This window comes from Microbacterium sufflavum (assembly GCF_023101165.1).
GTDB lineage: Bacteria > Actinomycetota > Actinomycetes > Actinomycetales > Microbacteriaceae > Microbacterium > Microbacterium sufflavum.
In genome coordinates this window covers 2996955-3052402 of sequence record NZ_CP078076.1, presented here as the reverse complement: position 1 = coordinate 3052402, position 55448 = coordinate 2996955, and the positions used below count along the sequence as shown (strand labels likewise).

Genomic DNA, 55448 nt, shown 5'->3' with positions numbered 1-55448 from the left:
CCGCCGGCGCGTTGATCCTCCACCGGTGGATGCCCGGAGTCCCGCAGTGGGGATTCGCTCTGGCGCTCATGGTGGTGCTCACCCTCACGAACCTGGCGTCCGTCGCGTCGTACGGCGAGTTCGAGTTCTGGTTCGCCGGGGTCAAGGTCGTCGCGATCGCCGCGTTCCTCGTGATCGGGGTGCTGGCGGCGCTCGGCGCGTTCCCCGGGTTCCCCCCACCGGGGCTCGACAATCTCGTGGCCCACGGCGGGTTCTTCCCGAACGGCGTGCTCGCCGCGTTCTCGAGCATCCTCGTCGTGGTGTTCTCGTACTTCGGCTCGGAGATTGCGACGATCGCCGCCGGGGAATCGACCAACCCCACCGTGGCCGTCCGCAAGGCGGTCAATTCCGTGGTGTGGCGGATCATCGTCTTCTACGTCGGGTCGATCTCCCTGATCGTGCTGTTGCTACCCTGGAACGACGCCTCGATCGCGAAGAGCCCGTTCGTCGCGGTTCTCGACGCGATCGGCATCCCGGTGGCGGCGGTGATCATGGACGTCGTGGTGCTGGTGGCGGTGCTCTCGTGCCTGAACTCGGGCCTCTACACGGCGAGCCGCATGCTCTACTCGCTGGCTCGGCGGGGCGACGCCCCCGCGCTGCTCGGCCGCACGGCGCGGAACGGCTCGCCCCGGTACGCCGTGCTGGTCGCGGCGGTCGTGGGGTTCATCACCGTCGGGCTGAACTACCTGTATCCCGACACGGTCTTCCTGTTCCTGCTGAACTCGTCGGGGGCGATCGCCCTCTTCGTCTGGCTCGTGATCGCCGTGTCGCAGATCCGGCTGCGGCGGGCGGCGATGCGCCGAGGTGTGCAGGTGCCCCTGCGCATGTGGGGCTTTCCGGTGCTCAGCTACGTCGTCGTGGCGGTGATCGTCGCTCTGTGCCTGGCAATGTTCCTCCAGCCGGACACCCTCTGGCAGATCACGATCTCGCTCGCGATCGCGGTGCTCGTCAGTGTCGTCGGCATGCTCCGTCACCGCGCCGGAGGCGGCTCGACGCAGAAGGCGGCCGGGAGCGGATCGCTCCCGGCCGCCGATGCGGTGGTGGACTGACCGTCAGCGCGCGGCGCCGGCGAGGGAGCCCTCGACCTGCCCGGCTGGGTCGACGATCAGGCACTGGATCACCCGGTCGTTCGCCTGCTCCCACGAGTCCTGGCTCGGCGTGAGCGTGGTCACGTCGAGGGCCGACTCCTGGTAGCCGATGCCGACGAACGAGGTGAACGCGTCGCCGATGCACCCCTCGGACGCGGCGCCGATGGCGTCCTCCGAGTAGTCGCCGTCGTCCATCGTGATCTCGTGGAAGACCTCTTCGTCGTGCGGCTCGGTGCACGGCACGACGTTCGCGTCGGTGAGCATCCCCGAGCCGGTCTCGAGCATGCAGTCGCCGAGCTTCACGGAGAAGACGTCGATGTTGGCGCTCTCCGTCACCTGGCCGGTCTCCTCGTCGCGGTTCGCGTCACCGGAGCCGCTGCCCAGGATGCTGTTGATCGCGCTGCAGCCGCTCAGGGCGAGCGAGGCCGCCGCGATCGATCCTGCGAGCACGAGCGCGCGCCGAGTGCGCATCTTCATCATGTTTCCCCTCCAAAGCGTGGTGCGGGGCATGCTGATATATCCCCGCCGCGAACACGCTATAGTGCCCGAAGTCTGTGACGCAACTCGACGGATGCTGTGCGTGGGCTGAAAGCGCTCAGCCCTCGAGGTCGTCCACCCCGGGCAGCCAGCTCACACCGGGGCGACCCCATCCGCGCTTGCGGGCGATCTTCTGCGTGGTCTTCCAGTCGGCGTCCGACAGTCGATCGATGTAGAGCACTCCGTCGAGGTGGTCGAACTCGTGCTGCATGATGCGAGCGCGCCACCCATCCACTTCGAGCGTCACCGGCGCGCCGTCGAGGTCGATCGCCGTCACGCGCACGCGATCGGACCGGCGGAGCGGGAACCGCTCGCCGGGGAACGACAGGCATCCCTCCGCCTCGAGATCGGGGTCGGGTGCGCCCGGCTCGGGGGGCGTCATCCACAGCACGGGATTGATCAGCACGCCTCGCCAGGGGCGGTCCTCGTCGTCGACGTAGTTGTACGTGTAGATGCGCAACGGCACCCCGACCTGCGGGGCGGCCAGCCCGACGCCGGGAGCGGCGTCCATCGTCTCGAACATGTCGGAGACGAGCGTGCGCACCTCCTCGGTGATCTGCTCGACGGGGGATGCGGGGGAGTGGAGGACGGGATCGCCCATGATGCGAATCGGAAGTACGGCCACGTCACAACCCTAGTCCGCGAGACTCTCCGGGTAGGGTCGTAGTGTGAGCGCAGGGGTGTGGATGGGGATGGCCGAAGACGTCGGCGACCAGCTCGTCGGTGCCTTCCAGAACCCGGGGATCCTGCTCGGCATCCCTCTCGCCCTGGCCGGTGCCGTCTTCATGTCGCTCGGCGCGCAGTACCAGCACCGCGGGGTGGAGAAGGTCGAGCGGCTGAGCGGCTCCACCGGCACCTCCGGGCTCACGTTCGCCCAGATCAAGGGTCTGCTCACGCGCCCGTCCTGGATCATCGGCACGCTGATGCTCGGCCTCGCGATCGTCTGCCAGCTCGCAGCCCTCGTGCAGGCGCCACTGATCGTCGTGCAGCCGCTCGGCGCGATCGCCCTGGTCATCACGACGCTCCTCAACGCGCGGATCTCCGGGCATTCCCCGACCAGGCAGTCGCTCACGGCGATCGTGGCGTGCGTCGGCGGCATCTTCCTGTTCGTGTTCTTCGCGGCGATCTTCGCGACGGAGCAGGACGTCACCGACCGCGAACTGTTCGTGATCCTCGCCCTCCTGCTCGTCGTCATCATCGTGCTCGGTGCGTGCTGGCTGATCCTGCGTCACCGCATGCGCGCGCTGTTCTACGTGATCGGAGCCGGCATCCTGTACGGCTTCGTGGCGACGCTCGCGAAGGTCGTCATCAAGCGCATCGAGGCGGGCCAGTTCGAATGGATCACCGCCGTCTGCGTGCTTGCCCTGGTGTCGGCCGCGGCCGTGGGCGCGTACTTCGTGCAGACCGCCTACAGCTCGGGACCCCCCGACCTCGTGATCGCCGGACTCACGGTCGTCGACCCGCTCGTGGCGGTGCTCATCGGCATGGTCGTGCTGGGCGAGGCGGCCGCCGCGCCGTGGTGGGTGCTCATCATCTTCGCGATCGCCGGGGGCATCGCCGTGTGGGGTGTCGTGGGCCTCGCGCGCTACCACCCGCAGGTGCTCAGCGACAGCCAGGAGCTCGGCATCACCCGGGGCAGCTCGGCTCCGACGCACGCGGACGATGCCGCAGCCGCCGCACCGCCGTCACCGATGCGCGACGCGGCGTCTGCCGTCGAGGAGACGTCCGCCGCTGAAGCGCCGCGCTCTGGCGACGACCCCGAGGCGCGCACGCGCCCCGACGCCCCGTAGCCTCGTTCTCGGTTCGACGCGACGCACGCAGACGCCCGCCCGTCCCCGAGGACGAGCGGGCGCGCGACCGCGGCCGGAGGACCGGCTCAGTAGGTCTGATCGATGAGGTCGGGCGACACCTCGGACGCTGCGGCCTCGTCGACGAAGTACACCGTGCGCTTGCGCCCCTTGGCACCGGCCGCCGGCACGCTCGTATAGCTCGCGCCCGCCAGTGCGAGGCCCAGCGCGGAGGCCTTGTCCGCTCCCGTCAGCACGAGCCAGACCCGCTTGGACGAGTTCAGGACCGGACGCGTGAGCGTGATCCGCTCCGGCGGGGGTTTGGGGGAATCGCGCACCGGCAGCGCGGCAGCGTCCGTGACCGTCACTTCCTCGCGATCCGGGAACAGCGAGGCGATGTGGCCGTCGGGACCGACGCCCAGGAAGCACACCGCGAAGGACGGCCAGGGGTGGTCGTCCGTGCCGAACCGGGCGAGTTCCGCCGCGTACGCGGCAGCGGCCTCGTCGAGGTTCAGACCGCTGTCGGACGCCGCGGCCTCGTGGATGTTCTCCTCGGGCACCGGGATGTGGTCGAGCAGGGCGTTGCGGGACTGGAGCGCGTTGCGGTCCGAGTCGTCGCGGGGAACGAAGCGCTCGTCGCCCCACCAGAAGTGCACGAGCGACCAGTCGATGTCCGCCGCGCGCGGGTTGTCGGCGACCGCACGGAGCACGGCCCCGCCCATGGAACCGCCGGTGAGGGCGATGTGGGCGACGCGACCGTTCCTGGTGCGCGCCTTGACGCGGGTGAGGAAACGATCGGCGACCCGGAGGGCGAGGGCTGTCGGGGTGGCCTCGACCACGACCCGCTTCTCTGCGGACGATTCCGACATCGGTGTCACTCTCCCGTCTCGGGCGGACCGAGCTTCTCCCAGCCATCCGTGATGACTCGACCGTACAGGAGATCTGGATCCAATCTGCGCAGCTCCTCGGCGAGGCACTCGCGCAGCGTGCGCCGCGGCAGGTGGAGGTCGTGGTTGGGCTGGTCCGGCTGCGTGAGCACGGCGATGCCGGGCGAGGGACGCTCCAGCAGGATGTCACCGGACTCACGCGTCAGACGCACGGACTTGATGCCCTCCTGCCACTCCTCCGGGCTCTCGTACGACCACCGCACCGGCACGTCCAGCGCCATCTGCAGCCACGCGGCGAGCAGAGCGGTGGAGGGGGAGGCGGCGGCCCCGCGCACCTCGACGGCGGTGATGGTCTCGTACGGCGGCTGATCCAGCACGGCGGCCAGCTGCTCGCGCCAGTGCGTGAGCCGCGTCCACGCGAGGTCGGTGTCGCCGGGCGCGTGCGTGCGGCCGAGCAGCGCGAGCCGGTCGCGCACATCGGGCGAGGTCGCGGCGTCGGTGATCCGGCGCTGCGCGATGCGGCCGAGCGGGGAGGACGACGGCGACGCCGGAGCCTCCTCCGGCCACCACGCCACGACGGGTGCGTCGGGGAGCAGGAGCCCGGTGATCAGGCTCTCCTCGTTGCTGGCGGCGTCGCCGTAGGCGTGCAGCACCACGACCTCGCTGGCTCCGGCGTCTCCGCCCACACGGATCTGTGCGTCCAGGCGGGACTCGCCGTCTCCGGTCGTGAGCACGATCACGCGCATCGGGTGCTCACGCGAGGCGTCGTTGGCCGCGTCGATCGCGGCCTCCGCGACTCCGTTGCGCGCGGAGATGACGAGCGTCAGCACGCGTCCGAGGGCGACCGCGCCGCCCTCCTCGCGCACCTTGACGAGCTGCTTCGCGACCTGGCTGACGGTCGTGTCGGGAAGGTCGATGATCACGGGCGTCTCCAGACTCGTCCGTCGCGGGCCAGCAGGTCGTCGGCGGACGCCGGGCCCCACGATCCCGGAGCGTACTGCTCCACCGGGCCGCCCTGGGCCGCCCAGTACTTCTCCACCGGGTCGAGGATCTTCCAGGAGAGCTCGACCTCCTCGTGCCGCGGGAAGAGCGGCGGGTCTCCGAGCAGCACGTCGAGGATGAGCCGCTCGTACGCCTCCGGGCTCGCCTCCGTGAAGGCGTGGCCGTAGCCGAAGTCCATCGTGACGTCGCGCACGTTCGAGCCTGTGCCGGGGACCTTCGAGCCGAACCGGATCGTGACACCCTCATCGGGCTGCACGCGGATGACGAGCGCGTTCTGTCCGAGCTCGGAGGCGTTGCCCCGGCCGAAGAGGTGCTGCGGTGCCCGGTTGAACACGACGGCGATCTCGGTCACGCGACGGCCGAGGCGCTTGCCGGTGCGCAGGTAGAACGGCACGCCCGCCCAGCGTCGCGTGTCGATCTCCAGCTTGATGGCCGCGTAGGTCTCGGTCGTGGACTCGGGGTTCATGCCCTCCTCGTCGAGGAAGCCGGTCACCTTCTCGCCGCCCTGCCAGCCACCGGCGTACTGCCCGCGGGCCGTCGCGAGCGACAGGTCCTCCGGCACGTGCACGGCGGCGAGCACTTTCTCCTTCTCGGCGCGCAGATGCTCCGCCGACAGGCTGATCGGCTCCTCCATCGCGGTGAGCGCCAGCAACTGCAGGAGGTGGTTCTGGATCACGTCACGGGCCGCCCCGATGCCGTCGTAGTACCCCGCGCGTCCCCCGACGCCGATGTCCTCGGCCATCGTGATCTGCACGTGGTCCACGTAGTTGCGGTTCCAGATCGGCTCGTACAGCTCATTGGCGAAGCGCAGCGCCAGGATGTTCTGGACCGTCTCCTTGCCGAGGTAGTGGTCGATGCGGAAGATCGAGTCGGCGGGGAACGCGACCTCCAGCGCCGCGTTCAGCGCGCGGGCTGACTCGAGGTCGTGCCCGAACGGCTTCTCGATGACCACACGCCGCCACCGCTCATCGTCGTCGGCGTCCTGCCCGACGAGCCCGGAGTCCTTGAGCTGCTTCGCCACCAGCGGGAAGTCCTTCGGCGGGATCGACAGGTAGAACGCGTGGTTGCCCATCGTGCCGCGTTCCACGTCGAGACGCTCGACGGTCTCCCTGAGCTTGCGGAAGGAGTCCGGGTTGTCGAACTCGCCGGACACGAAGCGGATGCCCTGCAACAGCTGCGCCCAGGTCTCCTCGCGGAACGGCGTCCTGGCGTGCTCCTTCACCGCGTCGTACACGACCTGCGCGAAGTCCTGGTCCTCCCAGTCGCGTCGGGCGAACCCGACCAGAGCGAACCCGGGGGGCAGCAGGCCGCGGTTGGCGAGGTCGTACACCGCGGGCATGAGTTTCTTGCGCGACAGGTCTCCCGTGACGCCGAAGATCACGAGGGCGCTGGGCCCCGCGATCCGATTGAGCCGGCGATCGTCGGGGTCGCGCAGCGGGTTGTGCCCGCGCGAGAGGGGAACAGTCATCGGTGGGGGCTTCTCCTGCTGTTACTTCTGTGCGGCTTCGAAGAGGGTGAGCACGTCGTCGGACGACTCCGTGATCGTCAGCGAGACGACGGGACGCCCGTGCTCCGCGAGCACGCCCGCGTCGCCGGCGGCCTGCGCCTGGATGAGCTGACCGAACGTGAACGGACGATCGGGGATCTCCAGGTCGACGTCCGTGCGCTCCAGGATCTGCAGGAACACCCCCTGCGCTGGGCCGCCCTTGTGGTACTGGCCGGTCGAGTGGAGGAAGCGCGGGCCCCAGCCGAACGTGGTCGGACGACCGGAGTCGGCCGCGACCAGCTCGCGCAGGCCCTGCAGCTGCGGCACCTCGAGACGGTTGACGTACGCCTGGATCGACACGTAGCCGTCGGCGGGCAGCTGCGCCCACAGCGCGTCGAGCACGCCCTCGACCGTGCCGGAGGCCGCGAGAGCCGGGTCCGACACGCGCACCTCGACGCCGTTCTCCACGAACGCGGGGGCGGTGGGCTCGGGTCGGGCGTCGAGGAGGCCGCGCGCGGCCACCTTCGCCGACTCGACGTCGGGCTGGTCGAACGGGTTGATGCCGAGCAGGTGCCCGGCGATGGCGGTGGCGTACTCCCAGACGATGAACTGCGCGCCGAGCGTGCCGCTGACGAGGATCTCACCTTCGTGGCGCTCGTGCAGGTGGAACTCGTTCGCGTCGTCGACCAGTCGCACGATCTGCAGGTCGGCGGGCACGGGGTCGAGCTCGGGGGAGACGGGGAGCAGCACGACCGGGAGGATGCCGGTTCCCTCCTTGCCCGTGGACTCGGCGATGAGCTGCTCGATCCAGTCGGGCAGGCCCTTGATGTGGGTGCCGTCCGTGATCAGACCCAGCTTGTCGCGGCGCGGGGTGGTCGCGGCGATGGCCGCGCCCAGGCGCAGGGCCGGGTTCTCGGCGGAGTCGACGGCGACCTCGAGCAGCGAGGCCTCGGCCTCGTTCAGCAGTTCGTCGATGTCGACGCCCGCGAGGCCGGACGGCACCAGACCGAACGCGGTCAGCGCGGAGTAGCGGCCGCCCACGTTCGGGTCGGCGTTGAACACGCGGTACCCAGCCTCGCGCGCAGAGGCGTCGAGCGGCGAGCCCGGGTCGGTGACGACGACGATGCGCTCGGTCGGGTCGATGCCGAGGTCGCGGAACGCCGCCTCGAACGTGCGACGCTGCGAGTCGGTCTCGACCGTGGACCCGGACTTCGACGACACCACGAGCACGGTCTCGGCGAGGCCCTCGTCGAGCGCGGCCAGCACCTGGCCGGGCGCCGTGGAGTCGAGGATCGTGAGGGGGACACCCGAGGTCTGTGCGATCACCTCGGGCGCGAGCGACGACCCGCCCATGCCGGCGAGCACGACGCGCGTGACTCCCTTCGCGGCGAGCTCCTCGCGCAGGGCGACGATCTCGGCGACGAGCGGCCGGGAGACGGAGACCGCCTCGACCCACCCGAGCCGGATCGAGGCCTCGGCCTCGGCCGCCGGACCCCACAGCGTGGCGTCGCCGCTCGTGATGCGCGAGGCGACCAGGTCGTGGACGAGGCTCGGGACGGTCTCCTCGATCGCGGCACGCGCGGCGCCCGAGGCATGGATCGCGAAGGTCATCGCTGTGCCTCCAGCGCCTCGGCGACCTGGGTGAGCAGGTCGTGCCACGAATCGATGAACTTGGCGACGCCCTCGTCCTCGAGCACCTGGGTGACGTCGGTGAAGTCGATGCCGACCTCTTCCAGCCCGGCGAAGACCTGACGGGCCTCGTCGTACCCGCCGGTGATGGTGTCGCCGGTGACGACGCCGTGGTCGAAGGTGGCCTCGAGGGTCTTCTCCGGCATGGTGTTGACGACGCCGGGGGCAACGAGCTCGGTGACGTAGAGGGTGTCGGGCAGCGCAGGGTCCTTCACGCCGGTCGACGCCCAGAGCGGACGCTGGGCGTTCGCCCCCGCCGCGAGGAGGGCCTTCGCCCGGTCGGTCTCGAAGCTCTGCTCGAACAGCTCGTAGGCCAGGCGGGCGTTGGCCAGGCCGGCCTTGCTCTTGAGGGCCTCGGCGGCGTCGGTCCCGATCGCGGTGAGGCGCTTGTCGGTCTCGGTGTCCACGCGGGAGACGAAGAACGACGCGACGGAGTGGACGGTCGACAGGTCGACACCGGCGTCCTTCGCGCGCTCCAGGCCCGTCAGGTAGGCGTCGATGACCTCGGCGTACCGCTCCAGGCTGAAGATCAGGGTCACGTTGACGCTGATGCCGTGCGCGATCGCCTCGGTGATCGCCGGGAGGCCGGCCTTGGTCGCCGGGATCTTCACGAGCAGGTTCGGGCGGTCGATCTTCGCCCACAGCTCCTTCGCCTGCGCGACGGTGCCGTCGGTGTCATGCGCGAGGTCGGGGGAGACCTCGATGGACACGCGGCCGTCCACGTGACCGGACTGCTCCCACACCGGGCGGAAGATGTCGAGCGCGGCACCCACATCCTGCGTGGTGGCCGCGAACACGGCCTCCTCCGCCGAGGCGCCGGACGCGGCGAGCTCGGTGACCTGCGCGTCGTACGACGTGTCGTTCTTGTCGGTGATCGCGTTGGCGAAGATCGTCGGGTTCGTGGTGACGCCGACGACGTTGCGCGACGAGATCAGCTCCGCGAGGTTGCCGGAGGAGATGCGGGTGCGCGAGAGGTCGTCGAGCCAGATGCTGACGCCGGCCTCGGCGAGCTGTGCGGTGGGGGTGCTCATGCGTTCTCCTTGATGGTCTCGCGGGCGGCCGCGACGACGGCCTCGGTGGTGATGCCGAACTTCTCGAAGAGGGTCTTGTAGTCGGCGGAGGCGCCGAAGTGGTCGATGCCGACCGAACGACCGCGGTCGCCGACGATGCCGCGCCACGTGAGCACGGAGCCGGCCTCGACCGACACCCGCGCCGTGACCGACGACGGCAGCACGCTCTCGCGGTACGCCTCGTCCTGCTCCGCGAACCACTCGAGCGACGGGGCCGAGACGACGCGCACGTTCACGCCCTCCTCGGCGAGGGCCGCGCGGGCGTTCACCGCGAGCTGCACCTCGGATCCGGTGGCGACGATGATGACGTCGGGCGTGCCGTTCGGGGCCTCGGCGAGCACGTACGCACCCTTGACGGCCTGAGCGGCGGAGGCGAACGTGTCGCCGGAGGCCTCGCCGTCACCGCGCTCGAACACCGGGATGTTCTGTCGCGTCAGGGCGATGCCGGCGGGGCCCTCGTGGCGGCGGAGGATCTCCAGCCACACGGCGGCGGTCTCGTTCGCGTCGGCGGGGCGCACGACGGCCAGGTTCGGGATCGCGCGCAGCGTGGCGAGCTGCTCGATGGGCTGGTGGGTGGGGCCGTCCTCGCCGAGGGCGACGGAGTCGTGCGTCCAGACGAAGATGCTCGGCACGTTCATCAGAGCGGCCAGACGCACCGAGGGGCGCATGTAGTCGCTGAAGATGAGGAAGGTGCCGCCGAACGCGCGCGTCGGCCCGTGCAGCACGATGCCGTTCACGATCGCGCCCATCGCGTGCTCGCGGATGCCGAAGTGCAGCACGCGGCCGTAGGGGGTGCCCGACCACTCGTGCGTCGACCACTCCTCGGGGATGAACGACGCCGCGTCCTTGATCGTGGTGAGGTTGGACTCGGCGAGGTCGGCGGACCCGCCCCAGAGCTCGGGCAGCTGTGCGGCGAGGGCGTTGATGACCTGGCCGGACGCGGCGCGGGTCGAGACGTCCTTGCCGGCCTCGAACACGGGCAGCGCGTCGGCGATGTCGGCGGGGAGCTCGCGGGCCTCGACGCGGTCGAGCAGCGCCTTGCGCTCCGGGTTCGCCTCGGCCCAGGCGTCGAACGACTTCTGCCAGGCGGCGCGCTCCTCGGCCGCGCGCTCGGCCAGGCCGCGCGTGTGGGCGATCACGTCGTCGGCCACCACGAACGTCTGCTCCGGGTCGAACCCGAGGACCTTCTTGGTCGCGGCGAGCTCGTCCGCGCCGAGGGCGGAGCCGTGGATCTTGCCGGTGTTCTGCTTGCCGGGCGACGGCCAGCCGATGATGGTCTTGAGGATGATGAGCGACGGCTTGTCGGTCTCGCCCTTCGCGGCCTCGATGGCGGCGTAGAGCTCGGCGATGTCTTCGACGTACTCGCCCGTCTTCTTCCAGTCGACCGTCTGCACGTGCCAGCCGTAGGAGGCGTAGCGGGCGGCGACATCCTCCGTGAACGCGACGTTGGTGTCGTCCTCGATGGAGATCTGGTTGGAGTCGTAGATCGCGATGAGGTTGCCCAGCTGCTGGTGGCCCGCGAGCGACGAGGCCTCGCTGGTCACGCCCTCCTGCAGGTCGCCGTCACCCGCGATCACGTAGACGAAGTGGTCGAACGGGCTCGTGCCCGCCGCGGCCTCCGGATCGAACAGCCCACGCTCGTAGCGGGCGGCGTACGCGAAGCCCACGGCGGAGGCGAGGCCCTGCCCGAGCGGCCCCGTCGTGATCTCCACGCCCTTCGTGTGTCCGTACTCGGGGTGGCCGGGGGTCTTCGATCCCCACGTGCGCAGCGCCTTGAGGTCATCGAGCTCCAGGCCGAAGCCGCCGAGGTAGAGCTGCACGTACTGCGTGAGGGACGAGTGTCCGACGGAGAGGATGAACCGGTCGCGGCCGAGCCAGTCGGTGTCGGCGGGGTCGTGCCGCAGGACGCGCTGGTACAGCAGATACGCCGCGGGAGCCAGGCTCATCGCCGTGCCGGGGTGGCCGTTGCCGACCTTCTCGACCGCATCGGCCGCCAGGATCCGGGCGGTGTCCACCGCGCGTCGATCGATCTCGTCCCACTGCAATTCCGACACGTTCATGCCCTTTCCGACAGTTTCGAGGGCGCCCGTATTCCTTGGCGCATCCGCAACTTCCCTGGCGCATTCCGCACCGCCTCGAGGACGGGTGGGGGTGTGCGCAGCATCGGGCGCGCGAGTGCCTTCAGCATAGCGGTGACGGTGGATCCGATCGGTGGCCGGGCGGCACGGAAGGCGTCATCGCGTGTCATACACTGGAGAGGTTGTCCCGTAACGCGCGCGGAGGAGGCGATCGAGATCTCGACGATGTCTGATCAGACCGTACGGAAGTCGTCCATCGGTCGCACGGTGAGCGCTTACGTGACGCTGACGAAGCCCCGAGTCCTCGAACTCCTCCTCGTCTCGACCGTCCCGGTGATGTTCCTCGCCCAGGGCGGTCTCCCGAACCTCTGGCTGGTCCTCGCGACCGTCATCGGCGGATCCATGAGCGCCGGCTCGGCCGGGGCGTTCAACATGTATCTCGACCGCGACATCGACGCGCACATGCACCGCACGGAGAACCGTCCGCTGGTCACGGGCGAGGTGAGCCCGCGCGGCGCGCTGATCTTCTCCTGGACTCTCGCGATCGTGTCCACCGTCTGGCTCTGGTTCACCACCAACTGGCTCACCGCAGTGCTCTCGGCCTCGGCCATCTTCTTCTACGTCGTGATCTACACGATGATCCTCAAGCGCCGCACCGAGCAGAACATCATCTGGGGCGGCATCGCGGGCTGCTTCCCCGTGCTCATCGGCTGGTCGGCCGTCACGGGCTCTCTCGACTGGCCGGCGTTCATCCTGTTCCTGCTGGTCTTCCTGTGGACGCCGCCGCACTACTGGCCGCTGTCGATGAAGTACAAGGACGACTACGAGGACGTCGACGTCCCGATGCTCGGCGTCACGCGCAACGCCTCGCAGGTCGGCCTCCAGGTGATCCTCTACGCGTGGGCGACCGTCGCGTGCTCGCTGCTGCTGGTGCCGATCGCGAACATGGGTCTCGTCTACACGGTGTCCGCGCTGGTCTTCGGCGGCTGGTTCATCTACGAGTCGCACCGCCTGTACAACCAGGCGGTGCGGGGGACCGAGGCGCGGCCGATGCGAGTCTTCCACGCCTCGATCACCTACTTGACGCTGATCTTCGTGGCCGTCGCGGTCGACCCGCTGCTGCCGTTCTGATCCGCAGCGTCCTCCGACGCCGCGGACGCTGACGCGTCGTCCGCCGGCGTGCTGGCGGCGTCCGTGGTCGCCGTCGCATCCTGATCGGTCGCGGACCCGGTCGCGGCGATGGCCTCGTTGGGGGACGGCTCATCCATTCCGGCGTCGAGCGCGACGGGCACGGCGGGCACGGCCGGGACGAGTGCCCGCGCCGCCACGAGGCCGAGGGCGAGGAGCAGGCCGATCAGGCCGGCGCCGAGCACCGCGGCTCCGACCACCACGAGCGACTGGCCGACGTAGACCTCCACCCCCGTGGCCGTGCCATCGAGCAGGGTGCTCGTCATGGTGCCGATCTGGCCGGCGACGAGCCATCCGCCGACGCCGATCGCGGCGAGGGACACGATGAGGAGAATCCAGAATCCGATGCTTCTGGTCAGTGTTCTGTGCATGCCGACCAGGCTGACCGATGCCCTGATGAGGCCCCGGTGCGCACGCTATGGATCGTCTGTGCGGCTCAGCGCCCGGTGAGCGCCGGGGCGGGTTCCTCGGCCGCGACGTCCGTCCGCACCGGGCGCTTCAGGTGCAGCACGACCACGGTGTACGTCGCGGCCGACAGCGAGGCGAGCACCATGTGGATGCCGACCAGGATCGGCGGCAGCCCCTCGCGCGCCTGCCACACCCCGACGCCGACCTGCACCAGGATCGCGAGCACGAGCACGAGCAGCCAGCGGCGGGGCTCCAGGCGGAGTGCCCAGGCGGTGATCGTGAGGAACAGCACCAGGGCGGCCAGCACGTAGCCGGGCCAGGAGTGCACGTGCGCGAGGACGGTCGCGTCGAAGCCGTGGCGCAGCACGTCCGCATCACCCGAGTGCGGCCCGGAGCCGGTGGTGAGGACGCCGAACAGGATCGTCACCGCGAGCGCGAGTCCTGTCACATGCGTGACGATCGCGAACCAGCTCGGCACGGCGCGTTCGCGGGGCCCCGGTGCGGTCTTGAGGCGCACGAGGAACGCGGCCGTGACGCACACGAGAAGCAGCGACGAGGTGTAGTGGAAGCCCACGATGAAGGGGTTCAGCCCGGTCAGGACCGTGATGCCTCCGACGAGGGCCTGCGCCACCACACCGATCAGCACGAGCCACGCCAGGAGCACGAGGTCGCGACGCGTGGCCGTGGTGCGGACGGAGTGGACGGCGGCCGCGATGACGGCGAGCAGCAGCACGCCGGACGCGATCGGCGAGGCGGGGAAGTGGAAGGGGAAGGCGATCGCGAAGGCGATGCCGGCCGCGACGATGCCGCCGAGCGCGAACCACAGCGCCTTCGTGACCGCGCGACGCCCGTTCACCGTGTACAGGACGAGCAGCACGACGGTGAGCGCGATGATGCCGACGACGCCCGTCATCAGGCGGTTGCCGAACTCGATGATGCCGTGCACCCCCTGCACTTCGAGGATGGGCACGAGCGACTCGGGCGTGCACAGCGGCCAGTCGGAACAGCCGAGGCCGGAGCCGGTCAGACGCACCGCGCCGCCGGTGCCGATGATGATCGTCTCGCTGACGAACGAGAGCCACGCGAAGACGGTCAGCGCCTTCGCCCACCCGCGGGATCGCGGAACGGGGGTCGTCCGAGTCGTCGGAGGGGTGGTGATGGTCGTCTCGGGCATGAGTCCTCCGGCTCGTCGGCGACGTGGCGCGCGGCCCGTCCGCCAGGCGGAACCTGTAGAATCGGATTGTTGCGATGAGCGCTGACCGCGCTGAAGCATCGTCAACAGTTTAGGCGCGATGGAAGCGCCGATGATGAGGGCCCACCAACGGCACCCGCTCCCGCAAACTCGACGGGGATCAGGTGTGTCGGGGCGGATGACACCGTTTGGGACCTGTGAGGAGAGTGTTGCATGTCGGATGTGCTGATCGACCGCCCGGAGCTTGACGGTCTGGGGGTGTACGAGTTCGGCTGGCACGATGAAGACGCCGCGGGTGCCGTGGCGAAACGCGGCATCTCCGAAGAGGTGGTCCGCGGGATCTCTGCCCTCAAGAACGAACCCGAGTGGATGCTGAAGACCCGTCTGAAGGGGTATCAGCTCTTCGGTCGCAAGCCGATGCCGACGTGGGGCGCCGACCTCAGCGACATCGACTTCGACAACATCAAGTACTTCGTCCGCTCCACCGAGAAGCAGGCGCAGAGCTGGGAGGACCTCCCCGAGGAGATCCGCGAGACGTACGAGCGCCTGGGCATCCCCGAGGCAGAGCGCCAGCGCCTCGTGGCCGGCGTCGCCGCTCAGTACGAATCCGAGGTCGTGTACCACCAGATCCGCGAGGACCTCGAGGCCCAGGGCGTCATCTTCATGGACACCGACACGGCGCTGCGCGAGCACCCCGAGTTCTTCGAGGAGTACTTCGGCACGGTCATCCCGGCGGGCGACAACAAGTTCGCCGCACTCAACACGGCCGTGTGGTCGGGCGGCTCGTTCGTCTACGTCCCGAAGGGCGTGCACGTCGAGATCCCGCTGCAGGCGTACTTCCGCATCAACACCGAGAACATGGGTCAGTTCGAGCGGACCCTGATCATCGCCGACGAGGACAGCTACGTCCACTACATCGAGGGCTGCACGGCTCCGATCTACAAGTCCGACTCGCTGCACTCGGCCGTGGTCGAGATCATCGTGAAGAAGAACGCCCGCGTGCGCTACACGACGATCCAGAACTGGTCGAACAACGTCTACAACCTGGTCACCAAGCGCGCCGTGGCACACGAGGGCGCGACCATGGAGTGGGTCGACGGCAACATCGGCTCCAAGGTGACGATGAAGTACCCGTCGATCTACCTGATGGGCGAGCACGCCAAGGGCGAGACCCTCTCGGTCGCCTTCGCCGGTCCCGGTCAGCACCAGGACGCGGGCGCCAAGATGATCCACATGGCGCCGTACACGCAGTCATCGATCGTCTCGAAGTCGATCGCCCGCGGCGGCGGTCGCGCCGGCTACCGCGGTGAGGTCCGCGTCGACGCCAACGCCCACCACTCGGCGAACACCGTGCGTTGCGACGCGCTGCTCGTGGACACGAAGTCGCGCTCCGACACCTACCCGGCGATCGACATCCGCGTCGACGACGTGCAGCTCGGCCACGAGGCCACGGTCTCGAAGGTCAGCGAGGAGCAGCTCTTCTACCTCCAGTCCCGCGGCATGCCCGAGGACGAGGCGATGGCGATGATCGTGCGCGGCTTCATCGAGCCGATCGCGCGCGAGCTGCCGATGGAGTACGCGATGGAACTGAACAAGCTCATCGAGATGGGCATGGAAGGATCGGTCGGCTAAATGGCGGCCTCGACGACAGCGCCCACGGAGGCGCAGCACACGAACGCGCACATCGACCCGGCCGCCCAGGTCGCCGACGCCGGATTCGTCCCGGTGCAGACGCGCTCCGAGCGCCCGCACTCGTACGACCCGGACGACTTCGGCGCCCCCAGCGGCCGTGAGGTCAACTGGAAGCACACGCCGGTCGCGCAGCTGACGCCGCTGTTCCAGACGGCAGAGGCGAACGACGGCGTCGCGTACGCCTTCAGCTCCGGCGAGCAGTACGTGGCAGGACCGCTCGCCATCGGCGCCGCTCCGCGCGGCGAGGTCTTCCTCCCCGAGGACATCACGGCCGCCGTCGCCTGGCAGGGTGCGAGCGAGGCGGTGCACGTGCGCATCCCGCGTGAGGAGGAGGTCGCCGAGCCGATCTTCATCTCCGTCACGGGTACGGGTGCCGACCGCCGCGCCGACGCCCACATCGTGATCGAGGCGCTGGAGCACAGCGTCGCGACCGTGGTGCTGCAGCACAAGGGTTCCGCGCAGTACGCGCAGAACGTGGAGATCATCGTCCGCGATGGCGCGAAGCTCACCGTGGTCACGGTGCAGCAGTGGGAGGACGACGCGGTGCACGCGGCCGCGCACCAGGCCCGCGTCGGCTCCGACGCCACGCTCAAGCACTTCGTGGTGAGCTTCGGCGGCGGCCTCGTGCGCGTGAACCCGAGCGTGGAGCTCGCGGGCGCGGGTTCCGAGGGCTACCTCTACGGGCTGTCGTACGCGGACGCCGGGCAGCACCTGGAGAGCCAGGTCTACCTGCACCACAAGGGTCCGCACACCACGGGCGACGTGCTCTACAAGGGTGCCCTCCAGGGCGCGAGCGCGCACAGTGTGTGGATCGGCGACGTGCTGATCGGCGCCGACGCCACGGGCACCGACTCGTACGAGGCGAACCGCAACCTGGTGCTCACCGAGGGGGCGCGCGCCGACTCGATCCCGAACCTCGAGATCGAGACGGGCGACATCGTCGGCGCGGGCCACGCGAGTGCGACCGGTCGCTTCGACGACGAGCAGCTCTTCTACCTGCAGGCCCGCGGCATCCCGGAGGAGGAGGCGCGGCGTCTCGTCGTGCTCGGCTTCCTCACCGACATCGTGCTGCGCCTCGGTATCCCGACGCTCGAGGCGGAGCTGCTCGCCGCCATCGAGGCCGAGCTCGCCGAGGTGGACGCGTGACCGCCGAGCGCGTCTGCGCGGTCTCCGACCTGGAGCAGGACACCCCGCTCCGCGTCGAGCCGGGCGGCGTGCCCATCACGGTGATCAAGGACGGCGATGGCGTGATCCACGCCATCGGCGACACCTGCACGCACGGCGACATCTCGCTGTCCGAGGGCTTCGTGGAAGGCGACACGGTGGAGTGCTGGGCTCACGGCTCGGCCTTCTCCCTGATCACCGGCAAGCCCCAGAACCTCCCCGCTTACGAGCCCGTCCCGGTCTATGTCGTCGAGATCGACGGCGACGACGTGCTCATCGATCCTGCTGTGACGAAGGAAGTCTGAAGAATGTCTGTTCTCGAGATCCGCGACCTGCACGTGACGGTCGAGACCGAGGCGGGGACCACCCCGATCCTCAACGGAATCACCCTCACCATGAACACCGGTGAGACCCACGCCATCATGGGCCCCAACGGCTCGGGCAAGTCGACCCTGGCCTACACGATCGCCGGTCACCCGAAGTACACGGTGACCTCCGGCTCGATCACGTTCGACGGGGAGGACGTGCTGGCGATGAGCGTCGACGAGCGCGCCCGCGCCGGGCTCTTCCTCGCGATGCAGTACCCGGTGGAGATCCCCGGCGTCACCGTGACGAACTTCCTGCGCACGGCGAAGACCGCGCTCGACGGCGAGGCGCCCTCGATCCGCCAGTGGACCAAGGACGTCAAGGAGTCCATGGCGAACCTGCGCATGGACCCGAAGTTCGCGCAGCGCAACGTCAACGAGGGCTTCTCCGGCGGCGAGAAGAAGCGCCACGAGATCCTGCAGCTCGAGGTGCTCAAGCCGAAGTTCGCCGTGCTCGACGAGACCGACTCGGGTCTCGACGTCGACGCGCTGAAGATCGTGTCCGAGGGCGTGAACCGTGCCAAGGAGTCCACGGGACTCGGCGTGCTCCTGATCACGCACTACACCCGGATCCTGCGGTACATCCGCCCCGACTTCGTGCACGTCGTCGTCGCCGGCAAGATCGTCGAAGAGGGCGGACCCGAGCTCGCCGACCGGCTGGAGAACGAGGGCTACGACCGGTTCCTCGACCCTTCCGCCCCGATCGAGGCGTAGGCTGAGCCGTATGACAGCGACCCTCACGGATGAGAAGTACGACGCGGTCACCGAGGCGCTCAAGGACGTCATGGACCCGGAGCTCGGGATCAACGTCGTCGACCTCGGCCTCATCTACGACCTCGCCTGGGATGACGAGAACGATGCTCTCGTCATCCACATGACGTTGACCAGCGCGGGCTGCCCGCTGACCGACGTCCTCGAAGACCAGACCGCGCAGGCTCTCGACAACGTCGTGGACCGGTTCCGCATCAACTGGGTGTGGATGCCGCCGTGGGGTCCGGAGCGGATCACGGACGACGGGCGCGACATGATGCGCGCGCTGGGATTCGCAATCTGACGCTGAAGACAGTGATGCACGACGGAGCGGGCGCGGAGACGCGCCCGCTTCGCTGACTCCGCGGTGAGGCGGGGACGAGAACTCGGGAGATCGAATGTTGCATGTTCAGGCCCTGTCCCTGGCGGAGCTCCGTGAGCGCAGCAGCGAGAAGTGGCGCGAGTACCCCGCCGATGTGCTTCCGCTCTTCGTCGCCGAGACCGACTTCCCCCTCGCCCCCGCGATCACCGCGGCCCTGCACCGTGCGGTCGAGCGTGGCGACACGGGGTACATCGCCTCGAAGACGCCGCTGGCCGAGGCGTTCGCGGGCTTCGCGCGCCGCCGTTACGACTGGGCGGTGGATCCCGCTCGCACTCGCAGCACGGCCGACGTGAGCATGGGCATCGTGGAGATCCTGCGCCGCGTGACGCAGCCGGGGGAGCGGGTCGTCGTCACCCCGCCCGTGTACCCGCCGTTCTACGACCTCGTGGAGGAGGCCGGTGCGGAGGTGCTGCGGGTGCCGCTGCGCGACACGGGCACGGGGTGGGAGCTCGACCTCGACGGGATCCGCGGGGCGTTCGACGACGGTGCGACCGCGATCCTGCTGTGCAACCCGCACAACCCGACCGGCACGGTGCACGACCGAGACGCCCTCGCCGCGCTGGCGGAGATCGCTGCCGAGTACGGCGCCGCCGTCGTGTCCGACGAGATCCACGCGCCGCTCGCCCAGCCGGGGACCGGGTTCACGCCCTTCCTCGCGGCGAGCGAGACGGCCGCACGCGTCGGCTATGCGGTCGTGAGCGCCAGCAAGGCGTTCAACCTCGCCGGCCTGAAGTGTGCGCTGATGGTCACGGCCGACGACGACACCAGCGCCGTGGTGCGCGGGCTCCCCGTGGAGGTCGAGTGGCGCACCGGTCAGTTCGGTCTGCTCGCCTCGGTCGCAGCGTTCGCGGAGGAGAGCGATGCGTGGCTGGACGGGCTGCTCGACACGCTCGACCAGAACCGCGTGCTCCTGGAGGACCTGCTGGCGCGGCATCTTCCCGGTGCCCGCTACCGGATCCCGGACGCGGGCTACCTGGCCTGGATCGACCTGTCGGCTCTGGGCTGGGGCGACAACCCGGCCCGGCGGATCCTGCGGGATGCGAAGGTCGCCCTGCACTTCGGCCCGGCGTTCGGCACCGAGGGAGCGGGCCACGTGCGACTGAACTTCGGGACGAGCCCGGAGATCCTGACGGAGGCCGTCGATCGGATCGCCGCGCTCGTGGAGCGATGACCGCGCCGCAGCCCGTCGCATCGATCTGGGATCGCGGCCGAATCTGGGTGACGGTGGGCGCGGTCGCGCTCATCTTCCTCGCCGCGATCGAGGCGCTCGCGGTCACCACGGTCATGCCGATCGTGAGTGCGGCGCTCGACGGCGAGGCGCTGTTCGCCGTCGCGTTCGCCGGCACCCTTGCGACGAGCGTGATCGGGATGGTCGCGACCGGTGCCTGGTCCGACGCGCGCGGGCCGCGCGGCGCGCTGTACGTGGCGGTGGCGCTGTTCATCGTCGGCCTGCTGATCTCGGGCTTCGCGACCTCGATGCCGCAGTTCCTGATCGGTCGGCTCGTGCAGGGGCTCGGCACCGGCGGTCAGACGGTCGCGCTGTACGTCGTGGTCGCGCGGCTCTACCCGCCGGAGCTGCACGGGCGCGTGTTCGCGGCGTTCGCGGCCGCCTGGGTCGTCCCGTCGATGGTGGGGCCGTTCCTCGCGGGAGCGGTCGCGGAGTACCTGCACTGGCGCTGGGCGTTCCTGGGCGTCGCGGTGCTCACCGCGATCGCCTTCCTGATGATCGCGGTCCGGCTGCGTGGTGTCGACCTGGGCGGCGGCGAACCCCAGGACCGGCGTGCGCTGCGCCTCCGCCTGCTGCTGGCCGTCGTGGTGGCGGCGCTGGCGGTGGTGATCGGCGTCTCGGCCGAGCTCGACGACGGGGTGCGCTGGCCGGTCGCCGTGGCCGCGATCCTCGGGATCGGCGTCGCGGTGCTGCCGCTGCTCCCCGCCCGTACCCTCCGCGCGGGAGCCGGGCTGCCCAGCGTCGTGCTGATGCGCGGCGTGGCCGCCGGCGCGTTCTTCGCGGCGGAGGCCTACATCCCCTACCTGCTCATCCGGAAGTACGACTTCACCGCCACGTGGGCGGGGGTGGCGCTCATGCTCGCGGCGTTCGCGTGGGCTGGAGCCTCGGCGCTGCAGGGGCGCTACGGCGAGCGGCTGGGCAACCGCCGCATCACGCTGCTGAGCCTCGGAGCCCTCCTGGTGGCGATGCTGGCGGTGCTCGCGGCGGCCGTGTTCCCGGTGTCGCCCGTCGTGGTGATCCTCGGGTGGGCGTTCGCGGGTGGCGGCATGGGGCTGCTGTATCCGCGCCTGACGGTGCTCACGCTGGCCTACTCGGACGAATCGAACCAGGGGTTCAACTCCTCGGCGCTGTCGATCTCCGACGCGACGGGGTCCGCGGTCGCGATCGCGGTCGCGGGGCTCGCCGTGGCCACCCTCGGCGGCGGTCCTGGCGCCTTCGGCGTGGTGTTCGCGTTCGGTCTCGGTCTCGTGCTGCTGGCGCTCGTGCCGGGTCTCAGGCTCGGGCACGCCGCGGAGCCCGCGGTGCGCTGACCTCGCCCGCGAGCGCCCGCACGCCCAGGTCGAACGCGCGGTCGAGACCCGCCGTCACGTCGATCTCGTCCGAGGGTGGCAGGGCGCCGTGGCTGTCGGCGTGCATGCGCTGCTGCACGAGCGTCGCGTGGCCGAGGACGAAGTGAAGGATCGCGGTCGCGCGGGTTTCGGGATCGTCGGCGCCGTCGCTCCGCAGCGCGGCGATGAGCGCGTCGAGCGCGTGCGCCGAGCCGAGCTGGAGCGCGTAGGTGCTCAGCACGAGCTCGGCGCCGTCGCGGTGGGCGAACAGAGCATCTCGCAGGCCGCGGGCGGTGGCGAGGACGCCGGTGGTTCCGCGGGGGAGGCTCGCGGTGATGCGGTCGGCGAGATCGGCGAGCAGCTCCTGCTTGCTCGCGAAGTGCCAGTAGAGAGCACTGGGCTGCACGTCGAGCCGCGCGGCGATGCGCCGCATCGAGAGGTCGGCCAGACCGACCTCGTCGAGCAGGGCGAGAGCGCTGCGGGCGACGCTGTCGCGGTCGTGTCGGGCCGGATTGGGCTCGGGGGTCATGACCCCACTATAGTGAACGGCGTTCAGGTGAACGGTGTTCAGGAGGTGGGAGTGCGCGAGCAGCGTCGGGCCGAGGAAGCCGCCGCATCGATCGTGCTGGAGCACGTGCGGGTGGAGGTCGACGGCCGGGCGATCCTCGATGACGTGAGCCTCGACCTCACGGCACGACGCATCGCCGTGATCGGAGCGAACGGCTCGGGAAAGTCGACGTTCGCGCGTGTGCTGGACGGCCTGGTCGTGCCGACGGCGGGCACCGCGGTCGTGCACGGGCTCGACGTGGTGCGCGACACGCGGGAGCTCCGACGCCGCGTCGGCTTCGTGTTCACGGATCCCGACGCGCAGATCCTCATGCCGACGCCCGCGGAAGATCTCGCCCTGTCGCTGCGAGGCCTCCCGCGCGCGGAGGTCGACCGACGCGTGCGCGAGACCCTCGCGGTGCACAGGCTCGAGGCGCACGCGGACGTGCCGGCGTCGTCGCTGTCCGGCGGGCAGAAGCAACTGCTCGCGCTGGCGGCCGTGCTCGTGACCGAGCCGCGGCTGCTCGTGGCCGACGAGCCGACCACGCTCCTCGACCGCCGCAACGCCCGGCGCATCGCGGAGCTGCTGATGGCGCAGGAGGCGCAGGTCGTGGTGGCCACGCACGACCTCGACCTGGCCGCGCGCTGCGACCTGGCCGTGCTGTTCGAGGGCGGGCGAGCCGTGGCCGTGGGCCACCCGGATGCGGTGATCGACGAGTACTGCCGGGTGTCCGCGTGATCTCGCTCTACCGCCCCGGCACGAGCGTGCTGCATCGCCTCCCCGCGGGGATGAAGCTCGCGGGGCTCGTGCTCTGCGCCCTCGGCCTGACCCTGCTTCCGCCGCAGCCCGTCGTCGTGAGCGTGGCCCTCGCCGCCACGGTCGTGCTCTATCCGCTCGGAGGGCAGAGTCCGCGCACGCTGCTCGTCGAACTGTGGCGGTTGCGATGGATCCTCCTCGTGCTGGGGGTGATGCTGGCGGTGTTCGTCTCGCCGATCGCCGCGTGGGTCGGTGCCGGTCGGGTCGCGGCGCTGCTGCTCGTCGCCGCACTGGTGACGATGACCACGCGGATGTCCGACCTGCTCGATGTGCTGCAGACGGTGCTGCGGCCGCTGCGTCGCTGGGGTGTCGATCCGGAGGTCGTCGCGCTGACGCTGTCGCTCACGCTCACGATGGTGCCGGTGGTCGCGGCGTTCGTCCACCGGCTCCGTGAGGCCGAGCGCGCTCGAGGGGTGCGCCTGGGGCCGCGCGCGGCGGTGCCGCTCCTCGTGCTCACCCTCCGGCACGCCGACCGGGTGGGCGACGCCCTCGCCGCGCGCGGGGTGGCCTGAGCCTCACCCGATCGCGAGCGCTGGCACCGGTTCGGCCGCCCTGGCGAGGCGCAGCGCGGTCATCAGCAGGGCCACGGCCACGATCGCGGTCGTGACGGACGTGCCCACGACCAGCAGCAGCACCACGCCGCCGAGCCCGAGCAGCCCGGCCGAGACCAGCCGCCCGGACGATCGGGTGCCCGTCGGTGCCGGCTGTCGTTCGAAGCGGTCGACGGCGACGGCCACCCCGGCGGTCAGGGCCAGCGCCGACAGCAGCCACAGCGGGCGTGTCAGCCACCACTCCGGGCCGTCGAGCGCCGGGAGAGCGGCACCGGTGCCGAGGGCGACGACCGCGGTCACGCCGGCCATCGCCAGCAGCACGGGCATGTGCCACAGGTAGATCGTCATCGTGCGGCGGGTGACGAATCGCGTGAACGCCGCCGCCGCGACGGTGCTGCTCGCCCGGGCGATCCGCTCGCGGTGCAGGGACAGCAGGCCCGTGTGGACGACGCCGACCAGCAGGAGCGCGGCGGTGGGCGGGTTGATGTTGGCGATGAGGTCGGGGGAGTACACGCCGGCGACGAAGAGCACGGTGAGGAGCACTCCGGCGCCCGCGGTGACGGCGACCCGGGTGCGGCGGGCGAGGGCGTCGATGCGCCCGTCGGCGAGGAAGAATCCGAGCTGCTGCAGCGTGAGCCAGACGAAGGCGAGGTTGAGGAACCCCAGTCCTGCCACGCCGGTCACGCCGCGTAGCGCATCCACCGCGACCGAGGTGGCCGCGAGCGCGCCGATCGTGCGCAGCGGAGCACGCTCGTGGAGGGCCGCCAGGGCGGGCAGCAGCAGCTGGCACAGCAGGAAGACCCCGAGGAACCAGAGGGGCTGCCCGTAGCGGAAGCCCGCGACCGCGATCAGCTCGGCCGGCACGCCGAGGAGCGTCAGGACGGCCAGCGCCACGCCGACCGCGGCGATCGTGATGACTGTGGGACGCAGCAGCCGGTGTACCCGTGCGGTCAGGAAGTCGAGGGTGCTCGCGCCCCTCGCCCGCAGCCGACGGGAGGCGAGCAGCCCGGAGAACCCTCCGATCACGAAGAACAGCGGCATGACCTGCAGCACCCAGCTGAGCGGTGCGATCCATCCCGTGCCGTCGCTCGCGTTCTCGAACACCGGGGCGCCGTCGGCCACTGTGACGCCCACCATGATGGCGTGCAGCACCACCACGCCGAGCACGCAGAGCGCGCGGATGAAGTCGATGCCGGTGTCGCGTCGTGCGGACGGCGCGGGCGGGGGAGCGGCGGCGGGCAGCGCCTGGACGATGGCCATGGGTCCTCCTCGGAACGGTGTCCTCGGAGGCTAGGGACGGGGTGTCCGCGGCGGCATCACCCTGCGGTGTCGATCAGACCCCTACCGTGGGGCGAGTCAGGACGAGGGCTCGACCAGCCCGGTGTCGTAAGCGAGGATCACCGCATGAACCCGGTCGCGCAGGCCGAGCTTGGACAGCACCTTGCCCACGTGCGTCTTCACGGTCTGCTCCGCGATGAAGAGGTCCGTGGCGATCTCGGAGTTCGACCGTCCGCGACCGATCAGCACCAGCACCTCGCGCTCGCGATCGGTCAGCTCCGCCAGCACGGTCGCGGAGCGGGGGGCGCGCGGGCGTCGTCCGGCGAACTGCTCGATCATGCGGCGGGTGACGCTCGGAGCCAGCAGGGCGTCGCCGCCCGCGACCACCCGCACCGCGTGCACGAGCTCCTCGGGCAGGGCGTCCTTGAGCAGGAAGCCGCTCGCGCCCGCCTCCAGCGCGTCGTAGACGTAGTCGTCGATGTCGAACGTCGTGAGCATCAGGATGCGCGGCACGTGAGCGGCGGGATACGACGTGCCGAGGATGCGGCGCGTGGCCTCGATGCCGTCGAGCTCCGGCATCCGCACGTCCATCAGGATCACGTCCGGATCGAGCCGGGCGGACAGCGCCACGGCCTCGGCGCCGTTCGCGGCCTGTCCGGCCACGCGGATCCCGTCGTGGGCGTCGAGAAGGGCGGCGAAACCCGCACGGACCATCGCCTGGTCGTCGGCGATGAGCACGCTGATCGTCACGGGGTCTCCTCGTCTGCTGCGGCCGGCGGGGCTGCCGTCATGCCGTGGTCGGCGGTGGTCGGGGTCGAGCCGTTGGCCAGGGGGAGGGTCGCCTCGACGCGCCACCCGCCGTCGTCCGTGGGGCCGGCGGAGAGGCTGCCGCCGAGGATCTCCGCGCGCTCGCGCATTCCCCGCAGCCCGTAGCCCCCGGGGTGGGCTTCCGGCGGTCGCGGCGGCGCGGCGTTCTGCACGACGAGCCGCAGCGCCGCCGGGTCCGCGTGCACGCGCACCGTGACACGGGCCCCCGGAGCATGGCGCACGGCGTTGCTCAGCGCCTCCTGCACGATGCGGAACGCGGCGATCTGCACGGTGGGCTCCGCGCCAGACGCGGCATCCGTGCCCTCCATCACGAGCCCCACCTCGACGCCGGCGCGGCGGATGCTGTCGACGAGCGCGGGGACGTCGTCCAGGCCCTGCTGCGGGGCGAGCTCGGCGTGCTGGTCCTCCGTGCGCAGCACCCCCAGCATGCGCCGCATCTCGGTGAGCGAGGTGCGGGCGGTCGCGGCGATGTCCTCGAACTCGGCCGTCGCGGTGTCGTCGAGACCGGGGATCCGGTATCGCGCGGTGGACGCCTGCACCTGGATGACCGACATGCTGTGCGCCACCACGTCGTGCAGCTCGCGCGCGATCCGTGTGCGCTCCTCGACGAGGGCGCGGCGCGACTCCTCCAGCGCGCTGTGCTCCCGCTCACGCGTGAGCTCCTGGGCCACGCGGACACGTCCGGCGACGAGCACCGCGATGAGGTACATGGCCGCGGCGAGCGACGACGTCACGATGAGGTCGGCGGTCGCACTCCCGGCGGACGCGTCGCTGGCGACCATGTCGGCTCGCAGCAGCGGAGCGGTGAGCGACGTGAGGGCCCCGAGCACGAGGGCGACGGCTCCGAGGCGGGGGCCGTGCACGAAGGTCACGACCCCCACGAACAGGACGAAGGTGAGCAGTGCCGGCACCGACCAGGGCCACGGCGACTGGATGGCCTGCGCGGGGACCACGAGGAGCGGCAGGGTGAAGGTCGCGGCGGTGAACAGCGCGATGGCGGTGCGCGGTCGGGCGAGGGCGACGAGCGGCGCTCCGCACAGCGCCGCGCCGACGAGGAACGTCAGCGGCAGGGGGGTGCCGGAGAGCACGGTCTGCAGGGGCACGAGCAGCGCGTACAGCACGACGACCGCCGCATACAGCGCCGCGAGGGCGGTGGTGCGGCGGTTCATCCGCGGCGCGCGCGGGGGTCGGGCTCGGCGGCGTGCCATGACTCTCATCCTGCCAGGTGGGCCACGGGCGCACGGCGACGACGGGCGGCGGCGATCCGGTCGATCACGACACCGATCACCAGGGCCACGCCGATGCCGAGCAGAGCGCTGAGCAGGGGCTGGTCCTTGATCCATGCACCGGCGAGCAGCCCGATCGCGAGGCTGAAGACGCTCCAGCTCGCGCCCGCGATGAGGCTCAGGGGCAGGAACCGGCGCCAGGGGAAGCCCAGCGCACCCGCGGACATGTTCACCGCGACGCGACCGACGGGGATGTACCGCGCGCCGAGGATGAGCGTGGCGCTGCGTCGAGCGAGCGCGCGCTGGGCGTATGCGAAGGCCGTGACCACCCTCGGCCGCCGCATCCAGGCGAATCGTGAGGTGCCCAGCCGGCGTCCGATCAGGAAGGCGAGGTTGTCGCCGATGGCGGCGCCGACCGCCGCGACGAGCCCCAGGAGAAGCAGGTCTCCGTCGCCGGTGGATGCGGCGACGGCGGCCGCGGCGACGAGCACGGTCTCGCTCGGCACGGGCGGGAAGAACCCGTCGATCACCGTGACGGCGAACAACACCAGGTACAGCCAGGGGGAGGCGATCGCCTGCATGATGAGCTCGTTGAGGATGTCCACTCCTGCACGGTAGGCGGGCGGTCGCGCAGCGGGCATCCCTCTGCGGTATTCCGGCTCTCACTCTCGGGAGGGATCTTGCCGGGCGGTGAGGCTCTCCGGGCGGCATATACTGGGAGGCTGGCCGATCGGCCGCTCACCCGCCCCGAAGGAACGGACGTCCGCTGTGCTTGCCGTGCACGACCTCGAGATCCGCGTTGGCGCGCGCCTGCTGATGGAGAACGTGTCGTTCCGCGTGGGCGACGGAGACAAGATCGGATTGGTCGGGCGCAACGGCGCCGGCAAGACCACTCTCACCAAGGTGCTCGCGGGGGATGTGCTGCCCTCCGGCGGCTCGGTCACCCGATCGGGTGAGCTCGGCTACCTGCCGCAGGACCCGCGTTCCGGGAACCCCGAAGACCTCGCGCGCACGCGCATCCTCGACGCGCGCGGCCTCGGTCAGCTGAACCTCGGCATGACGGAGGCATCGCTCGCGATGGGCTCGGACGACCCGGCGGTCGCGGCGAAGGCCATGAAGCGCTACGCCACGCTCACGGAGCGGTTCGAGGCGCAGGGCGGGTACGCCGCGGAGGCGGAGGCCGCGTCCATCGCACACAACCTCTCGCTGCCGGACCGCATCCTCGACCAGCCGCTCTCGACGCTGTCGGGCGGTCAGCGTCGGCGCATCGAGCTGGCGCGCATCCTGTTCTCCGACGCCGACACGATGATCCTCGACGAGCCGACCAACCACCTCGACGCCGACAGCGTCGTGTGGCTTCGTGAGTTCCTGAAGAACTACAAGGGTGGCCTGATCGTCATCAGCCACGACGTCGAGCTCGTGGGGGAGACCGTGAACCGCGTGTTCTATCTCGACGCGAACCGCCAGGTCATCGACATCTACAACATGAACTGGAAGAACTACCTGCGCCAGCGTGCCGCCGACGAGGAGCGCCGGAAGAAGGAGCGCGCGAACGCGGAGAAGAAGGCGACGACGCTGCAGCAGCAGGCCGCGCGCTTCGGCGCCAAGGCGTCGAAGGCCGCGGCCGCGCACCAGATGATCGCGCGCGCCGAGAAGCTGCTCGCCGGACTCGACGAGGTGCGGCAGGAGGACCGGGTCGCGAAGCTGCGGTTCCCGAAGCCGGCCCCCTGCGGCAAGACCCCGCTCATGGCGTCCGGGCTGTCGAAGTCCTACGGCTCGCTGGAGATCTTCACCGATGTCGACCTCGCGATCGACCGCGGCTCGAAGGTGGTCGTCCTCGGACTCAACGGCGCAGGGAAGACGACGCTGCTGCGGATGCTCGCCGGGGTCGACCAGCCCGACACGGGCCAGCTCGAGCCGGGGCACGGCCTCAAGGTGGGCTACTACGCGCAGGAGCACGAGAACCTCGACGTCTCCCGCTCGGTGCTGGAGAACATGGTCTCCGCCGCTCCGCACATCACCGAGACGGAGGCGCGCAAGGTGCTCGGCTCGTTCCTGTTCACCGGCGACGACGTCCTGAAGCCCGCCGGGGTGCTTTCCGGTGGGGAGAAGACCCGCCTCTCGCTCGCCACGCTCGTGGTCTCGTCGGCCAACCTGCTGCTGCTCGACGAGCCGACCAACAACCTCGACCCGGCGTCGCGCGAGGAGATCCTCGGGGCGCTCGCGCACTACGAGGGCGCCGTGGTGCTCGTGTCGCACGACCCCGGAGCGGTGCAGTCGCTCAACCCGGAGCGGGTGCTCATCCTCCCGGACGGCGTCGAGGACATCTGGAACCAGGAGTACCAGGAGCTCATCGAGCTCGCCTGACCCGGCGCGGCCCGAGCGACGGCGGCGTGACATCATCGGGAGCATGAGCACGCCCGCGCCGAACCATCCGTCCGACATGCGCGCATGGCTGCGGAGCCGGCCGGCGCTCACCGGTCGCGGGCGATCGGTCGACGTCGCCGCGCTCCCGGCGGAGCCCCTGCCGCTGTTCCTCTCGTGGATCCGGCTCGCTGCCGATCAGGGGGTGCCGGAGCCGCACGCCGCCACCCTGGCGACGGTCGATCGCGACGGCATGCCGGATGCGCGCACGCTCCTCCTCAAGGATGCGGACGCCCGCGGATGGGCGTTCGCGGGGCCTCGTTCGTCGGGCAAGGGCGTCCAGCTCGCCGTGCACGCCGTGGCGGCACTGAACTTCTGGTGGCAGCCGCTCGCCCGGGCGGTGCGGCTCCGCGGGCCGGTGCGGGAGGCGACGCCCGCGGAGAGCGCGGTCGACCTGGCCGCACGGTCTCCGGCCGCGCGGTACGGGGTCGCCGCCGGGGACTGGGTGCTGTGGCGCCTGCAGCCCTCGCGGGTGGAGTTCTGGCAGGGGGCGACCGATCGACGGCACACTCGGATCGTGTACGAGGTGGCACGCGGCGGCTGGGGACGGCACGTGAGCGGTACGACCGACACCTGAGCGGCGCGGCACTCGGGCTCAGCGGGCGTCGAGCAGCTCGTCCTCGACGTCGGCGTCGCGGTCGCGCCGGCGCGGCGCCTTCACGGGTGCCGGCTTCCCCTCGAGCTCCTCGCGGTGCTTCACGATCTCGGTGCGGATGATGTAGCCGATGAAGATGAACCCCATGATCGCGAACAGGATCCACTGGATCGCGTACGACAGGTGCGGACCGGGATCGTCGGTGGGCGACTCGAAGCCGCCGAGGGTTCCCGAGCCCGCCGGGTCCTCCGACACCAGTCGCCCGTAAGCGCCGGTGAGGGCGCCACCGTCGATGGTCTCGGAGATCGACGGCAGATGGATCGTGGGCACCTGGCCTTCCGGCGCGCCGCGACCGGAGGCGGGAAGCGGCTCGCCGGGTCGAAGGCGCACGGTGACCGTGACCTCGCCGGACGGTGGGGCGGGGATGGCGTCCGGCACGTCACCCTCGCCCGGCGGAACCCACCCCCGGTCGACGATCAGCACGCGACCGTCGACATCGCGGAACGGCACCAGCACCTCGAAGGCGCTCGTGCCCCCGTGCGGGCGGTTGCGCACGAGCAGCTGTTCGTCGGCGAGGTACTCGCCCTGCAGGGTGACCGGCCGCCACTCGTCGTCGGGATCGAGCACGTCGTCGTCGCCCAGCACCTCGGTGAGGGGCACCGCGGGGGCGTCGTAGTTCTGCTCGACCAGCGCGATCTGCTCGGCCCGCGATTCGTTGCGCTCGAACTGCCAGTGCGACAGGAAGGCGCAGGCGATCGCGAACCCGATCGCGATCAGGGTGTAGACGCCCCAGCGGGTCAGGCGGTTGTTCACGAGGGCACACCGTCTCTCACGGTCACGGGGAAGTCACGGGCGGCCAGATAGTCGCGGAGGAAGTCCACGTGCTCGGGGCACGCCAGCCAGATCTTCTCGCGGTCGGGGGCGTGGATGCGGGGATTGCGCCACACGACCTGGCTGGTCGCCGCGCTCCGGCATCCGGCGCGCGAGCAGATCAGATCGGTCATTGCTCCGCGCGGCCTTCGCGGATCGTGAAGACGCCGAGGTTCGCCTCCTGCACAGGCGGAGGACCGGGAGCCGCATCGAGCTCCTGCAACGGCGACTCGGCGGAGGTCTCCGTGCTGTCGCTTCCCGCATTGGCGAACACCACGGCGATGTAGGGCAGCACAGCGGCGGCCAGGGCGAACACCCACGTGTACCACCCGAACGGCTGCACGAAGAACATCAGGCCGAAGCACACGATGCGGATCGTCATCGTGAGCGCGTAGCGGCGCACGCGGTGGTCGCTCTCGTCCCCGGGAGACTGGGGGAGAGAGGTGACGGCCGGGACTCGACGTGCGTTCTTCACGATGCTTCCAGCCTACGCCGGTGCGGGCTCGGCGGCGCCCCGATTCCGCCCGGGGCACGCTCGCTGCAGTCGCTAGGATCGTTCACGGCTCGGAAACCCGACCCCCGACCAGAGCAGGAGTGCCCCCATGAGTGCTGACCGCGTCGTCCTCGTCACCGGAGGCAACCGCGGCATCGGCCGCGCCATCGCCGAGCGCTTCGTGCGAGAGGGGCACCGCGTGGCCGTCACCGCCCGCAGCGGCGAGGGTCCGGAGGGCACGCTCACGGTGCGCGCCGATGTCACCGATGCCGCGTCCCTCGATGCCGCGTTCACCGAGGTCGAGCAGCAGCTCGGCCCGGTCGAGGTCGTGGTGGCCAACGCCGGGATCACGAAGGACACCCTCCTGCTGCGCATGAGCGAGGACGACTTCGACAGCGTGGTCGCCACCAACCTCGGCGGCACCTTCCGCGTCGTCAAGCGTGCGTCGAAGGGCATGCTGCGCGCACGGTTCGGACGCATCATCCTCATCTCCAGCGTCGTCGGGCTCTACGGCTCCGCCGGTCAGGTCAACTACGCAGCGTCGAAGAGCGCCCTGGTCGGCTTCGCCCGGTCGATCACGCGCGAGCTCGGGGCCCGCGGCATCACCGCCAACGTCGTCGCGCCCGGGTTCATCGAGACCGACATGACCGCGGAGCTCCCGGAGGAGACGCAGAAGCAGTACCAGGCCAGCATTCCCGCCGGAAGGTTCGCGACGGCGGATGAGGTCGCGGGTGTGGTCACCTGGCTCGCGAGCGATGATGCCGCCTACATCTCGGGTGCCGTCATTCCCGTCGACGGCGGCCTCGGGATGGGCCACTGACGCGCTGAGAGGCCCGGGCTCCGACCCGTCCGCACGTCCGACTCACCGGGCGACGGCGGCGACCAGCAGCTCACCCAGGCGCTGCGGAACCGAGAACTGCGGCCAGTGGCCGGACCCGATGCGCACGACCTCGGCGTCGGCGATGGCGTGGAATTCCTCCGCGTATGCACCCCACTGTGCGATCGTCGCCTCGAACGCCTCCTCGTCGAGCCCGCCCATGAGCAGCGTCACCGGCACGGAGTGGCGCGCGGGGTTCTCGAGCTGGATCTCGTCCGCGGGCACGCGTCCCGGCACGCTCTGCGTCAGCCCGACCGTGCGGGCCCGTGTCGCGTCGTCGAGGTCGTGCACATCCTCGTCGGGGAAGAAGTCCCACCCGGGGAACGGGACGGCACCGTCGACGACCTCGAACTCATTGATGCCCGAACCGGGCGGCGGCGGCACCGTGTCGACGAAGATCACGCGCCGCACGCGCTCGGGCCTCGCGTCGGCGACTCCCCAGGTCACATTGCCGCCTCCGCTGTGACCGACGACGACCACGTCGCCCTCGACCTCATCGACGGCGGCCACGCCCGCGGCCACCCACTCCGCCATGCCGATGTCGGAGGCGGCCGGACCGGAAGCCCCGAGACCGGGAAGGGTGAGCGGATGGGTGCGGTGTCCTGCCTGCTCCAGCGCCGGTATCACGTCGTCCCAGCTGCGCGCGTCGAGCCAGAGTCCGGGGATGAGGATGATGTCCATGCGGCGACGCTAGCGCTGGCCGCCGACATCCACCACCGCCCTCACGGCAGGAGAGGGATGACCTCGGCGAGATCCTGCGTGGCGACGACGAGGCTCGCGGCCTCCCGGACGGCCGGCTTCGCGTTGAACGCGAGTCCGAGTCCGGCGACGGCCATCATGGGCAGATCGTTCGCCCCGTCACCGATGGCGATGGTGGCGTGCGCCGGCACCCCGAGGTCGTCCGCCCAGGTCCGCAGCCAGGACGCCTTGGCCTTGCCGTCGACGATGTCGCCGTCGACATGACCGGTCAGCCTGCCGTCCGCGACCTCGAGGCCGTTGGCACGCCACCGGTCGACGCCGAGCTCGGGAGCGATGTGGTCGAGGATCTCGTGGAACCCGCCGGACACGACGCCCACCACGCCACCGCGCGCGTGCACGGCGGCGGTGAGCTCGCGGACGCCCGGGGTCGGCTCGATGCGGGCGCGGACGCGCTCGAACGCCGACACCGGCACCCCCTCCAGTGCGGCGACGCGGGAGCGGAGGCTGGATGCGAAGTCGATCTCGCCCCGCATCGCGGCCTCGGTGGCGGCCTGCACCTCCGCGCGGCGGCCGGCCTCGTCGGCGAGGAGTTCGATCACCTCGTTGCGGATGAGCGTGGAATCGGCATCGAGGACGACGAGGAAGCGCGCGGAGGTCACCCTCCGAGCCTAGCGATGCGGGCGCACGGGCCCGGACGGCGTGACGGCTCAGCGCTCGATGAAGACGCCCTTGCCGACCACGGTGATGCCCGACTCCGTCACGGTGAAGCCGCGCGCGAGGTCTCGCTCACGGTCCACACCGACCGTCGCGCCGTCCGCGAGGACGACGTTCTTGTCGAGGATCGCCCGGTGCACGCGAGCGCCCTGCCCGACGTGCACATGATCGAACACGACGGAGTCGGTGATGGTCGAACCGCCACCGGCCAGGGTCCACGGTCCCACCACGCTCCGCTCGAGGTGCGTGCCGGACAGGACGGAGCCGAGGGACACGATCGAGTCGATCGCGTTGCCGATGCGGCCGACGGAATCGCGCACGAACTTCGCAGGCGGCGAGTTCACCGCCTGCGAGTGGATCGGCCACTCCATGTTGTAGAGGTTGAACACGGGCAGTGTCGAGATCAGATCACGGTGCGCGTCGAAGAACGAGTCGATCGTCCCCACATCCCGCCAGTAGGAGCGGTCGCGCGGCGACGAGCCGGGGACGTCGTTCTGCTTCATGTCGTAGTAGCCGGCCTCGCCGCGGTCGACGAAGTACGGCACGATGTCGCCACCCATGTCGTGGCTCGACGTCGGGGACTCGCCGTCCGCCTCGACGGCGGCGATCAGGGCGTCCGCGTCGAAGATGTAGTTGCCCATCGAGGCCAGGACCTCGTGGGGGGAGTCCGCGAGACCGGTGGCGTCGGTCGGCTTCTCGAGGAACTGCCGGATGCGTCCGGACTCCGGGTCCGCGTCGATCACGCCGAACTGCGAGGCGAGGGCGAGCGGCTGCCGGATGCCGGCCACGGTGGCCTTGGCGCCCGACTCGATGTGCGCCTCGAGCATCTGGCGGAAGTCCATGCGGTAGACGTGGTCGGCGCCGATCACCACGACGATGTCCGGCTTCTCGTCGTTGATCAGGTTCATGCTCTGCAGGATCGCGTCGGCCGAGCCGGAGAACCAGCGCTTGCCCAGTCGCTGCTGCGCGGGGACGGAGGCGACGTACGAGTCGAGCAGTGCCGACATCCGCCAGGTCTGCGAGATGTGCCGGTCCAGGCTATGGGACTTGTACTGGGTGAGCACCACGATCTGACGCAGGCCCGAGTTGATCAGGTTGGAGATGGCGAAATCGATCAGGCGGTACTGGCCGCCGAACGGCACGGCAGGCTTCGCACGATCCCCTGTCAGCGGCATGAGTCGCTTGCCCTCGCCGCCGGCGAGGATGATCCCGAAGACCTTCTTTGGAGCGGACATGGCTCCACCATAGATGCCGCCGCGCCGGGGAAACTAGCGTCTGGACAAGCCGGTCGCTAGCGTCTAGGCATGCGAGTCGAGATGATCAGCAAGGAGTACCCGCCGGAGATCTACGGCGGCGCCGGAGTGCACGTGGCTGAGCTGGTCGCCGCCCTGCGCGAGAGCATCGATGTGACGGTCCGCGCCTTCGGTGCGCCGCGCGAGGAGGAGGGCACGTTCGCGTACCGCACGCCGACCGGACTGGCCGGCGCGAACCCGGCGCTGCAGACGCTGGGCACCGACCTCGAGATCGTCGCCGCGATCGGCGGGGCCGACCTCGTGCACAGCCACACCTGGTACGCGAACTTCGCCGGTCACCTCGCGTCGCAGCTGCACGGCATCCCGCACGTGCTGACCGCGCACAGCCTGGAGCCGCTGCGACCGTGGAAGGCGGAGCAGCTCGGCGGCGGCTACGCGGTGTCGAGCGGGATCGAGAGGCTGGCGTACGAGAACGCGGCCGCCGTCGTCGCGGTGAGCGCGGGGATGCGCGCCGACATCCTGCGCAGCTATCCCGGGGTGGACCCCGCGCGTGTCCGGGTGATCCACAACGGCATCGATGTGGAGCGCTGGCGGCCGGTCGAGGACGCCGCGTTCCTGGAGTCGATCGGCATGGACCCCGCTCGCCCGTCCGTGGTGTTCGTCGGGCGGATCACCCGGCAGAAGGGACTGCCGTACCTGCTCCAGGCGGCCCGGCTCCTGCCGCCGGAGGTGCAGCTGGTGCTGTGCGCCGGCGCCCCGGACACCCCGGAGATCATGGCCGAGGTGCAGGAGGGGGTGCGGCTTTTGCAGCAGACTCGCGAGGGCGTCATCTGGATCGAGCGCATGCTCCCCCGCGACGAGCTGTCGGCCATCCTCGCCGCAGCGACCACGTTCGTGTGCCCCTCGGTGTACGAGCCGCTGGGCATCGTGAACCTGGAGGCGATGGCGTGCGGCGCCGCGGTCGTCGGCACGGCCACGGGTGGGATCCCGGAGGTGGTCGACGACGGCGTGACCGGCCGCCTGGTGCCGATCGAGCAGGTGCAGGACGGCACGGGCACCCCGATCGACCCGGAGCGCTTCGTCGCCGACCTGGCCGCCGTGCTGACCGAGGTCGCGACGGATCCGGAGCGCGCCCGCGCATACGGTGAAGCCGGACGGGAGCGGGCGCGGACCCAGTTCAGCTGGACCGCGATCGCGGAAGCGACCCGCGCGCTCTACGCGGAGCTGATCCGTTGAGCCGATAGGCTGGCCGCATGCCGATCGCTCTGGATTTCGCTGACGTCGTCGTGCGCCGAGAGGGGCGCAACATCATCGATCACGTGACCTGGCAGGTCGCCGACGATCAGCGATGGGTGATCCTCGGGCCGAACGGCGCGGGCAAGACCACGCTGCTGCAGCTGGCCGACACGCTCATGCACCCGACGGCCGGCACGGTCACCGTGCTGGGCGAGACGCTCGGTCGCACCGACGTGTTCGAGATCCGCCCCCGGATCGGGTTCGCCTCCTCCGCGATGGCCAAGCGGGTTCCGCGTGACGAGACCGTGCTCAACACGGTGCTCACGGCCGCGTACTCGGTGCTCGGCCGGTGGAACGAGAGCTATGAGGACATCGATGAGCGCCGCGCCCTCCGCGTGTTGCGCGACTGGCGTCTGGATCACCTCGCCGACCGCACGTTCGGCACGCTCAGCGACGGCGAGCAGAAGCGTGTCCAGATCGCGCGCGCCGTCATGACCGACCCGGAGCTGCTGCTGCTCGACGAGCCGACGGCCTCGCTCGACCTCGGCTCGCGCGAGGAGCTGCTCGCCCTGCTCGGCGGGTACGCCTCGGCGCCGTCGACGCCCGCGATGCTGATGGTGACGCACCACGTGGAGGAGATCCCGGTCGGTTTCACGCACGTGCTGCTGCTGCGTGACGGCGTCGTCGTCGCGGCGGGGCCGATCGAGGAGTCGCTCACGAGCGAGTCGCTGACGGCCGCGTTCGGGATGCCGATCACGCTGTCTCAGGAGGGTGGCCGCTACGCCGCCCGCGCCGCGTCCTGACGCGGCATCTGATAGAATCGACCCTTGGTGCTCTCTGCACCGCAGACTTCCCTCGTCCCTGGCACAATCCAGGGCAGCAACTAAGGAATCCCATGAAGACTGACATTCACCCCGACTACCAGGCCGTCGTGTTCCGCGACCTCGGCTCGGGCGAGACCTTCCTCACCCGTTCCACCGTCACCAGCGACAAGACCATCGAGCTGGACGGCGTGGAGTACCCGGTGATCGACGTCGAGATCTCCTCGGCTTCGCACCCCTTCTACACGGGCAAGCAGCGCATCATGGACTCGGCCGGTCGCGTCGAGAAGTTCAACCAGCGCTTCAAGGGCTTCGGCGGCTCCTCCAAGTAAGGGCCCCCGACGAAGGCCCCGCGTCCCTCGGAACGCGGGGCCTTCGTCATGCCCGGCGCCCGTCACAGGTCGATGATGATCCTGGTGCCGCGGATGCGGTCGGGCGGGTCGCCCGGGGAGGGGGCGGGGGCGGTGCGCCGTGTCTGCCGATCGCGCTCCTGGCCGGCTTCGTGAGCAGAGGGGGACCACACGCTGTCGAATGCGCCGACGAGCCCGCCGCCGGTCGCGTGCTCGTACTTCTCCTCGACAGGCTTGCGCGAGAACGTGTGCCGCATCCCGGCGATCAGCAGCGCGGGACCCGTGACCAGGACCAGCGCGACCGTCGCCCACGCCATGACGTCTCGCATGCCCTCAGGATAGGCGGCTGCAGTGTCGCCGTGGGGCGTCAGCGCAGGCGTCGACCCGCGGCGAGGTCGATCAGGCGGGAGAGCACCTGGCCCGTCCGCAAGCCGTTGTGCTCGTGTTCGCTGGTCACCCACAGGGATACCCCGGGGAGCAGTCGCGCGGTCTCGAGTGAGAACTCGAGCGGCACGTACACGTCATCCACGTACACGGCGGCGGCTCCCGTCGCACCCGAGGCGGTGATCGCCGCGGGGTCGTAGATCTGCGGCCAGGCATGCTCGGCCAGGGCCAGAGTGACCTCGCGCCACGGCCGCAGCGCCGGAACCGTGTCGGTCCACTCGCGGCGGATGTGCTCGCCCGTGAACAGCGTGGGATCGTCCTGGAAGTCGGCGGGTTCGACGCGCTCGGCCGACCACCGGGTCGCATGGCCGCTCGCATAGCTCGACTCATGGAACACGTAGTACAGCGGATTGCGGCCGCCGAAGGGCATGGCGTGCATCAGGTCGTACCGGAAGGCGTTCGACGAGGGGTCGCGCTCCAGGAGCGACCACACCGTCTGCCATCCGTCGTCGGTGCCGAGCGCGGAGCCGACCGAGCGCAGGCGCGAGCGCGAGACGACCTCGCCGTCCGGCAGGACGATGCGGCCCTCGTCGGCGAGGTCGATCAGTCGGCGCATGGTGTCGCGGTGCTCGGGGAACCGGCGGTAGTAGCGCTCGGAGGCCATGCGCATCTTGTCGTAGCACAGCGCGTAGACCTCGTCGGGGTGCCGCTCGACGGTGCTGAGGCCGCCGGTGATGAACACGTCGCGCAGCGACCCGGCATCGGTCGACAGGTAGGCGAGTGTGGTGAACCCGCCGAACGACTGACCCAGCACGCTCCAGGTGGTGGCACCGAGGTGCTCGCGCATCGCCTCGGCGTCGCGCACGATCGCATCGGCGCGCAGGTGGGTCAGGTGCTCGGCCACCGCGTCGGCTCCCTGAGCGAGGTCGTCGTCGCCGACGGGGGTGGAACGACCGGTGCCCCGCTGGTCGAGCAGCACGACCCGGTAGTGCGCGAGCGCCTGGTCGAGCCACGCCGGGGCGGTGGAGGAGTGGAACGGCCGCGGCGCCTCGTGCCCCGGGCCGCCCTGCAGGAAGACCAGGTACGGCAGCTGCTCTCCGCCCTCGCGCGCGACCACCGCGGCGAACACGTCGATGGTGCGCGGGTCGGCGGGGTCGTCCCACACGAGCGGAACGGTCAGGGTGTGCTCGTCGATCGTCAGGTCGAGCAGGCGGCGGCGGACGGTGGTGGTCATGTCACATCACGTTCCCGATGTAGGAGTACTTGACGAAGACCTCGGAGGCGAGCCCGGACTCCTCCAGCACGCCCTGCACCGCGGTCATCATGTAGTTCGAGTCCCACCCCATGTACAGCGAGTGCTCGTCGTCGAGCCGGTCCCACTGGCCCTTCCACGCCTGGGCGTCGTAGATGGGGCCGCCGTGCGCGGCGCAGTACGCGACGGCCGCCTCACGGGTGTCGGTCCACGCACGCCGGAACACGCGGTTGAAGAGGTGCTTGACGTCGTAGACCTCCCAGCGCTCTCCGCGGTACTCGACGTAGTCGAACTCGCGCTCCCAGCCGGCCGGCCAGCCGCGCCGGCGGACGGCGTCGAGGATCGGCGTGAGGCCGTCGTCGTCGATCTCCGGCAGGGCAGGGCGGGCCCAGATCCGCAGCAGCTCGGTCGTCAGCGCGACCGTGCGGGCCGTGATGGCGGCGGTGCCCCATGCCGCAGCGGCGGTCAGCTCTCGCGTGGCCGGCACGGTGCTGCGCGCGTAGGCCTCGTCGCGCTTGGCCGGGAACGATGCTCCGAACACGCGCTCGGTCAGCCCCTGCTCGAGCAGCGTGAGGTTGCCGAGCGTGGGAGCGAGCGCGCGGTGGCTGTTCTGCTCGTCCTCGCTGTACTCGCTCCACGGACGCACGCCGTCGCCCGACCACGCGTCACCGGGGACGGCCGGGACGATGTGCTCGACATCGAAGCCCTCGACCTCGTCGACGCCTTCGAGTCGCCCGAGCACATAGGCGGGGTAGGGCAGCTCGCTGTACTTCAGGACGGCGCTCACACGCTCGTCCGACGGCGTGATGCGGGCGATCGCGCGGGCAAGCGCCTCCTGACCGTTCGCGCGCGCCCGGCAGAGCCGCGCGATCAGGCGCTCGGTCGGCAGATTCACCAGCACGCGGCGGAGGTACATGGCCTGCAGCCACTCGAGCGTCTGCAGGAACTCGGCTCGGTCGATGCGTCCGCGGACGTGGTCGCTGTAGGCGTTGAGCACCAGCGGATACGACGAGCGTCCGAACGTGTTGACGGCCCGCAGCTGCCGCGCGATCTCGAGGTCGGGCTCCCGTGACGGGTCGAGCAGGATGCCGTAGAGCTCCGCGAAGTGCCGCCAGTTCGCGGCATCGGCCTGGAGGTGCGCGACGTCGACGCGCGGGAACGACTGGCGGAACGCGCTGTACACGCCGTGCTCGCCGTTCGCCGCGACCTCTCGGCCGGTGACCATGACGAGGTAGTGGCGCCAGAACGCGCCGATCGCCTCGCCGGTGTGCTGTTCGATGGGCAGCCAGAAGCGCGACTCGACGTCGAGCTGTTCGGCGTGGCTCAGGCCCATCAGGATGTAGTTGTGGATGAGCTCGTGGTCGCGCAGCGGCTCGCCGGTGGAGTTGAGGCTCTCGAAGATCTGCTGCGCGTTGGCACGGGCGCCCAGTGTGATCGACACGTGCTCCAGGCGCTGCAGCCCCCGCCAGATCAGCGGCACTTCGTCGACGTGGATCTGGCTGCGGAAGAACGCGTAGTTGTCGTCGAACCGCGACTCGCGGTCGAGGTCGTCGCGGCGGTCGAGGACGACGGACTCGTACAGCTCGGCCCATGCGTCGTGGGGTCGGAGCTTGGTGCGTCCGGGAGCGTCCGCCAGGACGAGCACGCGGGAGAGCTCGGCGGCGAGGGCCGGATCGGTGTCGCGGACCGCGTGATGCAGGGCGGCGACGAGGAGCATGAGCGTGGTGATCCGCTGCTGTCCGTCGATCAGGATGAGGTCGGCGTCCTCGCCGCTGCCGTCCTGCGCGGAGAGGATGGAGCCGAGGAAGTGACGGTGGGCGTCGTCTTCCGCCGCGACCGCGCGGACGTCGGACAGGAGCCGTTCGCAGCCGCCGATGTCCCACCGGTACTGCCGCTGATACACGGGGACGACGATGGTCGTGCGTCCCGCCGCGAGCCATTCGATCGTGTTGACTGCTGTCGCCTCGACGTTGGTCGCGGTGCTCATGCTGGTGTCTGATCCTCCCGTTGCGACGGGCGCCGAGAACGCGCTCGACGCCCCGCCCAGTCTATTCGGGTTATGCACGGCCGCCCTCCGGGGAGGCGGCGAGCCCCGCTGTTAGGCTTGCCTTATCAGGGCCTGTTAAAACGTGCTGGCCCCCGATGAAAGGAACATGACTCGATCATGGGATACATCAAGTCCGCAGCGCTGGAGGAGAAGGGCTTCGTCGTCCTCGACAGCTACGACCAGGAGGCCGACCCCAAGGAGTGGCTGGACGTCGAGTACAACGACTGGAAGTCCTCGGGCGACACCCGGTTCGCGCCCCTCGCCAGCGCCTTCGGCGACATCGAGTGCAACGGCTTCTGGAACCACAAGCCGCCGCGCACCGACAAGGACGGCGTCTGGATCGACTCCCAGGTCGCGAAGGCACCGAACCTGACGCGTCGCGCGCAGGAGCCGGGTGCCAACGTCGGTCGGTGCCGCATCATCGAGCTGCAGCCCACCCCGTACGGCGACTGCCTGTACAACCTGCACCAGGACGACAACAACCGCCTGAACCCGGACGGGACCGGCTGGGTCGTCCGCGGCTTCTTCAACCTCACCGACGACAAGGACAGCTACTTCGTCCTGCGCGAGAACCGCACCGACCCGAGCATCGAGTACCGCATCGCACTGCCGGCCGGCGCGCAGCTGATCGTGGACACACAGCGCCTGTGGCATGCCGCCACCCACAACGGCACCGACCCGCGCTACTGCCTGATCACGTCGTGGACCTCGGGCCCCGAGCTCGACGCCTACATCGAGAAGTACCACGGCACCGACGACGTCCCGAACGTCGAGGTCCCGCAGGACGTGCTGGAGTTCGGCTACGCCGAGCAGGCGCGCAAGGACGCGGCGCGCGCCGCGTACTACGCCGCCAAGGGCCAGCAGGTCAAGCAGGCCATGAGCGAGGCGTGATCCTCCACTGATATGACGAAGGCCCCGGTCGCTCGACCGGGGCCTTCGTCATGGAATCACACGCTTGTGATTTATGCGGAACTCCGCGAGAATGGGCGCACAACCGCATACTCTCGCCACTTCGTGGGTCAGGTCGTAGGGGAAGACGCACCTGATGAAACGGAGAGATCATGGCGACGGCTTACGCACGCGGAGTGGTGTTCATCCACTCGGCGCCTCGCGCGCTCTGCCCGCACCTGGAATGGGCGGTCGGTCGCGCTATCGGGCGTGCGGTGAACTTCGACTGGACGGAGCAGCCGGTCCTCGACGGCGCCCGGCGCGCCGAGTTCTACTGGGACGGCCCCGTCGGCACGGGTGCTGCGCTCGCGACCGCGATCCGCGGCTGGGAGCACCTGCGCTTCGAGGTCACGGAAGACCCGACGCCCCGCAGTGACGGCGGACGCTGGCTGCACACTCCGGATCTCGGCATCCACTACGCGCAGACCGACGCCGCCGGCAACATCGTGATCGGCGAGGACCGCATCCGCTACGCGATGGAGATCGCCGCAGGAAACGCCGTCGAGCTGCAGCGCGAGCTGGACATCGCGCTCGGCTCCGCCTGGGACGAGGAGCTCGAACCGTTCCGCCACGCCAGTGACGATGCGCGCGTCGTCTGGCTCCACAAGGTCGGTTGACCGGCCCGCAGACCGGGGGCGCGGGAGGCGTGAGTATCGGATTCCGGTGAGTGATCCCGGACGCTGAGAAGACGTATCCTCGCCCCGCTCGACGAAGACCCCGCCACGGATGCCGCGGCGGGGTCTTCGTCGTCAGATGACAGCCGCGTGGCGCATCTCCGCCGCGGGCTGACGGCCGCCTCCCACGAGGTCGCCCCACGCCAGGGCGAGACGGGCCATCGCCTCCGCCGTGCGCTCCGGCGGAAGGGTGATCGGGATGCGGAGCCGGCGCTCCAGCACCCCGCCCGTCGTGAAGCGCGGCCCTGGGGGCAGGATCAGGCCCTGCTCGCGGGCGGCGAGCGACAACGCCGTCGAGACCGGCGCGCCCAGATCGATCCAGGCCGACAGGCCCCCCGGGGTGCGCGGCATCCGCACGCCGGGCAGGTGCGTGAGGCCCTCGGCGACGGCAGCGCGTCCCGCCGTGAGCCGGCTGCGCACGTGCGCGCCGAGTGCAGGCATGTCGCGCAGCAGCTCGACCGCGATGCACTGCTCGAGCAGCGCGGTGCCCAGCTCGAACGAGGGGCGGACGGCGAGCAGGCGCGCGATCACGGAACGCTCGGCCCGGATCCACCCGATGCGCATCCCGCCCCACGCGATCTTCGACATCGAACCGACGGTGATGACGTGCGGTCCCTCCGCGGCGAGGGGGACAGGAGCCCAGCCGCGATCGATGTCGAGCTCGGCTGTGGTCTCGTCGACGATCAGATGGGTTCCCACGTGGCGCGCGGTGGCGGCGATGCGGGAGCGCTCCTCCTGCGGAAGGGTGGCACCGGTCGGGTTGTGGAAGTCGGAGATGAGATAGGCGACGTGAGGCCTCGCGCTCAGCAGCGTGTCCGTGACGTGGCGGGTGTCCCAGCCGTCCGTATCGACCGGCGTGGGCACCAGGCGGTAGCCGTGCCGATGGAGGGCTTCGAGCGCGTGGGGGAAGGTCGGCTGTTCCACGAGTGCGCGTTCGCCCCGACGCCCGATCGCGGTGAGGATCAGGTTCACGGCGTTGAGCGCTCCGGACGTCACGATGATCTCGTCCGCGGTGGTGTCGGCCCCGCGTTCCGTGAAGCGCTGCGCGAGCGCCTCGCGCAGCTCCGGAAGCCCCTGCAGCGAGTAGCCGCTCGTGCCGCGCAGCGCCGCGAGTCGCGGGAGCGAGCGCACGGTCGCGTCGTACAGCCCGGGGGTGGAGTCCATCGAGGCGATGGAGAGGTCGATCGCGTCGCCGTCGCCGTCCTGTCCCGGCAGCGCGGGGCCGTGAGGGAGTGCGACCCGGGTGCTGCCGCCGTGGTGGCGCGTGACGTAGCCGTCCGCCTCCAGCAGGCCGTACACGCGCGTGATGGTCGAGCGGGAGCGGCGCAGCTCGACCGCGAGAGCACGCTCGCTGGGCAGTCGTTCACCCACCGTGAGCCGGCCGTCGAGGATGAGCGCGGTGATCTGGCGGGCCAGGGCGGTGGCCGAGGCACCGGCGACGCTGCGCGCTCCGAGCTGTTCCACGAGTCGTGAGGACATGACTCCAGCTTGCCGCAAAGTGGACTGCTATACGCAGGCCACTTTTGTCGCAGTGGTCTCGGCGACCGCGGCTCCCGTCGTTCCACGATGGAGAGATGCTCCTGCGCTCCATCCTCCTGCCCGTCCGCGCCACGAGCCCTCGCGACCTCGCGGAGCGCCTGCTCCAGCTCGTCATCGGACTGATGCTCTACGGCATCGCGCTGGCGTTCATGGTCCGCGGGGGCATCGGTGTGGCGCCGTGGGACGTGCTCGCGCTCGGTGTCGCGGGACGGAGCGGCCTCGGCTACGGCGCCGTCACCGTGCTGGTGTCGATGGTGGTCTTGCTGCTGTGGATCCCCCTGCGCCAGCGCGTCGGTCTCGGCACCTTGCTCAACGCCCTCCTGATCGGTCCCAGCGCCGACCTCGCGCTGCTGGCACTGCCCTCCCCGCCGAACGTGTGGATCGGCGCGCCCATGTTCGTGTTCGGACTCGTGCTGCTGGCGTTCGCCACCGGGCTCTACATCGCCGCCGACTTCGGTCCCGGCCCGCGGGACGGACTGATGACGGGTCTCGTCCGCACCACCGGATGGCCGGTCTGGCTCGCCAGGACCGTGATCGAGGGTTCGGTGCTCCTCATCGGATTCCTGCTGGGCGGCCCGGTGGGTGTGGGGACCGTGCTCTTCGCGTTCGGCGTCGGTCCGCTCATCGGCTGGTTCCTTCCCCGCATCGAGCGGCGCCGCAGGGCCCGGTCGCAGCGGCTCGCCGTCTCGAACGGCTGAGCCGGGTCCGTCGAGACAGGACGAGGCCCCCGGGACGTCCCGGGGGCCTCGTCGTGTCGTACGGGGTCGTCAGTCGGCGCTGCCCACCACGAGCACCGCGTTGTGTCCGCCGAAGCCGAAGGAGTTGCTGATCGCGATCTGCGGTCCGTCGCCCAGGGGCATCGGCTCTCCGGACAGGCGGAACGGGACCTCGGGGTCGGGCTCCGTCATGTTGATCGTCGGAGGGGCGACCCGATCGCGCAACGCGAGGATCGAGAAGATCGCCTCCAGCGCGCCGGTGCCGCCGAGCAGGTGCCCGGTCGACGCCTTGGTGGCCGACACCGGGATCTCATCGATCCGGTCGCCGAAGACCTTCTTGAGCGCTGTGTACTCGTTCGGGTCGCCCACCGGCGTCGAGGTGGCGTGGGCATTGATGTGCGTGACCTGGTCGGCCGTGATGCCGGCCTCCTCGAGAGCCTGCGTGACCGCACGGGCCGCGCCGTTGCCCTCCGGGTCGTTGCCCGTGATGTGGTAGGCGTCGGCCGTGACACCGCCGCCCAGGATGTAGCCGTAGATCTTGGCGCCGCGAGCCTTGGCGTGCTCCTCGGTCTCGAGGATCAGCGCGGCCGCTCCCTCGCCCATCACGAAGCCGTCGCGGTCGATCGCGCCCGGACGCGATGCGTGGGCCGGGTCGTCGTTGCGGCGGGAGAGGGCCTGCGCGGAGGCGAACGCCGCCATCGTGATGGGGTGGATCGCGGACTCGGTGCCGCCGGCGATCACGACGTCGGCGAGACCCTCCTGCAGGTGGTGGAAGGCGTGGATGAGGGACTCGGTGCTCGAGGCACAGGCGCTCACCACGGTCTGCGCGTAGGCGCGGGCCTCGAACTGCAGCGAGAGGTTGCCCGCGGCAGCGTTGGGCATGAGCATCGGGACCGTCAGCGGCATGACGCGGCGCGGTCCCTTCTCGCGCAGCGTGTCCCACGCGTCCAGCAGGGTCCACAGGCCGCCGATGCCGGTCGCGAAGTCGACGCCGAGGCGCTCGGGGGCGACCTCGGGGAAACCGGCGTCGGCCCAGGCCTCGCGTGCCGCGATCAACGCGAACTGCGAAGACGGGTCCAGACGCTTGGCCTCGTGGCGCGGCAGCACCTCTTCGGGGCGGACGATCGCCGAGGCGGCGAACGTGACGGGCAGCTCGTACTGCTGCACCCAGTCGTGCTCGATCGTGCGGGTGCCGGACACCCCGGCGAGGAGGTTGGTCCAGTTCTCGGGAGCCGTCCCGCCGATGGCGGACGTGGCGCCGATGCCGGTGACGACGATGCGCTTGGTCATGAAGGTGGTTCCTTGTCGAACGGGAGTCGTGCGGGAGATGGGCAGAGCGGAGGATGCCACGCCCCGCCGCAGCGGGGGTGGCATCCTGCCGTGTTACTCCTGGCCCGCGACGATGAAGTTGACCGCGTCGCCGACCGTCTTGAGGTTCTTGACCTCGTCGTCGGGAATGGTCACGCCGAACTTCTCCTCGGCATTGACGACGATCGTCATCATCGAGATCGAGTCGATGTCGAGGTCGTCGGTGAACGACTTCTCCAGGGCGACCTCGGAGGCGTTGATGCCGGTCTCGTCGGTGATGAGCTCTGCGAGGCCGGAGAGGACCTCATCGTTGGTGAAAGCCATGGTGGTCTTCCTCTTTCTTACGGGGTGTATTAGGAACCGTGGAACAGTCTAGGGAAGGTCGGCGCGGACTCAGGGGAGGACGACGACCTGTGCGGCGAACACGAGACCGGCGCCGAAGCCGATCTGCAGCGCCAGCCCACCCGAAAGCTCGGGGTGTTCAGCGAGGAGGCGGTGGCTCGCGAGCGGGATGGAGGCGGCCGAGGTGTTGCCCGTCGTCTCGATGTCGCGGGCGATCGCCGTGGTCTCCGGCAGACCGAGCTGCTTGGCGAACTCGTCGATGATGCGCATGTTCGCCTGGTGAGGGATGAACGCGGCGAGGTCCTCCGCGGTCACGCCCGCCTTGTCCAGTGCCTCACGGGCGACCTTCACCATCTCCCACACCGCCCAGCGGAAGACGGTCGGGCCCTCCTGGCGCAGCGTGGGCCACGGCACCTCGCCGTCGCGGAACTCGGTGAGGGTGGCGTTCATGCCCACGGCGTCGGCCTTGGAGCCGTCCGAACCCCACACGGCGGGGGAGATGCCCGGCGTCTCGCTGGGGCCGATCAGTGCAGCGCCGGCACCGTCGCCGAGCAGGAACGAGATGCTGCGGTCGGTGGGGTCGACCACGTCGGACAGCTTCTCGGTGCCGATCACGAGAGCGTGGCGTGCCGTACCGGCCTTGATGAGCGCGTCGGCCTGCGCGATCGCGTACGCATACCCCGCACAGGCGGCGTTGATGTCGTAGGCGGCCGCCGGGTTCGCACCGACGCGGTCGGCGACGATCGCCGAGACCGAGGGCGTCTGCTTCGGGTTGCTGATCGTCGCGACGATCACGAGGTCGACCTGGTCGGCGGGGACGCCCGACTTCTCGATGGCCTCGGCGGCCGCGGCGGTGGCCAGGTCGATCGCATCCGTTCCCTTGTCGGCGCGCACGCGAGTCACGATGCCGGTGCGCTGGCGGATCCACTCGTCGCTCGAGTCGATCGGACCGATCAGGTCGTCGTTCGGGACGGCGTTCTCGCCGCGCGCGGCACCGTACGAGTAGATGCGGGTGTACGCGGGGCCGGTGAGCTGGGCGAGCGTGGCGCTCATGCGGCGTCTCCGTTCAGCAGCGCGACGGCTGCGTCGAGGTCTTCGGGGGTCTTGACGGCGACGGTCGGCACACCACGGAGCCCGCGCTTGGCGAGGCCGACGAGGGCGCCGGCGGGGGCGAGCTCGATGACCCCGGTGACGCCCGCCTCGGCGAACGACGCCATGCAGAGGTCCCAGCGCACCGGCGACGACACCTGGTCGACGAGATACGAGAGCGCCTGCGCGCCGTCGGAGACCACGGAGCCGTCGCGGTTGGTCCAGAGCGTGATGTCGGGGTCGACGGGGGACACGTCGGCCACCGCGTCGCGGAGCGCGGCGACCGCCGAGCCCATGTACGAGGTGTGGAACGCGCCGGCGACCTGCAGCGGCACCACGCGCGTGCCCTTCACCGGCTCCTCGGCCAGGGCGGCCAGTGCCGGCAGCGGTCCGGCGACGACGATCTGGCCGCCGCCGTTGTAGTTGGCGGGGGACAGGCCGAGCTCGGCCAGGCGGGCGAGCAGCGCGTCTTCGTCGCCGCCCAGCACCGCGCTCATGCCCGTGGGGGTCTGCGCGGCGGCATCGGCCATCGCGCGGCCGCGGATCCCCACCAGACGCATGCCGGTCGTCTCGTCGATCACCCCGCTGCCCACGAGGGCGGCGACCTCGCCGACCGAGTGACCGGCGATGCCGTCCGCACGGCGGCCGGACCGCTGCACGAGGGCGTCTCCGGCGAGGAGCGACGCGGCGACGATCAGCGGCTGCGCGATGCGCGTGTCACGGATGGTGTCGGCGTCGGACTCGGTGCCGTGGGTGCCGAGGTCGACCTCGGCCGCCTCGGAGAAGGAGGCGAGACGCTCCTCGGCGCCGTCGAGGTCGAGCCAGGGGGCGAGGAAACCGGGGGTCTGCGAGCCCTGTCCAGGGCAGACGACGACAATCACCCACCCAGTCTGCCAACGATTGCCGACGAGCGGTGGATGATCCATCACAAGATTGCGAGGATCCCTTGTGTGTGGCGCACAGGGCCCGGCGGCGTCACCGCGGCGGGCGCCGTGCGGACGGGCGGCGACGCACCTGCTCCGCGGCACCGATGGACCCGAGGATGAGGGCCGTCTGCAGGATGAGGGCCTCGCGCGGGCCCGTGGCGTCCCACCCGATCACCTCGCTCACGCGCTTGAGGCGGTAGCGCACGGTGTTCGGATGCACGAACAGCTCGCGCGCGGTCGCCTCCAGCGAGCGGCCGTTGTCGAGGTAGCTCCACAGCGTCGTCACCAGATCGGTCGAATGGGCCTGCAGTGGGCGGAAGATGCGTTCGACCAGCGTCTGCTTCGCGAGGGGGTCGCCCGCCAGAGCGCGCTCGGGGAGCAGGTCGTCGGCTTCCACCGGTCGCGGTGCGCTCCGCCAGGCGCGAGCCACCGCGAAGCCGGCGAGGGCCGCCCTGGCGCTCTGGCTCGCATCGACGAGGGCGGCGACCGCGGGTCCGAGCACGACGAAGCCGGGCCCGAACGACGGCTCGAGCCGGGCGGCGATCTCCTGGAAGCCCAGCTCCTCGTCCTCGCCCTCCTGTCCGGCCACGCGGGCACGGCCGAGCACCAGGACGAGCCGTGAGCCCTGAACGCCGATCAGCACGTCGACCGCGAGCTTCCGCGCCGTCCGACGCACGAGGTCCACATCGAACTGCGGAGGCGTCGTGCCGACCAGCACCGCGACCTCGCCGTGTCCGTGCCAGCCCAGGGCGGCGATGCGGCTCGGCAGCTCCTCGTCGGCCTCTCCCGTGAGGATCGAGTCCACCACGAGTGCCTCGAGGCGCGCATCCCACAGGCCGCGGGCCTCTGCGGCGCGGGCGTACACGTCGGCCGCGGCGAACGCGACGTCGCGCGAGTACAGCAGGATGGCCTCGCGGAGATGCTCACCCTTGCCGGCGACGCGCTCCTCGGTCACCTCCACCGTCACGCGGATCAGCTGGAGCGTCTGCTGCAGGCTCACGCTGCGCAGGAGCTCCCGTGGCGCGGCGGCGAAGATGTCCGCCGCGATCCACGGGGTCGAGGTGGGGTCGTCGTACCACTGGATGAACGAGGTGATGCCCGCCTGCGCCACCAGCCCGACCGCAGAACGGCGGGCCGGTGGCATGTCGGCGTACCACGGGAGCGTGTCCTCCAGCCGCTTGATCGTCACCGAGGCGATGTCACCGGAGATCCGGCGCAGCCAGGTGAGTGTCGCGGCCTTGTCCATGCCGGCGGCAGACGACGGTGTCACCGAAGGCTCAGCTTTCCCCGCCTGCGTTACCGCTGGTGCCGGCGTTCACATCGTGCAGACGGTACTTCTCGATGGCCTGCGCGGCGAGCGAACGGTCGACCGTGCCCTCCTCCGCGAGCGACTGCAGCGTGCGCACCACGATCGACGGACCGTCGATCTTGAAGAAGCGACGAGCAGCGGCACGCGTGTCGGAGAAGCCGAAACCGTCGGCGCCGAGCGTGGCGAAGCGGTTCGGCACCCACGGACGGATCTGGTCCTGGACGGCGTGCATGAAGTCGCTCACCGCCACGACCGGACCCTCGACGCCCTGCAGCTTCTGCGTGAGGTACGCCGTGCGCGGCTCCTGCTCGGGGTGGAGGAAGTTGTGCTCGTCGGCGGCGAGACCGTCGCGGCGCAGCTCCGTCCAGGAGGTGACCGACCACACGTCGGCGATCACGCCCCAGTCGTTCTTGAGCAGCTCCTGCGCCTCCATCGCCCACGGCAGTCCCACGCCCGACGCGAACAGCTGGGCGCGAGGCCCGTCGCCCTCGCCGACCGAGACGCGGTGGATGCCGCGGACGATGCCGTCGACGTCCACGTCCGCCGGCTCGGCGGGCTGCACCATCGGCTCGTTGTACACCGTGAGGTAGTACATGACGTTCGGGTCTTCGTGCTCGCCGCCGTACATGCGCTCCAGACCGGAGCGGACGATGTGCGCGATCTCGTAGCCGTAGGCCGGGTCGTAAGACACGGTGGCCGGGTTGGTCGCGGCCAGCAGGTGCGAGTGGCCGTCGGCGTGCTGGAGGCCCTCACCGGTCAGGGTGGTGCGTCCGGCGGTCGCGCCGATGATGAAGCCGCGTGCCATCTGGTCGCCCGCCGCCCACTGGGCGTCGCCCGTGCGCTGGAAGCCGAACATCGAGTAGAAGATGTAGATCGGGATCAGCGGCTCGCCGTGCGTGGCGTACGACGTGCCGGCCGCGGTGAAGGCCGCGAGGGCGCCCGCCTCGTTGATGCCGACGTGGACGATTTGGCCCTGCGGGCTCTCCTTGTAGGCGAGCAGCAGCTCCCGGTCGACCGACGTGTAGTGCTGACCGTTCGGGTTGTAGATCTTCGCGGTCGGGAAGTAGGCGTCCATGCCGAACGTGCGCGCCTCGTCGGGGATGATCGGCACGATGCGGTGACCGAACTCCTTCGAGCGCAGCAGGTCCTTCAGCAGGCGGACGAAGGCCATGGTGGTGGCGATCTCCTGCGTGCCCGAGCCCTTCTTCGGCAGCGCGTACGCGTTCTCCTCGGGGAGCGAGAGCCCCACGTGGGTCGAGCGGCGCTCCGGCAGGAAGCCGCCCAGCGCGCGACGGCGCTCCAGCATGTACTGGATCGTCTCGTCCTGCGGTCCCGGGTTGTAGTACGGGGGAAGGTACGGGTTCTCCTCGAGCTGCGCGTCCGTGATGGGGATGTGCATCGCGTCGCGGAACGTCTTGAGGTTGTCCAGCGTCATCTTCTTCATCTGGTGGGTCGCGTTGCGGCCCTCGAACTGCGGGCCGAGCCCGTAGCCCTTGACGGTCTTCGCGAGGATGACGGTCGGCTTGCCCTTGTGCTCGGTCGCGGCCTTGAACGCGGCGTAGACCTTGCGGTAGTCATGGCCGCCGCGCTTGAGGTTCCAGATGTCGTCGTCGGAGTAGTCCTTGACGAGGGCGGCGGTGCGCTCGTCGCGCCCGAAGAAGTGCTCGCGGATGTATGCGCCCGACTCCGCCTTGTAGGTCTGGTAGTCGCCGTCGGGCGTGACGTTCATCAGGTTCAGTAGCGCGCCGTCGGTGTCGCGGGCGAGCAGGTCGTCCCACTCGCGGCCCCAGACGACCTTGATGACGTTCCAGCCGGCACCGCGGAAGAACGACTCCAGCTCCTGCACGATCTTGCCGTTGCCGCGCACCGGGCCGTCGAGACGCTGCAGGTTGCAGTTGACGACGAAGGTCAGGTTGTCGAGGCCCTCGTTCGCCGCGACCTGCAGCTGACCGCGGCTCTCGACCTCGTCCATCTCGCCGTCGCCCAGGAAGGCCCAGACGTGCGACTGCGAGGTGTCCTTGATGCCCCGGTTCTCCAGGTACTTGTTCGACATCGCCTGGTAGATCGCGTTGATCGGGCCGAGTCCCATCGACACGGTGGGGAACTGCCAGTACTCGGGCATCAACCGCGGGTGCGGGTAGGAGGGGATGCCGTTCGGGGCGTGCGACTTCTCCTGGCGGAAGCCGTCGAGCTGGTCCTCGGTCAGACGACCCTCGAGGAACGAGCGGGCGTAGGTGCCGGGGGAGGCGTGACCCTGGATGAAGATCTGGTCGGCACCGCCGGGGTGGTCTGCACCCTTGAAGAAGTGGTTGAAGCCCACCTCGTACAGGGCGGCGGAGGAGGCGTAGGTGGAGATGTGACCGCCGACACCGATGCCGGGACGCTGCGCCCGGTGCACCGTGATGGCCGCGTTCCAGCGGATCCAGGCGCGGTAGCGGCGCTCGATCTCCTCGTCGCCGGGGAACTCCGGCTCGTTCTCCGGAGCGATCGTGTTGATGTAGTCCGTGGTGGGGACCATCGGCACGTTCAGGTGCAGCTCCTTGGAGCGCTTGAGCAGGCTGAGCATGATCTCACGGCCGCGGCCGTGTCCCTTGGCATCCACCAGCTCATCGAGCGACTGCTGCCACTCGCCGGTCTCCTCCGGATCGCTGTCGAGGGGGCCCTGAGAGTACGGATCCTGGTCGTGGACGGTCACGGGGGAACCTTTCGTCAAGCTGGCAGGTCATGCCAAGGAAACGGGAAGCGACACGGGCAGCCTTGTCGGCCGTGCACAACGCGCGCCGACCTCAGCCTATCCCTCTTCCACGACGTGGGTGCGCATGCGCCGCCGGATAGACTGAGCGCACCAGGGCCTTTAGCTCAGCTGGTAGAGCGCCACGTTTACACCGTGGATGTCGTCGGTTCGATCCCGGCAGGGCCCACCGTCTCGAGGAGACCGGGGGAGCGACCATGGCGCGACGCATCGTCATCAGCGGGGCATCCGGCCTGATCGGCTCCGCCCTCGCGGCCTCGCTGCGAGGCGACGGGATCGAGGTCGACACGCTCGTGCGTCACCCGCCCCGGGAGGACGGCGAGCATCAGTGGATGCCCGGTGTGAGCTCCCTCAACCCCGACGTGCTCGCGGGTGCGGAGGCGGTCGTGGCCCTGGGCGGTGCCAGCGTCGGCCGGCTCCCGTGGACGCTGCGGTACCGCCGGGAGCTGGTGGAGTCCCGGCTCGATGCGACGCACACCCTCACGACGGCGCTGCGCTCGCTCGGCTCCGACGCTCCGGCGCTGGTCTCCGCGTCGGCCGTGGGCTACTACGGCTCCGCGCCGGGGGAGACCCTCACGGAGGACTCGCGGCCGGGCGACACGTTCCTCGCCGACCTCTGCGTGCGATGGGAGGCCGAGGCCAGACGGGTGGAGGACCTCACCCGGGTCGCGCTGCTGCGCACGGCCCCCGTGATCCATCGCCGCGGCGTCCTGCGGCCGCTGGTGCTGCTCACCCGGCTCGGGGTCGCGGGACCGCTGGGCCCTGGCACGCAGATGTGGCCCTGGATCTCGCTCGAGGACGAGGTGCGGGCGATCCGGCACACGCTCGACGCGAAGCTCACCGGTCCGGTGAACCTCGCGGGTCCGACGCCCGCAACCATGAATGACATCGGACGCGCCCTCGCCGCGCGGATGCATCGCCCGTACTGGCTCCGCGCTCCCCGGTGGGCGCTGCGCCTGGCGCTCGGGGACGCGGCCGACTCGCTCCTGCTGCCGGATGCCGATGTGCGCCCGGAGGTGCTCGAGCGCTCGGGGTTCCGGTTCACCCACCGGACCGCGGCGGATGCGGTGGCCGCGGCGGTCTGACCTGCGCGCTTTCGCACGGCTCGCCCCCTCCCGGAGCGACGAGCCCGCTGTCAGTATGGGCGCATGGAGATCATCGAGAACTCGAAGCTCACGGTCGTGGGTGCGGGGAGCGTCGGCTCCAGCGTCGCGTACGCCGCACTGATCCGCGGCTCCGCCCGTCACGTCGCGCTCTATGACATCGCCACCGAGAAGGTCGAGGCCGAGGTGCTCGACCTCGCCCACGGGACCCAGTTCACCGGGTCGAGCGCGATCGTCGGCGGCAGCGACATCTCGGTCGCGGCCGGCTCGCACGTGGTGGTCATCACCGCCGGGGCCAAGCAGAACCCGGGGCAGACCCGCACCGAGCTGGCCGGGGTGAACGCGGGCATCATCCGGCGCATGATGCCCGACCTGCTCGCCGTCGCACCGAACGCGGTGTACGTCATCGTCACGAACCCGTGCGACGTGCTCACCGTGATCGCTCAGCAGGAGACGGGGCTGCCGCCGGAGCGGATCTTCGCCTCCGGCACGGTGCTCGATACGTCGCGTCTGCGATGGAAGCTCGCCGAGCGGGCGGGAGTGTCGACTGCGAGCGTGCACGCGCACATCATCGGCGAGCACGGGGACACGGAGTTCCCCCTGTGGTCCCGCGCCACGATCGGCACGGTGCCGATCCTGGAGTGGGAGACGCCAGGACACCCGCGGTTCACGCTGGAGGAGCTGGACGAGATCGCGGTGGAGGTGCGCGACGCCGCGTACAAGGTGATCCGCGGCAAGGGGGCGACCAACTACGCGATCGGGCTGTCGAGCGCGCGGATCGTGGAGGCCATCCTCCGCGACGAGCACGCCGTGATGCCGGTGAGCACGGTGCTGCGCGACTTCCACGGCCTGGACGGCGTCGCCCTGTCGGTACCGTCGATCGTGAGCGCCGCCGGGGCCGAGCCGATCCGCGCCACCTCCTTCTCGGAGCGCGAGCTGGAGCAGCTGCGGCAGTCGGCCGATGCTCTCACCGCGGTCGCGGGGTCCCTGCAGGCGTGAACTGGGGGCGGTGCGCGGGCACCGCCCCGGCCTCAGCGGGCGTGACGATCGGTGCTGTTGAGCGCGGCGACGACGCGGGCGTAGTCCCCCCTCGCCTCGGCGTGGCGCAGGAACTTGACGCGCTCGACCTGCACCTCGGGCGCCTCCGGGTCGGTCTCGATGAGCGCCATGACCTCGTCGGCGAACTCGTCGAGAGGCATCGCCGACTCGTCCTGCTCCTGCCCGGGCATGAGAGCGGTGCGCACGGCCGGCGGCTCCAGCTCGACGACGGAGATGCTCGTGCCGGCGAACTGCAGGCGGAGGGATTCGCTGAGCATATGGATCGCAGCCTTGCTGGCGTTGTAGGTCGGCGTCGCCTTGAGCGGGACGAACGCGAGCCCGGACGTCACGGTCATGATCGTCGCGGCGGGCTGCGCGCGGAGGTGCGCGACGAACGCGGCGATCAGACGGATCGGCCCGAGGACGTTGGTGGTCACGATCTCCTCGGCGGTCGCGAGGAAGCCGTCGGGTGAGCGCCAGTCCTCGGCGCGCATGATGCCCGCCATGGTGACGAGCACGTTCAGCGCCGGATGCTCGGCGAGGACGGTGCGGGCGGCTGCCTGGATGCTGTCGGCGTCCGCGGTGTCGATCTGCACGGTGTGGATGCCGGGGTGTGCGTCGGCGATCGCGGTGAGCCGGTCGGCGCGGCGCCCGCCGACGATCACGGTGTTCCCGCGTTCGTGGAGTCGGAGGGCCAGCGCGAGGCCGATGCCGCTGGTCGCGCCGGGGATGAAGATGGTGTTTCCGGTGATGTCCATGGTTCCAGCGTCGACGGCGGCGGCTGGACGCTCCAGAGAGGGATCGTCCAGGGACCGCCGATCCCTGGTTCGGGTGCCGCGGCGGGGGGATACTTCAGGAATGGATCGTGATGCGCTGGCCGACTTCCTGCTGCGCCGCCGGGAGGCGTTGACGCCCGCCGACGTGGGGCTGCCCGCGGGAGCGCGCCGCCGAACCGCCGGTCTGCGGCGCGAGGAGGTGGCCCAGCTGGCCACGATGTCGACGGACTACTACGCACGCCTGGAGCAGCGGAGGGGACCACAGCCGAGCGTGCAGATCCTCGGCTCGCTCGCCAGGGCGCTGCGG

56 protein-coding genes and 1 tRNA gene (2 of these 57 cut by a window edge) are annotated in these 55448 nt (G+C 70.4%); 25 read left to right on the top strand and 32 right to left on the bottom strand.

Going from position 1 to position 55448, the window contains the following annotated elements:
* Positions 1-1088: the 3' portion of an amino acid permease gene (locus tag KV394_RS14835; RefSeq protein WP_247981780.1), read on the top strand. 328 nt of this gene lie to the left of the window's left edge; 1088 of the gene's 1416 nt are visible here — the last part of the coding sequence; its start codon lies off the left edge, out of view; it ends in the stop codon at positions 1086-1088.
* 3 nt (positions 1089-1091) lie between these two features.
* Here the strand turns inward: KV394_RS14835 and KV394_RS14830 are convergent, their stop codons facing one another.
* Positions 1092-1598: a septum formation family protein gene (locus tag KV394_RS14830; RefSeq protein WP_247981779.1), complete on the bottom strand. Its 507-nt coding sequence runs from the start codon at positions 1596-1598 to the stop codon at positions 1092-1094.
* 124 nt (positions 1599-1722) lie between these two features.
* The gene (def, locus tag KV394_RS14825; protein WP_136036925.1) at positions 1723-2289 is read right to left on the bottom strand and encodes a peptide deformylase; all 567 of its coding nucleotides are present in this window, start codon (positions 2287-2289) and stop codon (positions 1723-1725) included.
* A gap of 61 nt (positions 2290-2350) precedes the next feature.
* On the opposite strand from def, the gene KV394_RS14820 reads away from it, so the two are divergent.
* Positions 2351-3454: a DMT family transporter gene (locus KV394_RS14820; RefSeq protein WP_308194377.1), complete on the top strand. Its 1104-nt coding sequence runs from the start codon at positions 2351-2353 to the stop codon at positions 3452-3454.
* Between the two features lie 86 nt (positions 3455-3540).
* Here the strand turns inward: KV394_RS14820 and pgl are convergent, their stop codons facing one another.
* From pgl to tkt, 6 genes are read right to left on the bottom strand one after another with little or no spacing between them, the layout of a single operon-like run.
* The gene (gene pgl / locus KV394_RS14815; RefSeq protein ID WP_168387194.1) at positions 3541-4320 is read right to left on the bottom strand and encodes a 6-phosphogluconolactonase; all 780 of its coding nucleotides are present in this window, start codon (positions 4318-4320) and stop codon (positions 3541-3543) included.
* A 5-nt stretch (positions 4321-4325) separates the two neighbouring features.
* The gene (locus KV394_RS14810; protein WP_136030148.1) at positions 4326-5261 is read right to left on the bottom strand and encodes a glucose-6-phosphate dehydrogenase assembly protein OpcA; all 936 of its coding nucleotides are present in this window, start codon (positions 5259-5261) and stop codon (positions 4326-4328) included.
* Positions 5258-6808 (bottom strand): glucose-6-phosphate dehydrogenase, encoded by a 1551-nt coding sequence (gene zwf, locus KV394_RS14805; protein ID WP_136030150.1) that lies wholly within the window; start codon positions 6806-6808, stop codon positions 5258-5260. The genes KV394_RS14810 and zwf overlap by 4 nt, the downstream gene beginning before the upstream one ends.
* A gap of 21 nt (positions 6809-6829) precedes the next feature.
* A complete protein-coding gene (locus KV394_RS14800) occupies positions 6830-8437 on the bottom strand; it encodes a glucose-6-phosphate isomerase (protein ID WP_136044871.1) in 1608 nt (535 codons plus the stop codon).
* Positions 8434-9546, bottom strand: coding sequence for a transaldolase (gene tal, locus KV394_RS14795; RefSeq protein ID WP_136030153.1), 1113 nt, complete (start codon positions 9544-9546; stop codon positions 8434-8436). The genes KV394_RS14800 and tal overlap by 4 nt, the downstream gene beginning before the upstream one ends.
* Positions 9543-11639, bottom strand: coding sequence for a transketolase (gene tkt, locus KV394_RS14790; RefSeq protein ID WP_247982874.1), 2097 nt, complete (start codon positions 11637-11639; stop codon positions 9543-9545). Before tkt ends, tal begins: the two co-directional genes overlap by 4 nt.
* 249 nt (positions 11640-11888) lie before the next feature.
* On the opposite strand from tkt, the gene KV394_RS14785 reads away from it, so the two are divergent.
* On the top strand, positions 11889-12794 hold the full coding sequence (locus KV394_RS14785; protein ID WP_136030155.1) for a heme o synthase: 906 nt from the start codon (positions 11889-11891) through the stop codon (positions 12792-12794).
* Here the strand turns inward: KV394_RS14785 and KV394_RS14780 are convergent.
* A complete protein-coding gene (locus KV394_RS14780; protein WP_247981778.1) occupies positions 12740-13222 on the bottom strand; it encodes a hypothetical protein in 483 nt (160 codons plus the stop codon). The genes KV394_RS14785 and KV394_RS14780 overlap by 55 nt on opposite strands.
* Before the next feature lie 65 nt (positions 13223-13287).
* Positions 13288-14433 carry a COX15/CtaA family protein gene (locus KV394_RS14775; RefSeq protein WP_136030159.1) on the bottom strand — a complete coding sequence of 382 codons (1146 nt, stop codon included), beginning with the start codon at positions 14431-14433 and terminating at the stop codon, positions 13288-13290.
* Between the two features lie 231 nt (positions 14434-14664).
* Between KV394_RS14775 and sufB the strand changes: the two genes are divergently transcribed.
* The 7 genes from sufB (at position 14665) to KV394_RS14740 (ending at position 21342) form a co-directional block, all read left to right on the top strand.
* Positions 14665-16083 (top strand): Fe-S cluster assembly protein SufB, encoded by a 1419-nt coding sequence (sufB, locus tag KV394_RS14770; RefSeq protein WP_136030161.1) that lies wholly within the window; start codon positions 14665-14667, stop codon positions 16081-16083.
* Positions 16084-17289, top strand: coding sequence for a Fe-S cluster assembly protein SufD (sufD, locus tag KV394_RS14765; RefSeq protein WP_136044875.1), 1206 nt, complete (start codon positions 16084-16086; stop codon positions 17287-17289).
* Positions 17286-17612 carry a non-heme iron oxygenase ferredoxin subunit gene (locus KV394_RS14760; protein ID WP_136030165.1) on the top strand — a complete coding sequence of 109 codons (327 nt, stop codon included), beginning with the start codon at positions 17286-17288 and terminating at the stop codon, positions 17610-17612. Before sufD ends, KV394_RS14760 begins: the two co-directional genes overlap by 4 nt.
* Before the next feature lie 3 nt (positions 17613-17615).
* Positions 17616-18386: a Fe-S cluster assembly ATPase SufC gene (sufC, locus tag KV394_RS14755; protein ID WP_101845421.1), complete on the top strand. Its 771-nt coding sequence runs from the start codon at positions 17616-17618 to the stop codon at positions 18384-18386.
* Positions 18387-18396: 10 nt separating this feature from the next.
* A complete protein-coding gene (locus KV394_RS14750; protein WP_017202280.1) occupies positions 18397-18726 on the top strand; it encodes a metal-sulfur cluster assembly factor in 330 nt (109 codons plus the stop codon).
* Between the two features lie 94 nt (positions 18727-18820).
* The gene (locus KV394_RS14745) at positions 18821-19975 is read left to right on the top strand and encodes a MalY/PatB family protein (RefSeq protein ID WP_247981777.1); all 1155 of its coding nucleotides are present in this window, start codon (positions 18821-18823) and stop codon (positions 19973-19975) included.
* On the top strand, positions 19972-21342 hold the full coding sequence (locus KV394_RS14740; protein WP_136030169.1) for an MFS transporter: 1371 nt from the start codon (positions 19972-19974) through the stop codon (positions 21340-21342). Before KV394_RS14745 ends, KV394_RS14740 begins: the two co-directional genes overlap by 4 nt.
* Here KV394_RS14740 and KV394_RS14735 read toward each other — a convergent pair.
* Complete coding sequence (locus KV394_RS14735) at positions 21305-21889, bottom strand: TetR family transcriptional regulator (RefSeq protein ID WP_247981776.1); 585 nt, start codon at positions 21887-21889, stop codon at positions 21305-21307. The two genes, KV394_RS14740 and KV394_RS14735, sit on opposite strands and share 38 nt — an antisense overlap.
* 51 nt (positions 21890-21940) lie before the next feature.
* On the opposite strand from KV394_RS14735, the gene KV394_RS14730 reads away from it, so the two are divergent.
* Both KV394_RS14730 and KV394_RS14725 read left to right on the top strand, forming a co-directional pair.
* Positions 21941-22645, top strand: coding sequence for an energy-coupling factor ABC transporter ATP-binding protein (locus KV394_RS14730; protein WP_247981775.1), 705 nt, complete (start codon positions 21941-21943; stop codon positions 22643-22645).
* On the top strand, positions 22642-23235 hold the full coding sequence (locus KV394_RS14725) for an energy-coupling factor transporter transmembrane component T family protein (RefSeq protein ID WP_247981774.1): 594 nt from the start codon (positions 22642-22644) through the stop codon (positions 23233-23235). Before KV394_RS14730 ends, KV394_RS14725 begins: the two co-directional genes overlap by 4 nt.
* A gap of 3 nt (positions 23236-23238) precedes the next feature.
* Here the strand turns inward: KV394_RS14725 and KV394_RS14720 are convergent, their stop codons facing one another.
* The 4 genes from KV394_RS14720 to KV394_RS14705 form a co-directional block, all read right to left on the bottom strand.
* Complete coding sequence (locus KV394_RS14720; protein WP_247981773.1) at positions 23239-24534, bottom strand: acyltransferase family protein; 1296 nt, start codon at positions 24532-24534, stop codon at positions 23239-23241.
* A gap of 96 nt (positions 24535-24630) precedes the next feature.
* Entirely contained in the window at positions 24631-25302 is a 672-nt protein-coding gene (locus KV394_RS14715; RefSeq protein ID WP_136030177.1) for a response regulator, read from the bottom strand.
* Positions 25299-26588, bottom strand: a complete 1290-nt coding sequence (locus KV394_RS14710; RefSeq protein ID WP_247981772.1) for a sensor histidine kinase — start codon at positions 26586-26588, stop codon at positions 25299-25301. The genes KV394_RS14715 and KV394_RS14710 overlap by 4 nt, the downstream gene beginning before the upstream one ends.
* A 5-nt stretch (positions 26589-26593) precedes the next feature.
* The gene (locus tag KV394_RS14705) at positions 26594-27211 is read right to left on the bottom strand and encodes a DedA family protein (RefSeq protein ID WP_247981771.1); all 618 of its coding nucleotides are present in this window, start codon (positions 27209-27211) and stop codon (positions 26594-26596) included.
* A gap of 163 nt (positions 27212-27374) precedes the next feature.
* On the opposite strand from KV394_RS14705, the gene KV394_RS14700 reads away from it, so the two are divergent.
* Both KV394_RS14700 and KV394_RS14695 read left to right on the top strand, forming a co-directional pair.
* Entirely contained in the window at positions 27375-28973 is a 1599-nt protein-coding gene (locus KV394_RS14700) for an ABC-F family ATP-binding cassette domain-containing protein (protein ID WP_136030182.1), read from the top strand.
* A 43-nt stretch (positions 28974-29016) separates the two neighbouring features.
* A complete protein-coding gene (locus KV394_RS14695; protein WP_247981770.1) occupies positions 29017-29607 on the top strand; it encodes a pyridoxine/pyridoxamine 5'-phosphate oxidase in 591 nt (196 codons plus the stop codon).
* Positions 29608-29625: 18 nt separating this feature from the next.
* On the opposite strand, the gene KV394_RS14690 is transcribed toward KV394_RS14695, so the two are convergent.
* Genes KV394_RS14690 through KV394_RS14680 form a run of 3 tightly spaced genes read right to left on the bottom strand, consistent with a single transcriptional unit; the run spans position 29626 to position 30970 of the window.
* Positions 29626-30438: an SURF1 family cytochrome oxidase biogenesis protein gene (locus KV394_RS14690; protein ID WP_136036174.1), complete on the bottom strand. Its 813-nt coding sequence runs from the start codon at positions 30436-30438 to the stop codon at positions 29626-29628.
* The gene (locus tag KV394_RS14685) at positions 30435-30629 is read right to left on the bottom strand and encodes a hypothetical protein (RefSeq protein ID WP_136030186.1); all 195 of its coding nucleotides are present in this window, start codon (positions 30627-30629) and stop codon (positions 30435-30437) included. The genes KV394_RS14690 and KV394_RS14685 overlap by 4 nt, the downstream gene beginning before the upstream one ends.
* On the bottom strand, positions 30626-30970 hold the full coding sequence (locus tag KV394_RS14680) for a DUF3099 domain-containing protein (protein WP_247981769.1): 345 nt from the start codon (positions 30968-30970) through the stop codon (positions 30626-30628). The genes KV394_RS14685 and KV394_RS14680 overlap by 4 nt, the downstream gene beginning before the upstream one ends.
* A 127-nt stretch (positions 30971-31097) precedes the next feature.
* On the opposite strand from KV394_RS14680, the gene KV394_RS14675 reads away from it, so the two are divergent.
* Positions 31098-31808: a beta-ketoacyl-ACP reductase gene (locus KV394_RS14675; protein ID WP_247981768.1), complete on the top strand. Its 711-nt coding sequence runs from the start codon at positions 31098-31100 to the stop codon at positions 31806-31808.
* Between the two features lie 42 nt (positions 31809-31850).
* Here the strand turns inward: KV394_RS14675 and KV394_RS14670 are convergent, their stop codons facing one another.
* From KV394_RS14670 to KV394_RS14660, 3 genes are read right to left on the bottom strand one after another with little or no spacing between them, the layout of a single operon-like run.
* A complete protein-coding gene (locus KV394_RS14670; protein ID WP_247981767.1) occupies positions 31851-32546 on the bottom strand; it encodes an alpha/beta fold hydrolase in 696 nt (231 codons plus the stop codon).
* A gap of 41 nt (positions 32547-32587) precedes the next feature.
* The gene (gene serB, locus KV394_RS14665; RefSeq protein WP_247981766.1) at positions 32588-33223 is read right to left on the bottom strand and encodes a phosphoserine phosphatase SerB; all 636 of its coding nucleotides are present in this window, start codon (positions 33221-33223) and stop codon (positions 32588-32590) included.
* A 48-nt stretch (positions 33224-33271) separates the two neighbouring features.
* Positions 33272-34513 (bottom strand): glucose-1-phosphate adenylyltransferase, encoded by a 1242-nt coding sequence (locus KV394_RS14660; RefSeq protein WP_136030197.1) that lies wholly within the window; start codon positions 34511-34513, stop codon positions 33272-33274.
* Positions 34514-34582: 69 nt separating this feature from the next.
* Here KV394_RS14660 and glgA point away from each other — a divergent pair, with 69 nt between their 5' ends.
* From glgA to KV394_RS14645, 3 genes are all read left to right on the top strand, one after another.
* A complete protein-coding gene (gene glgA / locus KV394_RS14655; RefSeq protein ID WP_247981765.1) occupies positions 34583-35767 on the top strand; it encodes a glycogen synthase in 1185 nt (394 codons plus the stop codon).
* Positions 35768-35784: 17 nt separating this feature from the next.
* Entirely contained in the window at positions 35785-36570 is a 786-nt protein-coding gene (locus KV394_RS14650) for an ABC transporter ATP-binding protein (RefSeq protein WP_136036170.1), read from the top strand.
* 92 nt (positions 36571-36662) lie between these two features.
* Complete coding sequence (locus KV394_RS14645) at positions 36663-36920, top strand: type B 50S ribosomal protein L31 (protein ID WP_047520045.1); 258 nt, start codon at positions 36663-36665, stop codon at positions 36918-36920.
* A gap of 62 nt (positions 36921-36982) precedes the next feature.
* On the opposite strand, the gene KV394_RS14640 is transcribed toward KV394_RS14645, so the two are convergent.
* The 3 genes from KV394_RS14640 to KV394_RS14630 are packed head-to-tail and all read right to left on the bottom strand — an operon-like array spanning position 36983 to position 40561.
* Positions 36983-37267, bottom strand: a complete 285-nt coding sequence (locus KV394_RS14640) for a hypothetical protein (protein ID WP_247981764.1) — start codon at positions 37265-37267, stop codon at positions 36983-36985.
* A gap of 38 nt (positions 37268-37305) precedes the next feature.
* A complete protein-coding gene (locus KV394_RS14635) occupies positions 37306-38556 on the bottom strand; it encodes an alpha/beta fold hydrolase (protein WP_136046129.1) in 1251 nt (416 codons plus the stop codon).
* 1 nt (position 38557) lies between these two features.
* A complete protein-coding gene (locus KV394_RS14630; protein WP_247981763.1) occupies positions 38558-40561 on the bottom strand; it encodes a DUF262 domain-containing protein in 2004 nt (667 codons plus the stop codon).
* Positions 40562-40738: 177 nt separating this feature from the next.
* On the opposite strand from KV394_RS14630, the gene KV394_RS14625 reads away from it, so the two are divergent.
* Both KV394_RS14625 and KV394_RS14620 read left to right on the top strand, forming a co-directional pair.
* Positions 40739-41512, top strand: coding sequence for a hypothetical protein (locus KV394_RS14625; protein ID WP_136030209.1), 774 nt, complete (start codon positions 40739-40741; stop codon positions 41510-41512).
* Between the two features lie 170 nt (positions 41513-41682).
* Positions 41683-42186, top strand: a complete 504-nt coding sequence (locus KV394_RS14620) for a DUF3145 domain-containing protein (protein ID WP_136030211.1) — start codon at positions 41683-41685, stop codon at positions 42184-42186.
* A gap of 132 nt (positions 42187-42318) precedes the next feature.
* Here the strand turns inward: KV394_RS14620 and yczR are convergent, their stop codons facing one another.
* Entirely contained in the window at positions 42319-43722 is a 1404-nt protein-coding gene (yczR, locus tag KV394_RS14615) for a MocR-like transcription factor YczR (RefSeq protein WP_247981762.1), read from the bottom strand.
* A 95-nt stretch (positions 43723-43817) separates the two neighbouring features.
* Here yczR and yczE point away from each other — a divergent pair, with 95 nt between their 5' ends.
* On the top strand, positions 43818-44480 hold the full coding sequence (yczE, locus tag KV394_RS14610) for a membrane protein YczE (RefSeq protein WP_247981761.1): 663 nt from the start codon (positions 43818-43820) through the stop codon (positions 44478-44480).
* 69 nt (positions 44481-44549) lie between these two features.
* Here yczE and KV394_RS14605 read toward each other — a convergent pair whose 3' ends face one another.
* The 6 genes from KV394_RS14605 to aceE all read right to left on the bottom strand — a co-directional run bounded on the left by KV394_RS14605 (position 44550) and on the right by aceE (position 52167).
* Positions 44550-45788: a beta-ketoacyl-[acyl-carrier-protein] synthase family protein gene (locus tag KV394_RS14605; RefSeq protein ID WP_247981760.1), complete on the bottom strand. Its 1239-nt coding sequence runs from the start codon at positions 45786-45788 to the stop codon at positions 44550-44552.
* Positions 45789-45881: 93 nt separating this feature from the next.
* Positions 45882-46130 carry an acyl carrier protein gene (locus KV394_RS14600; protein ID WP_136030219.1) on the bottom strand — a complete coding sequence of 83 codons (249 nt, stop codon included), beginning with the start codon at positions 46128-46130 and terminating at the stop codon, positions 45882-45884.
* Positions 46131-46199: 69 nt separating this feature from the next.
* Complete coding sequence (locus KV394_RS14595; protein WP_136030221.1) at positions 46200-47201, bottom strand: beta-ketoacyl-ACP synthase III; 1002 nt, start codon at positions 47199-47201, stop codon at positions 46200-46202.
* Positions 47198-48118, bottom strand: coding sequence for an ACP S-malonyltransferase (locus KV394_RS14590; RefSeq protein ID WP_247981759.1), 921 nt, complete (start codon positions 48116-48118; stop codon positions 47198-47200). The genes KV394_RS14595 and KV394_RS14590 overlap by 4 nt, the downstream gene beginning before the upstream one ends.
* A gap of 94 nt (positions 48119-48212) precedes the next feature.
* Positions 48213-49409 (bottom strand): PucR family transcriptional regulator, encoded by a 1197-nt coding sequence (locus KV394_RS14585; protein ID WP_136030264.1) that lies wholly within the window; start codon positions 49407-49409, stop codon positions 48213-48215.
* A gap of 31 nt (positions 49410-49440) precedes the next feature.
* The gene (gene aceE / locus KV394_RS14580) at positions 49441-52167 is read right to left on the bottom strand and encodes a pyruvate dehydrogenase (acetyl-transferring), homodimeric type (protein ID WP_136030225.1); all 2727 of its coding nucleotides are present in this window, start codon (positions 52165-52167) and stop codon (positions 49441-49443) included.
* 153 nt (positions 52168-52320) lie between these two features.
* Between aceE and KV394_RS14575 the strand changes: the two genes are divergently transcribed.
* The 3 genes from KV394_RS14575 to KV394_RS14565 all read left to right on the top strand — a co-directional run bounded on the left by KV394_RS14575 (position 52321) and on the right by KV394_RS14565 (position 54326).
* A tRNA-Val gene (locus KV394_RS14575) sits at positions 52321-52393 on the top strand.
* A 28-nt stretch (positions 52394-52421) separates the two neighbouring features.
* The gene (locus KV394_RS14570; RefSeq protein ID WP_247981758.1) at positions 52422-53309 is read left to right on the top strand and encodes a TIGR01777 family oxidoreductase; all 888 of its coding nucleotides are present in this window, start codon (positions 52422-52424) and stop codon (positions 53307-53309) included.
* Positions 53310-53372: 63 nt separating this feature from the next.
* Complete coding sequence (locus KV394_RS14565; RefSeq protein WP_136036162.1) at positions 53373-54326, top strand: L-lactate dehydrogenase; 954 nt, start codon at positions 53373-53375, stop codon at positions 54324-54326.
* Between the two features lie 32 nt (positions 54327-54358).
* Here KV394_RS14565 and KV394_RS14560 read toward each other — a convergent pair whose 3' ends face one another.
* Positions 54359-55123, bottom strand: a complete 765-nt coding sequence (locus tag KV394_RS14560) for an SDR family oxidoreductase (protein ID WP_247981757.1) — start codon at positions 55121-55123, stop codon at positions 54359-54361.
* Positions 55124-55223: 100 nt separating this feature from the next.
* On the opposite strand from KV394_RS14560, the gene KV394_RS14555 reads away from it, so the two are divergent.
* Positions 55224-55448, top strand: the start of a protein-coding gene (locus tag KV394_RS14555) for a helix-turn-helix transcriptional regulator (protein WP_136030234.1). The gene runs 612 nt beyond the window's last position; 225 of the gene's 837 nt are visible here — the first part of the coding sequence; the start codon lies at positions 55224-55226; the stop codon falls past the right edge of the window.

Excerpts from the sequence above, each read along its gene's own strand:
- KV394_RS14620 (WP_136030211.1), top strand. The coding sequence starts at position 41,683 with ATGGCGACGGCTTACGCACGCGGAGTGGTGTTCATCCACTCGGCGCCT.
- yczE (WP_247981761.1), top strand. The coding sequence starts at position 43,818 with ATGCTCCTGCGCTCCATCCTCCTGCCCGTCCGCGCCACGAGCCCTCGC.
- KV394_RS14565 (WP_136036162.1), top strand. The coding sequence starts at position 53,373 with ATGGAGATCATCGAGAACTCGAAGCTCACGGTCGTGGGTGCGGGGAGC.
- sufC (WP_101845421.1), top strand. The coding sequence starts at position 17,616 with ATGTCTGTTCTCGAGATCCGCGACCTGCACGTGACGGTCGAGACCGAG.
- KV394_RS14820 (WP_308194377.1), top strand. The coding sequence starts at position 2,351 with ATGGGGATGGCCGAAGACGTCGGCGACCAGCTCGTCGGTGCCTTCCAG.
- yczR (WP_247981762.1), bottom strand. The coding sequence starts at position 43,722 with ATGTCCTCACGACTCGTGGAACAGCTCGGAGCGCGCAGCGTCGCCGGT.
- sufB (WP_136030161.1), top strand. The coding sequence starts at position 14,665 with ATGTCGGATGTGCTGATCGACCGCCCGGAGCTTGACGGTCTGGGGGTG.
- KV394_RS14630 (WP_247981763.1), bottom strand. The coding sequence starts at position 40,561 with ATGAGCACCGCGACCAACGTCGAGGCGACAGCAGTCAACACGATCGAA.
- KV394_RS14675 (WP_247981768.1), top strand. The coding sequence starts at position 31,098 with ATGAGTGCTGACCGCGTCGTCCTCGTCACCGGAGGCAACCGCGGCATC.
- KV394_RS14720 (WP_247981773.1), bottom strand. The coding sequence starts at position 24,534 with ATGGCCATCGTCCAGGCGCTGCCCGCCGCCGCTCCCCCGCCCGCGCCG.
- KV394_RS14740 (WP_136030169.1), top strand. The coding sequence starts at position 19,972 with ATGACCGCGCCGCAGCCCGTCGCATCGATCTGGGATCGCGGCCGAATC.
- KV394_RS14745 (WP_247981777.1), top strand. The coding sequence starts at position 18,821 with ATGTTGCATGTTCAGGCCCTGTCCCTGGCGGAGCTCCGTGAGCGCAGC.
- KV394_RS14585 (WP_136030264.1), bottom strand. The coding sequence starts at position 49,409 with ATGGACAAGGCCGCGACACTCACCTGGCTGCGCCGGATCTCCGGTGAC.
- KV394_RS14800 (WP_136044871.1), bottom strand. The coding sequence starts at position 8,437 with ATGACCTTCGCGATCCATGCCTCGGGCGCCGCGCGTGCCGCGATCGAG.
- zwf (WP_136030150.1), bottom strand. The coding sequence starts at position 6,808 with ATGACTGTTCCCCTCTCGCGCGGGCACAACCCGCTGCGCGACCCCGAC.
- KV394_RS14775 (WP_136030159.1), bottom strand. The coding sequence starts at position 14,433 with ATGCCCGAGACGACCATCACCACCCCTCCGACGACTCGGACGACCCCC.
- KV394_RS14640 (WP_247981764.1), bottom strand. The coding sequence starts at position 37,267 with ATGCGAGACGTCATGGCGTGGGCGACGGTCGCGCTGGTCCTGGTCACG.
- KV394_RS14625 (WP_136030209.1), top strand. The coding sequence starts at position 40,739 with ATGGGATACATCAAGTCCGCAGCGCTGGAGGAGAAGGGCTTCGTCGTC.
- KV394_RS14650 (WP_136036170.1), top strand. The coding sequence starts at position 35,785 with ATGCCGATCGCTCTGGATTTCGCTGACGTCGTCGTGCGCCGAGAGGGG.
- KV394_RS14605 (WP_247981760.1), bottom strand. The coding sequence starts at position 45,788 with ATGACCAAGCGCATCGTCGTCACCGGCATCGGCGCCACGTCCGCCATC.
- KV394_RS14560 (WP_247981757.1), bottom strand. The coding sequence starts at position 55,123 with ATGGACATCACCGGAAACACCATCTTCATCCCCGGCGCGACCAGCGGC.
- KV394_RS14645 (WP_047520045.1), top strand. The coding sequence starts at position 36,663 with ATGAAGACTGACATTCACCCCGACTACCAGGCCGTCGTGTTCCGCGAC.
- KV394_RS14570 (WP_247981758.1), top strand. The coding sequence starts at position 52,422 with ATGGCGCGACGCATCGTCATCAGCGGGGCATCCGGCCTGATCGGCTCC.
- KV394_RS14735 (WP_247981776.1), bottom strand. The coding sequence starts at position 21,889 with ATGACCCCCGAGCCCAATCCGGCCCGACACGACCGCGACAGCGTCGCC.
- KV394_RS14830 (WP_247981779.1), bottom strand. The coding sequence starts at position 1,598 with ATGCGCACTCGGCGCGCGCTCGTGCTCGCAGGATCGATCGCGGCGGCC.
- KV394_RS14685 (WP_136030186.1), bottom strand. The coding sequence starts at position 30,629 with ATGACCGATCTGATCTGCTCGCGCGCCGGATGCCGGAGCGCGGCGACC.
- KV394_RS14670 (WP_247981767.1), bottom strand. The coding sequence starts at position 32,546 with ATGGACATCATCCTCATCCCCGGACTCTGGCTCGACGCGCGCAGCTGG.
- KV394_RS14635 (WP_136046129.1), bottom strand. The coding sequence starts at position 38,556 with ATGACCACCACCGTCCGCCGCCGCCTGCTCGACCTGACGATCGACGAG.
- sufD (WP_136044875.1), top strand. The coding sequence starts at position 16,084 with ATGGCGGCCTCGACGACAGCGCCCACGGAGGCGCAGCACACGAACGCG.
- KV394_RS14785 (WP_136030155.1), top strand. The coding sequence starts at position 11,889 with ATGTCTGATCAGACCGTACGGAAGTCGTCCATCGGTCGCACGGTGAGC.
- KV394_RS14595 (WP_136030221.1), bottom strand. The coding sequence starts at position 47,201 with ATGAGCGCCACGCTCGCCCAGCTCACCGGCCCCGCGTACACCCGCATC.
- glgA (WP_247981765.1), top strand. The coding sequence starts at position 34,583 with ATGCGAGTCGAGATGATCAGCAAGGAGTACCCGCCGGAGATCTACGGC.
- KV394_RS14780 (WP_247981778.1), bottom strand. The coding sequence starts at position 13,222 with ATGCACAGAACACTGACCAGAAGCATCGGATTCTGGATTCTCCTCATC.
- tal (WP_136030153.1), bottom strand. The coding sequence starts at position 9,546 with ATGAGCACCCCCACCGCACAGCTCGCCGAGGCCGGCGTCAGCATCTGG.
- pgl (WP_168387194.1), bottom strand. The coding sequence starts at position 4,320 with ATGTCGGAATCGTCCGCAGAGAAGCGGGTCGTGGTCGAGGCCACCCCG.
- KV394_RS14695 (WP_247981770.1), top strand. The coding sequence starts at position 29,017 with ATGAGCACGCCCGCGCCGAACCATCCGTCCGACATGCGCGCATGGCTG.
- KV394_RS14710 (WP_247981772.1), bottom strand. The coding sequence starts at position 26,588 with ATGGCACGCCGCCGAGCCCGACCCCCGCGCGCGCCGCGGATGAACCGC.
- KV394_RS14750 (WP_017202280.1), top strand. The coding sequence starts at position 18,397 with ATGACAGCGACCCTCACGGATGAGAAGTACGACGCGGTCACCGAGGCG.
- KV394_RS14660 (WP_136030197.1), bottom strand. The coding sequence starts at position 34,513 with ATGTCCGCTCCAAAGAAGGTCTTCGGGATCATCCTCGCCGGCGGCGAG.
- KV394_RS14600 (WP_136030219.1), bottom strand. The coding sequence starts at position 46,130 with ATGGCTTTCACCAACGATGAGGTCCTCTCCGGCCTCGCAGAGCTCATC.